The sequence below is a fragment of the Tsukamurella spumae genome (assembly GCF_012396015.1).
Taxonomy (GTDB): Bacteria; Actinomycetota; Actinomycetes; order Mycobacteriales; family Mycobacteriaceae; genus Tsukamurella; species Tsukamurella spumae.
Map to the genome: position 1 here is coordinate 1 of NZ_JAAXOQ010000014.1, position 57671 is coordinate 57671.

Annotated in this window: 46 protein-coding genes and 1 pseudogene (1 of these 47 running past the window's edge); 30 read left to right on the plus strand and 17 right to left on the minus strand. The window is 71.5% G+C overall.

The window, feature by feature from the left end:
- The 4 genes and pseudogenes from HF999_RS22220 to HF999_RS11785 form a co-directional block, all read left to right on the plus strand.
- Nucleotides 1–320 (plus strand): annotated as a pseudogene (locus tag HF999_RS22220) (hypothetical protein); the annotation flags it as partial.
- A 64-nt stretch (nucleotides 321–384) separates the two neighbouring features.
- The gene (locus HF999_RS22995) at nucleotides 385–2424 is read left to right on the plus strand and encodes a serine/threonine-protein kinase (RefSeq protein WP_168546060.1); all 2040 of its coding nucleotides are present in this window, start codon (nucleotides 385–387) and stop codon (nucleotides 2422–2424) included.
- Nucleotides 2425–3009 carry a DUF6319 family protein gene (locus tag HF999_RS11780; protein WP_168546061.1) on the plus strand — a complete coding sequence of 195 codons (585 nt, stop codon included), beginning with the start codon at nucleotides 2425–2427 and terminating at the stop codon, nucleotides 3007–3009.
- A gap of 8 nt (nucleotides 3010–3017) precedes the next feature.
- On the plus strand, nucleotides 3018–3674 hold the full coding sequence (locus HF999_RS11785; RefSeq protein WP_168546062.1) for a nitroreductase family protein: 657 nt from the start codon (nucleotides 3018–3020) through the stop codon (nucleotides 3672–3674).
- Nucleotides 3675–3763: 89 nt separating this feature from the next.
- Here the strand turns inward: HF999_RS11785 and HF999_RS11790 are convergent, their stop codons facing one another.
- Nucleotides 3764–4990: a TetR/AcrR family transcriptional regulator gene (locus tag HF999_RS11790; protein ID WP_168546063.1), complete on the minus strand. Its 1227-nt coding sequence runs from the start codon at nucleotides 4988–4990 to the stop codon at nucleotides 3764–3766.
- 155 nt (nucleotides 4991–5145) lie between these two features.
- Between HF999_RS11790 and HF999_RS11795 the strand changes: the two genes are divergently transcribed.
- Together HF999_RS11795 and HF999_RS11800 are read left to right on the plus strand one after the other, a co-directional pair.
- A complete protein-coding gene (locus tag HF999_RS11795) occupies nucleotides 5146–6357 on the plus strand; it encodes an acetyl-CoA C-acetyltransferase (RefSeq protein WP_168546064.1) in 1212 nt (403 codons plus the stop codon).
- Nucleotides 6358–6390: 33 nt separating this feature from the next.
- Nucleotides 6391–8583 (plus strand): 3-hydroxyacyl-CoA dehydrogenase NAD-binding domain-containing protein, encoded by a 2193-nt coding sequence (locus HF999_RS11800; RefSeq protein WP_168546065.1) that lies wholly within the window; start codon nucleotides 6391–6393, stop codon nucleotides 8581–8583.
- Between the two features lie 229 nt (nucleotides 8584–8812).
- On the opposite strand, the gene HF999_RS11805 is transcribed toward HF999_RS11800, so the two are convergent.
- Together HF999_RS11805 and HF999_RS11810 are read right to left on the minus strand one after the other, a co-directional pair.
- Nucleotides 8813–9577, minus strand: coding sequence for a GAF and ANTAR domain-containing protein (locus HF999_RS11805; RefSeq protein WP_312854112.1), 765 nt, complete (start codon nucleotides 9575–9577; stop codon nucleotides 8813–8815).
- Between the two features lie 98 nt (nucleotides 9578–9675).
- Nucleotides 9676–11703 carry a M13 family metallopeptidase gene (locus HF999_RS11810; RefSeq protein WP_312854113.1) on the minus strand — a complete coding sequence of 676 codons (2028 nt, stop codon included), beginning with the start codon at nucleotides 11701–11703 and terminating at the stop codon, nucleotides 9676–9678.
- A gap of 159 nt (nucleotides 11704–11862) precedes the next feature.
- On the opposite strand from HF999_RS11810, the gene HF999_RS11815 reads away from it, so the two are divergent.
- Complete coding sequence (locus HF999_RS11815; RefSeq protein WP_168546067.1) at nucleotides 11863–13935, plus strand: CocE/NonD family hydrolase; 2073 nt, start codon at nucleotides 11863–11865, stop codon at nucleotides 13933–13935.
- 45 nt (nucleotides 13936–13980) lie between these two features.
- On the opposite strand, the gene HF999_RS11820 is transcribed toward HF999_RS11815, so the two are convergent.
- Complete coding sequence (locus tag HF999_RS11820) at nucleotides 13981–14724, minus strand: pirin family protein (protein ID WP_168546068.1); 744 nt, start codon at nucleotides 14722–14724, stop codon at nucleotides 13981–13983.
- 79 nt (nucleotides 14725–14803) lie between these two features.
- Between HF999_RS11820 and HF999_RS11825 the strand changes: the two genes are divergently transcribed.
- Complete coding sequence (locus HF999_RS11825; protein ID WP_168546069.1) at nucleotides 14804–16435, plus strand: NTF2-like N-terminal transpeptidase domain-containing protein; 1632 nt, start codon at nucleotides 14804–14806, stop codon at nucleotides 16433–16435.
- A 1-nt stretch (nucleotide 16436) separates the two neighbouring features.
- Here the strand turns inward: HF999_RS11825 and HF999_RS11830 are convergent, their stop codons facing one another.
- Together HF999_RS11830 and HF999_RS11835 are read right to left on the minus strand one after the other, a co-directional pair.
- Nucleotides 16437–16841 carry a DUF3054 domain-containing protein gene (locus tag HF999_RS11830; protein WP_168546070.1) on the minus strand — a complete coding sequence of 135 codons (405 nt, stop codon included), beginning with the start codon at nucleotides 16839–16841 and terminating at the stop codon, nucleotides 16437–16439.
- A gap of 192 nt (nucleotides 16842–17033) precedes the next feature.
- Nucleotides 17034–18149, minus strand: a complete 1116-nt coding sequence (locus HF999_RS11835; RefSeq protein WP_168546144.1) for a lysylphosphatidylglycerol synthase transmembrane domain-containing protein — start codon at nucleotides 18147–18149, stop codon at nucleotides 17034–17036.
- A gap of 187 nt (nucleotides 18150–18336) precedes the next feature.
- Here HF999_RS11835 and macS point away from each other — a divergent pair, with 187 nt between their 5' ends.
- Nucleotides 18337–19539 (plus strand): MacS family sensor histidine kinase, encoded by a 1203-nt coding sequence (macS, locus tag HF999_RS11840; RefSeq protein WP_168546071.1) that lies wholly within the window; start codon nucleotides 18337–18339, stop codon nucleotides 19537–19539.
- Entirely contained in the window at nucleotides 19521–20186 is a 666-nt protein-coding gene (locus HF999_RS11845) for a response regulator (RefSeq protein WP_376766489.1), read from the plus strand. The genes macS and HF999_RS11845 overlap by 19 nt, the downstream gene beginning before the upstream one ends.
- A gap of 163 nt (nucleotides 20187–20349) precedes the next feature.
- Here the strand turns inward: HF999_RS11845 and HF999_RS11850 are convergent, their stop codons facing one another.
- Entirely contained in the window at nucleotides 20350–22395 is a 2046-nt protein-coding gene (locus tag HF999_RS11850; RefSeq protein ID WP_246207700.1) for a heavy metal translocating P-type ATPase, read from the minus strand.
- A gap of 302 nt (nucleotides 22396–22697) precedes the next feature.
- Here HF999_RS11850 and HF999_RS11855 point away from each other — a divergent pair, with 302 nt between their 5' ends.
- Nucleotides 22698–24191 (plus strand): MFS transporter, encoded by a 1494-nt coding sequence (locus tag HF999_RS11855; protein ID WP_312854114.1) that lies wholly within the window; start codon nucleotides 22698–22700, stop codon nucleotides 24189–24191.
- On the opposite strand, the gene HF999_RS11860 is transcribed toward HF999_RS11855, so the two are convergent.
- Nucleotides 24142–25578 (minus strand): aspartate ammonia-lyase, encoded by a 1437-nt coding sequence (locus HF999_RS11860; RefSeq protein ID WP_168546073.1) that lies wholly within the window; start codon nucleotides 25576–25578, stop codon nucleotides 24142–24144. The two genes, HF999_RS11855 and HF999_RS11860, sit on opposite strands and share 50 nt — an antisense overlap.
- 70 nt (nucleotides 25579–25648) lie before the next feature.
- On the minus strand, nucleotides 25649–26308 hold the full coding sequence (locus HF999_RS11865) for a TetR family transcriptional regulator (RefSeq protein WP_246207684.1): 660 nt from the start codon (nucleotides 26306–26308) through the stop codon (nucleotides 25649–25651).
- 141 nt (nucleotides 26309–26449) lie between these two features.
- Between HF999_RS11865 and HF999_RS11870 the strand changes: the two genes are divergently transcribed.
- Genes HF999_RS11870 through HF999_RS11880 form a run of 3 tightly spaced genes read left to right on the plus strand, consistent with a single transcriptional unit; the run spans nucleotide 26450 to nucleotide 29072 of the window.
- Entirely contained in the window at nucleotides 26450–27511 is a 1062-nt protein-coding gene (locus HF999_RS11870) for a flavin reductase family protein (RefSeq protein ID WP_168546075.1), read from the plus strand.
- 32 nt (nucleotides 27512–27543) lie between these two features.
- Nucleotides 27544–28716 (plus strand): fatty acid desaturase family protein, encoded by a 1173-nt coding sequence (locus HF999_RS11875; protein ID WP_168546076.1) that lies wholly within the window; start codon nucleotides 27544–27546, stop codon nucleotides 28714–28716.
- A gap of 26 nt (nucleotides 28717–28742) precedes the next feature.
- The gene (locus tag HF999_RS11880) at nucleotides 28743–29072 is read left to right on the plus strand and encodes a hypothetical protein (protein WP_168546077.1); all 330 of its coding nucleotides are present in this window, start codon (nucleotides 28743–28745) and stop codon (nucleotides 29070–29072) included.
- A gap of 134 nt (nucleotides 29073–29206) precedes the next feature.
- On the opposite strand, the gene HF999_RS11885 is transcribed toward HF999_RS11880, so the two are convergent.
- Genes HF999_RS11885 through trmB form a run of 3 tightly spaced genes read right to left on the minus strand, consistent with a single transcriptional unit; the run spans nucleotide 29207 to nucleotide 33666 of the window.
- Nucleotides 29207–32164 carry an MMPL family transporter gene (locus tag HF999_RS11885; RefSeq protein WP_168546078.1) on the minus strand — a complete coding sequence of 986 codons (2958 nt, stop codon included), beginning with the start codon at nucleotides 32162–32164 and terminating at the stop codon, nucleotides 29207–29209.
- Between the two features lie 33 nt (nucleotides 32165–32197).
- Nucleotides 32198–32860: an NYN domain-containing protein gene (locus tag HF999_RS11890; protein WP_168546079.1), complete on the minus strand. Its 663-nt coding sequence runs from the start codon at nucleotides 32858–32860 to the stop codon at nucleotides 32198–32200.
- Nucleotides 32857–33666 carry a tRNA (guanosine(46)-N7)-methyltransferase TrmB gene (gene trmB, locus HF999_RS11895; protein ID WP_168546080.1) on the minus strand — a complete coding sequence of 270 codons (810 nt, stop codon included), beginning with the start codon at nucleotides 33664–33666 and terminating at the stop codon, nucleotides 32857–32859. Before trmB ends, HF999_RS11890 begins: the two co-directional genes overlap by 4 nt.
- A gap of 37 nt (nucleotides 33667–33703) precedes the next feature.
- Between trmB and HF999_RS11900 the strand changes: the two genes are divergently transcribed.
- The 6 genes from HF999_RS11900 to HF999_RS11925 all read left to right on the plus strand — a co-directional run bounded on the left by HF999_RS11900 (nucleotide 33704) and on the right by HF999_RS11925 (nucleotide 40179).
- Complete coding sequence (locus HF999_RS11900; protein WP_168546081.1) at nucleotides 33704–34432, plus strand: LppX_LprAFG lipoprotein; 729 nt, start codon at nucleotides 33704–33706, stop codon at nucleotides 34430–34432.
- Nucleotides 34429–36009 (plus strand): MFS transporter, encoded by a 1581-nt coding sequence (locus HF999_RS11905; protein WP_168546082.1) that lies wholly within the window; start codon nucleotides 34429–34431, stop codon nucleotides 36007–36009. Before HF999_RS11900 ends, HF999_RS11905 begins: the two co-directional genes overlap by 4 nt.
- Before the next feature lie 39 nt (nucleotides 36010–36048).
- Nucleotides 36049–36783 (plus strand): hypothetical protein, encoded by a 735-nt coding sequence (locus HF999_RS11910; RefSeq protein ID WP_168546083.1) that lies wholly within the window; start codon nucleotides 36049–36051, stop codon nucleotides 36781–36783.
- A complete protein-coding gene (locus tag HF999_RS11915) occupies nucleotides 36780–37877 on the plus strand; it encodes a hypothetical protein (RefSeq protein WP_168546084.1) in 1098 nt (365 codons plus the stop codon). Before HF999_RS11910 ends, HF999_RS11915 begins: the two co-directional genes overlap by 4 nt.
- Nucleotides 37867–38202, plus strand: a complete 336-nt coding sequence (locus HF999_RS11920; protein WP_168546085.1) for a DUF6802 family protein — start codon at nucleotides 37867–37869, stop codon at nucleotides 38200–38202. Before HF999_RS11915 ends, HF999_RS11920 begins: the two co-directional genes overlap by 11 nt.
- Before the next feature lie 135 nt (nucleotides 38203–38337).
- Nucleotides 38338–40179, plus strand: coding sequence for a phosphoenolpyruvate carboxykinase (GTP) (locus HF999_RS11925; RefSeq protein ID WP_168546086.1), 1842 nt, complete (start codon nucleotides 38338–38340; stop codon nucleotides 40177–40179).
- Between the two features lie 52 nt (nucleotides 40180–40231).
- Here HF999_RS11925 and HF999_RS11930 read toward each other — a convergent pair whose 3' ends face one another.
- Nucleotides 40232–41233, minus strand: coding sequence for a phosphatidylglycerol lysyltransferase domain-containing protein (locus HF999_RS11930; protein ID WP_168546087.1), 1002 nt, complete (start codon nucleotides 41231–41233; stop codon nucleotides 40232–40234).
- Nucleotides 41234–41283: 50 nt separating this feature from the next.
- A complete protein-coding gene (locus HF999_RS11935; protein WP_246207686.1) occupies nucleotides 41284–42435 on the minus strand; it encodes an FAD-dependent monooxygenase in 1152 nt (383 codons plus the stop codon).
- Between the two features lie 167 nt (nucleotides 42436–42602).
- On the opposite strand from HF999_RS11935, the gene HF999_RS11940 reads away from it, so the two are divergent.
- Nucleotides 42603–43133 (plus strand): FAS1-like dehydratase domain-containing protein, encoded by a 531-nt coding sequence (locus tag HF999_RS11940; protein ID WP_168546088.1) that lies wholly within the window; start codon nucleotides 42603–42605, stop codon nucleotides 43131–43133.
- Here the strand turns inward: HF999_RS11940 and eccA are convergent.
- Both eccA and HF999_RS11950 read right to left on the minus strand, forming a co-directional pair.
- Nucleotides 43130–44833, minus strand: a complete 1704-nt coding sequence (eccA, locus tag HF999_RS11945) for a type VII secretion AAA-ATPase EccA (RefSeq protein ID WP_168546089.1) — start codon at nucleotides 44831–44833, stop codon at nucleotides 43130–43132. The genes HF999_RS11940 and eccA overlap by 4 nt on opposite strands.
- 57 nt (nucleotides 44834–44890) lie before the next feature.
- Complete coding sequence (locus tag HF999_RS11950; RefSeq protein WP_168546090.1) at nucleotides 44891–45385, minus strand: hypothetical protein; 495 nt, start codon at nucleotides 45383–45385, stop codon at nucleotides 44891–44893.
- A gap of 118 nt (nucleotides 45386–45503) precedes the next feature.
- On the opposite strand from HF999_RS11950, the gene HF999_RS11955 reads away from it, so the two are divergent.
- The 4 genes from HF999_RS11955 to HF999_RS11970 all read left to right on the plus strand — a co-directional run bounded on the left by HF999_RS11955 (nucleotide 45504) and on the right by HF999_RS11970 (nucleotide 50883).
- The gene (locus tag HF999_RS11955) at nucleotides 45504–46292 is read left to right on the plus strand and encodes an ABC transporter ATP-binding protein (RefSeq protein WP_168546091.1); all 789 of its coding nucleotides are present in this window, start codon (nucleotides 45504–45506) and stop codon (nucleotides 46290–46292) included.
- Nucleotides 46292–48865 (plus strand): ABC transporter permease, encoded by a 2574-nt coding sequence (locus HF999_RS11960; RefSeq protein ID WP_246207688.1) that lies wholly within the window; start codon nucleotides 46292–46294, stop codon nucleotides 48863–48865. Before HF999_RS11955 ends, HF999_RS11960 begins: the two co-directional genes overlap by 1 nt.
- 78 nt (nucleotides 48866–48943) lie before the next feature.
- The gene (locus tag HF999_RS11965; protein WP_168546092.1) at nucleotides 48944–49981 is read left to right on the plus strand and encodes an NAD(P)/FAD-dependent oxidoreductase; all 1038 of its coding nucleotides are present in this window, start codon (nucleotides 48944–48946) and stop codon (nucleotides 49979–49981) included.
- Entirely contained in the window at nucleotides 49978–50883 is a 906-nt protein-coding gene (locus HF999_RS11970) for an RNA polymerase sigma-70 factor (RefSeq protein WP_168546093.1), read from the plus strand. The genes HF999_RS11965 and HF999_RS11970 overlap by 4 nt, the downstream gene beginning before the upstream one ends.
- Before the next feature lie 17 nt (nucleotides 50884–50900).
- Here the strand turns inward: HF999_RS11970 and HF999_RS11975 are convergent, their stop codons facing one another.
- Nucleotides 50901–51665, minus strand: a complete 765-nt coding sequence (locus HF999_RS11975; protein ID WP_168546094.1) for a class I SAM-dependent methyltransferase — start codon at nucleotides 51663–51665, stop codon at nucleotides 50901–50903.
- Nucleotides 51666–51690: 25 nt separating this feature from the next.
- Between HF999_RS11975 and HF999_RS11980 the strand changes: the two genes are divergently transcribed.
- The 5 genes from HF999_RS11980 to HF999_RS12000 form a co-directional block, all read left to right on the plus strand.
- Nucleotides 51691–52833 (plus strand): glycosyltransferase family 4 protein, encoded by a 1143-nt coding sequence (locus HF999_RS11980; RefSeq protein ID WP_168546095.1) that lies wholly within the window; start codon nucleotides 51691–51693, stop codon nucleotides 52831–52833.
- Nucleotides 52834–53076: 243 nt separating this feature from the next.
- Nucleotides 53077–54753, plus strand: coding sequence for an NAD(P)/FAD-dependent oxidoreductase (locus HF999_RS11985; RefSeq protein ID WP_168546096.1), 1677 nt, complete (start codon nucleotides 53077–53079; stop codon nucleotides 54751–54753).
- Nucleotides 54750–56261, plus strand: coding sequence for an ATP-binding protein (locus HF999_RS11990; RefSeq protein WP_168546097.1), 1512 nt, complete (start codon nucleotides 54750–54752; stop codon nucleotides 56259–56261). Before HF999_RS11985 ends, HF999_RS11990 begins: the two co-directional genes overlap by 4 nt.
- Entirely contained in the window at nucleotides 56258–56599 is a 342-nt protein-coding gene (locus HF999_RS11995) for a UBP-type zinc finger domain-containing protein (RefSeq protein WP_168546098.1), read from the plus strand. The genes HF999_RS11990 and HF999_RS11995 overlap by 4 nt, the downstream gene beginning before the upstream one ends.
- On the plus strand, nucleotides 56599–57671 hold the 5' portion of the coding sequence (locus HF999_RS12000; RefSeq protein WP_168546099.1) for an S-(hydroxymethyl)mycothiol dehydrogenase. Its footprint extends 13 nt past the window's final position; only the first 1073 of its 1086 coding nucleotides appear in the window; its start codon is at nucleotides 56599–56601; its stop codon lies beyond the right edge, outside the window. Before HF999_RS11995 ends, HF999_RS12000 begins: the two co-directional genes overlap by 1 nt.

Genomic DNA, 57671 nt, shown 5'->3' on the forward strand with positions numbered 1-57671 from the left:
AGGTCGCGCCGCTCCCCGCGGAGCAGACGGGCGCGTACCCCGCGGCGCCCGCGCCCTACCCCGCGACACCCGCGCCGCACCCCGCGACGCCGCCCGCACCACCGGTTCGGGCGCCGCGCCCCGTCCGGCCGCTCCCGCCGCCGCCCTACGAGCGCGGCAGCGGTGCGCCCCGCAAACAGGGCGGGAACCGATGGGTGCGCCCCTCGCAGGATCAGGTCGGTGACGGCCCGGCCCGCCGTCCGATGCGTCCGCCGACCGCCCCGCGGTGGGGCCAGTCCACCGAGCGCCCGCCCTCCGACGAGCCGCCAACCTCGCGTTAAGCGACCCGCAACCTGCAGCGCGGTAGATTCATCACCCTGTAGACGTGCGTGAGTGGAGGTGTTCGTGGTCGCCCAACCTGGTGAATCGATCGCGGGGTACGTGGTCGAATCGGTGCTCGGCACCGGCGGCATGGGCACGGTCTACCGGGTCCGGCACCGCACGCTGCCCCGGTCCGTCGCGCTGAAGGTCCTGCAGAGCCAGCTGTCGGCGGATCCGTCGGTGCGGGCGCGGTTCGATCGCGAGGCCGACCTCATCGCCGGGCTCAAGCACCCGCACATCGTGGACGTGTACGACCGCGGGGAGTCCGACGGGCACCTGTGGATCGCGATGGAACTGGTCGAGGGCGGCAACCTCGCCGAGACCGTTCAGCGCGAGGGACCCTTCAGCCTGGACCGCGCCGTCGCCGCGATCGAGCAGGTCGCCGACGCGCTGGACTACGCGCACCAGCACGGGATCCTGCACCGCGATGTCAAGCCCGCCAACTTCCTCGTGGACCGGGGCCGGCGCGGCGAGCAGGTCAAGCTCGCCGACTTCGGCATCGGCGCGGCCCAGACCGAGGTCGGGCAGCACACGCAGGCCGGAACCGTGGTCGGCACGCTGGCCTACACCGCCCCCGAGGCGCTGCTCGGCAACCCCATCGACCACCGCGCCGACATCTACTCGCTCGCGTGTGCGGCCGTCGTCCTGCTGACCGGCGCCCCGCCGTTCACCACCACCGTCTCCGGGCAACTCATGCTGGCGCACATCAGTCAGAACCCGCCGAGCATCCGGCTCAAGCGGCCCGACCTCTCGCCCGAGATCGACCACGTACTGGGCCGGGCGATGGCGAAGAACCCGGCGGACCGGTACTCCACCGCCGGCGAGTTCGCGGATGCGCTGGCCGCCGCCGCGCGGCGCATGTCCGGCGCCTCGGGCATGGCCCCGCCGACCGCGCCGGTGGGCACGAACTGGCAGGGCACGCCGTCGAATCCGGCGCTGGCGACCGGCTTCAACCAGGCCGGCGCGGCACCCGGCACGCTGCCCGGGTTCGCGGGGCCTCCCGGCTACGGGCCCGGCGGGCCCCCGCCGGGCGTCGTGGGCGGGCCGAGTAGTCCGTCGATGCCGGGGATGCCCGGCGCGCCGAAGCCGAAGAGTCGTAGGCCGCTGCTGATCGGCGGCGCGGCCGCCCTCGTCGTGCTCCTCGTCGCAGTGCTGGCGTACGTGTTCGTCGGCGGCGACGAAGACTCCGGGCCGGCGCTCGACTCGTGGAGTGCGCGCACCGTCACCGATGTCAACGGCGAGACCAAGCTCGACGACCGGCCGCAGCGCATCGTCGCCCTCGGTGCGGGCGATGCGGAACTGGTGTCGGCGTTGGGCTTCGATGTCGTCGCGGGTGCGAACGGCCCGAAGTCGGAGCTGCCCTCCTGGGTGCCCGCGCTGGCGAAGGTGCCGACGGCCGGGACCTCGTCCAATCCCGACAAGTCGGTGATCGAGAAGGCCAAGCCGGACCTCATCATCGACACGGATCCCGCGGCCGCGGCGACGGTCAAGGATCTCAAGTCGCTCGCCGGGGGCCGCGCGATCGCCGTGCCCGAGCAGGGCCGCGGGGGCTGGACCTGGCAGGAGCAGCTCGCGTTCATCGCCGAGGCGCTGGGGGCCAAGGGGCGCGCCGACGCGGTGAAGAAGACCTACGAGTCGAAGATCACCGAGCTGCGTTCCGCGCACCCGGATTTCAACGGCAAGAAGCTGGACGTGGTGCAGTACGACGGCGCCTCCGCGCGGATCGCGACCAGCTCGAGCAATCCCTTCCAGCTGCTCGGGCTGCTCGGCTTCTCGATGCAGACGCCGGTCTCGGGATCCGGGTCCGCCTGGATCACGCTGGGCTCGTCCGACTACTACAAGGCGGTCAACTCCACCGACGTCGATCGCACGATCGTGGCCCGCACCGATCCCGCCGCGGGCAACGGCGGATTCGACGGCGTCCCCTCCTCCCTGATCTACGGCGTGCCGATCATCATCGTGGACAAGACGAACGGCGTCGACGCATTGCTCTACGGCGGACCGCTCGCGATCGATACGGTGGGGTCGACGGTACTTCCGGCGATTTCGAAGGGGATCAAGTAGATGGCCGAGCAGACGCTCACCGAGGACGACCTCACCCGCTACGCCGCGGCGCTCGCCGAGGGGCGCAAGCCCCTCGTGTACCTGATCGAGGCCGTTCCCGGTCTCGGTCTCGCCGCCGGGGCGTCGGCCCGGGTCCTCGAGGTCGACGGTGCCACCGTGACGGTGAAGCCGACCGGCGTGGACGACCAGTTGCCGTACGAGGCACGGGAACTGCGCGCGACGAAGCAGCCGAAGCCGGTCCGGCGAGCGCCGAAGACGACGGCTGCTCCCGCGCCCAAGGCGGCGCGGTCGGTGACGATCACGCTGCACGTCGGCGCGGACAACACCGCCTCGCTCAAGGTGACGCGGAACGCGCAGAAGCCGGCCGGCGCATCGGAGGTCGCGCTGCCCGCCGTGCACAAGGCGCTCGCGGGCCTCGGTGACAAGCAGGCGCGGGCGGCCGTCGACGAGGTGCTGTCGGCGGCGCGTGACGCCGCGGCGGACAAGGTCGCGGCGCTGCAGGCCGAGCTGGCGGCCGCCAAGAAGTCGCTGGCCACGCTCGATCGGGCCAAGCGCGCGAATGCGACCCCGGGCCGCGCTCGTTAGGGTGGGGCATGGCCCTCGACTTCCCGCATCTCGATCTGTCCGCCGATGAGGTACTGACCACCACGAGGTCCGTGCGCAAGCGCCTCGACCTGGAGCGGGAGGTCCCGCTCGGCGTGATCACCGACGCGCTCGAGGTGGCATTGCAGGCCCCGTCGGGCAGTAACGCGCAGGGGTGGCACTGGATCGTGCTGACGGACCCCGAGCCGAAGAGGATCGTCGCGCAGTACTACCGCACGTCCTACTCCGCGTACGCCGAGGCCGGTGCCGCCGCGCGGGCCGCGAAGCCGCCGAAGGACCTCGAGACCGCCGAGAAGGTCGCCTCGTCGGCCACCTACCTGGCGGAGATCATGGAGCGGGTGCCCGCGCTGGTGATCGGCGCGATCCATGTGCCCGGCGGAGAACTGCCGTCGGGCAACCAGGCGGGGCTGTGGGGCTCGCTGCTCCCCGCCGCGTGGAGTCTGGCACTCGCCCTCCGCGAGCGCGGTCTCGGATCCGCCTGGACCTCATTGCATCTCGAGTACGAGCGCGAGGTCGCCGAGGCGCTGGGCATCCCGGCGAGCGTCCGGCAGGGCGTGCTCATGCCCGTCGCCTACACGAAGGGCACCGAGTTCAAGCCCGCCAAGCGCGCCCCGCTGGAGACGGTGCTGCACGTCAACCGGTGGTGATTCGGCGGGCATCGGACCGATCTTCGGTGGAAGTCTGCGACGGCCGATCGGCGTGTCGTCGCCGACACGCACCGAAGATCGGCGGGGAGTCAGATACCGAGGGCCGCGTCGACGAGGAAGACGAGCTCGTCGTAGAACCGCGGCCGCCGGCGCAGGCGGCGCGTGCGGGCGAAGTCGTTGGCGATCGTCAACGCGGCGCCCACGGCGATCCGGGCCCCCGCGGGGTCGAGCGCCCCGTCGCCCCCGGCGGCCGCGCCGGACCCGGCACCGTCGGATGCGGCCGAGAGGAGCGCCACCCACCGCGCCACGTACGCCTTCTGCGAGACGAGCAGCACCTCGCCGCCCGACTCGATGACCACCTCGCGCCCGACGGTGAACGCGACGGCGAGATCGGTGGACGTGACGAGGTTCGCGGCGTAGGACCGGACCAGTGCGCGCAACTCGAGGGCGGGGTCACCGTCGGACGCCGCGGCGGCGCCGACGACGCCGATCTCGAGTGCCGCCCGCGCGCGGGCGACGATGCCCACCAGGATGGACCCCTTGGACGGGAAGTGCCCGTACACGCTGGGGCCCGAGATGCCCACGGCCGCACCGATGTCGTCCATGCTCACGGTGCTGTAGCCGCGGGAGAAGAAGAGCTCGGACGCCGCGTCGAGGATCTCGTCGCTGCGCAGCACGGGGGCACGACGCGCGGGCGGGGCGGGCAGGACCGGGGCCTTCGACGGTGCCGCGCGCAGCACCCGCTGGGCGATCGTCTCGAGGTCGCCGCGGTAGCGGCGGATGCCGATGCGGCCGCGGCTCGGGGGCACGGATCCGCCGACGGCGAGCACGGCCCAGGAGAGGACCCGGGCGTCGTCGTCGGTGATCTCGGGATGGTCGCGGCGCAGGGCCTCGGTCCAGGAGCCCAGGACGGACTCGCTCGCGGCGATCATCTCGTGCGCCTGCTCCGCGGTGAGGTGGCGCCGGTTCCACCGCCACAGCGCGAGGGGCCCGGGGGTCGAGACGGCCATGGCGAAGACCGCCGCGGCCAGGTCGTCGAAGCTCGCCCCGCGCCGGGCCAGGACCCGCTCGGTGATGGTGGCCATCTCGTCCACGGCTGAGCGCATCGCGGCCGCGAGGATCGACTCCTTGTCCGGGAAGTGCCGGTAGAAGCTGGGGCCGCTGATCCCCGCGGCGCGCGCGATATCGGACACCGAGACGTTCCCGTACCCGCGGTCCAGGAACAGGCCGGTGGCGACGTCGACCAATTGGCGACGCCGCTCGGCGGGGCGCAGGCGCGTTCCGGGGCCGGATCCGCGCGGTGAAGGTACAGCCATGATTAACGTCACGATAGCCCATAGATCTTGTTCTAGGTCCAGATCTACCTGCGATTCTTTCCAAATAAGCTACAGACGGTTAGCCTGTAGGAGTGACGGGTCCAGCGGCATCCGCGGGCCCGGGAACACCTTCTTCGAAAGGACGGGAAGACCAAGTGTCTGACGCATTCATCTACGAGGCGATCCGCACGCCCCGTGGCAAGCTCAAGAACGGCTCGCTGACCGCGATCAAGCCCACCGACCTCGTGGTCGGCCTGATCGACGAGATCAAGGACCGCAACCCGAACCTCGATCCCGCATCGATCGACGACATCGTGCTCGGCTGCGTCTCGCCCGTCGGCGAGCAGGGCGCCGACATCGCCCGCACCGCCTCCATCGTGGCCGGTCTCCCGGACACCGTCGCGGGCGTGCAGATCAACCGCTTCTGCGCCTCGGGCCTCGAGGCCACCAACATCGCCGGCCAGAAGGTCGGCTCCGGCCTCGGTGACGACCTGGTGCTCGCCGGTGGTGTCGAGTCGATGTCCCGCGTCCCGATGGGCTCCGACTTCGGTGCGCTGTTCTACGACGCGCAGTACAGCTACGACAACTACATCGCCCCGCAGGGCATCGGTGCCGACCTGATCGCCACCATCGAGGGCTTCTCGCGCGACGATGTCGACGAGTACTCGGCGCAGTCGCAGGACCTCGCCGCCAAGGCCTGGGACGAGGGTCGCTTCGCCAAGTCCGTCGTGCCCGTCAAGGACCAGAACGGCCTCGTCGTGCTCGACAACGACGAGCACCGTCGGCCCGGCACCACCGCCGCCGACCTCGGCAAGCTGCGCCCCGCCTTCACCGTCGTCGGTGAGATGGGCGGCTTCGACGCCGTGGCGCTGCAGCGCTACACCACGGTCGAGAAGATCAACCACGTCCACACGGGCGGCAACAGCTCGGGCATCGTCGACGGTGCCGCGCTGGTCCTGGTGGGCAACGAGGCGGGCGGCAAGAAGGCGGGCCTGACCCCGCGCGGCCGCATCGTCGCGACCGCGTCGACCGGCGCCGACCCCACGATCATGCTGACCGGCCCCACGCCGGCCACCGAGAAGGTCCTGGCCAAGGCCGGCCTGACTAAGGACGACATCGACGTGTGGGAGCTGAACGAGGCCTTCGCCTCGGTCGTCCTCAAGTGGATGAAGGACTTCAAGCTCGATCGCGAGCAGGTCAACGTCAACGGCGGCGCCATCGCGCTGGGCCACCCCCTGGGCGCCACCGGCGCCATGCTGGTGGGCACCGTGCTCGACGAGCTGGAGCGCTCGGGCGGCCGCTACGGCCTCATCACGCTGTGCATCGCCGGCGGCATGGGCTCGGCCACCATCATCGAGCGCGTCTGATCGCCCGCCGGAACTACAGGAGACTTACAACACATGTCTGAGAACATGATCCGCTGGGACAAGGATGCCGACGGCATCGTCGTGCTGACGATGGACGATCCCACCAGCTCCGCGAACACCATGAACGAGCTGTACGGCACGTCCATGCGCGCCACCGTCGACCGCCTCGAGGCCGAGGCCGAGTCGATCACCGGCGTCGTCATCACCTCCGCGAAGAAGACCTTCTTCGCCGGCGGCAACCTGACCGAGATCCGCAAGGCCACGAAGGCCGACGCGCAGAAGGTCTTCGACGAGGTGCAGGAGATCAAGAAGGACCTCCGCCGCCTGGAGAAGCTGCCCAAGCCCGTCGTCGCCGCGATCAACGGCGCCGCCCTCGGCGGCGGCCTCGAGATCGCCCTCGCCGCCAACCACCGCATCGCGGCGGACGTGCGCGGCAGCAAGATCGGCCTCCCCGAGGTCAGCCTCGGTCTGCTCCCCGGCGGCGGCGGCGTCACCCGCACCGTCCGGATGCTCGGCCTGCAGGGCGCGCTGATGGGCGTGCTGCTCCAGGGCCAGCAGATGGCCCCGGCCAAGGCGCAGGCCACGGGCCTGGTCAATGACCTGGTCGGCACCGTCGACGAGTTGGTCCCGGCCGCGAAGGCGTGGATCAAGGCCAACCCCGAGTCCTCGGTGCAGCCGTGGGACGTCAAGGGGCACCGCATCCCCGGCGGCTCGCCGATCGACAAGACCCTGGCCCCGAACGCCCCCGCGTTCCCGGCCAACCTGCGCAAGCAGCTCAAGGGCGCTCCGATGCCGGCGCCGGAGGCCATCATGGCCGCCGCGTTCGAGGGGACCTACGTCGACTTCGACACCGCCCTCGAGATCGAGTCGCGCTACTTCACCAAGCTGGCCACCGGCCAGGTCAGCAAGAACATGATCAAGGCGTTCTTCTTCGACCTGCAGCACATCAACGGCGGCGGCTCGCGGCCCGACGGCTTCGACAAGTACACCGCCAAGAAGGTCGGCGTCATCGGCGCCGGCATGATGGGCGCGGCCATCGCGTACGTCTCGGCCAAGGCCGGCATCGAGGTCGTCCTCAAGGACATCGACATCGAGGCCGCCAAGCGCGGCAAGGCCTACTCCGAGCAGCTCGAGGCGAAGGCGCTGGCCAAGGGCCGCACCACGCAGGAGAAGTCCGACGCGCTGCTGGCCCGCATCACGCCCACCGTCGACCCGCAGGACTTCGCGGGTGTCGATCTCGTGATCGAGGCCGCGTTCGAGTCCGTCGAGGTCAAGAACAAGGTCTTCCAGGAGATCGAGGACATCGTCGAGCCCGACGCCATCCTCGGCTCCAACACCTCGACGCTGCCGATCACCATCCTCGCCGAGGGCGTCAAGCGCTCCGAGGACTTCATCGGCATCCACTTCTTCAGCCCCGTCGACAAGATGCCGCTGGTGGAGATCATCAAGGGCGAGAAGACCTCCGACGCCGTGCTGGCCAAGGTCATCGACTACACCCTGCAGATCAAGAAGACCCCGATCGTGGTCCACGACAGTCGCGGCTTCTTCACCTCGCGCGTCATCGGCACGTTCATCAACGAGGCCCTCGCGGCCATCGGTGAGGGCGTGGACCCGGTGTACCTGGAGCAGGCGGGCGCGCAGGCCGGCTACCCGGCGCCGCCGCTGCAGCTGACGGACGAGCTCACGCTCACCCTGATGCAGAAGATCCGACTCGCCACCGAGACGGCCCTCAAGGCCGAGGGCAAGGACGTGCCGCAGCACGGCGCGTTCGCCGTCGTGGACTGGATGGTCGAGAACGGCCGCACCTCCAAGAAGGACGGCGCGGGCTTCTACGACTACGCGGAGGGCAAGCGGACCGGCCTGTGGCAGGGCTTCCAGGAGCACTTCAAGTCGGGCTCCGTGAAGCCGGACTTCGCCGAGCTCCAGGAGCGCATGCTCTTCATCGAGTCCGTCGAGACCGTGCGGTGCTTCGACGAGGGCGTGCTCACGTCCGTCGCCGACGCCAACATCGGCTCGATCTTCGGCATCGGCTTCCCCGCCTGGACCGGCGGCGTGCTGCAGTACATCAACGGCTACGAGGGCCGCCCCGGCACGCCCGCCGCGGGCCTCACCGGCCCGAAGGCCTTCGTCGAGCAGGCGAAGTTCCTGGCCGGCAAGTACGGCGAGCAGTTCACGCCGCCCGCCTCGCTGGTCGCCAAGGCCGAGGCCGGCGAGACCTACGAGTAGGAACCCGCCTCAGCTGTAGCAGAGTCAGGTAGCAGGGCCCGGCACCGTCGTATTCGACGATGCCGGGCCCTGGTCGTTGTTCCTCCGCGGGCAGACGGAGTGTGTCGATCTGCGAGGTGATGCGTCGTGCGCATTGCCACGTGTGGGCGTGGTCCGTCATCTGGACGGATGATCGACGGGGACGGGGGCTTTGGAATCCGCGGCGCGCTCTCGCGCAGCCCCGTCGGGACTACTCCGGACCGGCCTCGATGACCTGCTCCGCGACCTCGGCGAGCCGGACATTGCTGTCCTGCGAGAGGCGGGCGAGGAGACGGAAGGCGGCGTCGGAGTCGAGCTTGTAGCGCTCCATGATCATGCCCTTGGCCTGGCCGATCACGTCGCGGGTGGTGAGGGCGGCGCGGATCTGCTCCTTCTCGCGCACGGCGGAGAAGGCGACCGCCGCGTGCACCGCGAACAGCGACCCGATCGAGACGGACTCGGCGTCGAAGGAATGGGGCTCGCGCGCCAACAGATCGAGCGTGCCGTAGGCGTCGTTCTGGACGTACAGGCAGAACGAGAGGATCGACCCCACGCCCGCGGACTGCGCCGCGCGGGCGAACCGGGGCCAGCGATCCTCGGTGGCGGTGTCCTCGATGAGGATCGTCGTCGATTCGAAGGTGGCCCCCACGCTGGGCCCCTCCTGCAGGTCGCGCTGGACATCGGCGACCCGCTGCGCCTCGTCGCCGATCACCACCGGGTGGGTGATCTCGCCCTTGGGGTCGACGAGGGTCACGCTCGCGAAATCCGCTCCCGGGACCTGCTCGACGGCGAACTGGGTGGCCGCGGTGAGGAGGGACTCCGAATCGCCGGACTGCTCGCGCAGCAGCCGCGCGATCTCGCCCATCCGCTCGCTGAGGCTCAGTCGCTCGAGGACCACCTCCTCGGCGGGCGGCGTCTCGTGCACGATGCCGAGGATCGAGGGGAGCTGTTCAGTGGTCTGTTTGCGTGAAGGCACGGCCACCCGTTCTCCGTGCCGGTGGGGCACAGGGGTTACAACGTGGGTATCCGCCGGTTGCTGGACGGGACGATGGTAGGGCTGTTACTGATCGATGGTCACCATATCGAGACCCGGCGCTCGGGGTCCAGAAACAGGCGATCCCCGGCAGTGACGCCGAAGGCCGTGTAGAACTCGTCGATGTTGGACACGATGGCATTGCAACGGAATTCGGCCGGCGAGTGCGGGTCGATGGCCAGCCGCCGGACCGCCTCCTCGGGCCGTGACTTGCCCCGCCAGATCTCGCCCCAGCTGTAGAAGACGCGCTGCAGGCCGTTCAGTCCGTCGACCTCCGTACCGGCGTCGTCGACGGTGCCGCCGGCCCGTTCCCGAGCGATCCCGTACGCGACGAGCGCGATGCTCAGGCCGCCGAGGTCGCCGATGTTCTCGCCGACCGTGAAGCCGCCGTTGACGTGGTGCTCGGACCCGCCCGGCTCGCCGGCCAGTTCCCTCGGCACCAGCGCGTCGTACTGCTCGATCAGAGCCCGCGTGCGCTTGCCGAACTCCTCCCGGTCGGAGTCGGTCCACCAGTCCTCGAGGTTGCCGTCCCCGTCGTACTTGGCGCCCTGATCGTCGAAGCCGTGGCCGATCTCGTGCCCGATCACGGCGCCGATGCCGCCGTAGTTGACGGCGTCGTCGGCGTCCGGAGCGAAGAACGGAGGCTGCAGGATCGCGGCGGGGAAGACGATCTCGTTCATGCCGGGGTTGTAGTACGCGTTCACGGTCTGCGGGGTCATGAACCACTCGCTCCGGTCGACCGGGGCGCCGATCTTCGCGAACTCGCGGTCGTGCTCGAAGGCCTCGCCGCGGCGCAGGTTGCCGATCAGGTCGTCGCGACGGATCTCCAGTGCCGCGTAGTCGCGCGCCGTGTCCGGGTAGCCGATCTTCGGGGTGAACCTGTCCAGCTTGTCCAGGGCCCGCTCGCGGGTGGCGGGGGTCATCCACGGCAGCTCGGAGATCCGGCGACGGTAGGCCTCGACCAGGTCCGCCACGAGGGCCTGCATGCGCTCCTTCGAGTCGGCGGGGAAGTGCTGCGCGGTGTACAGCTCGCCGACCGCGAAGCCCAGGTACTGCTCGACGAGCGTGACGCCGCGCTTCCACCGCTCGCGGATCTCCGGCGTGCCGGTGAGCACCGTGCCGTAGAAGGCGAAGTGCTCGTCGACCAGGTCGTCCGTGAGGAAGGGGCTGCGCGCGTGCAGCAGGCTCCACGCGAGCCAGACGTGCCACTGCTCGACCGGCCGGTCGGTGAGCAGGTCCGCCACGTGGGCGGCGTACGAGGGCTGCCGCACGTTCACCTCCGCGAACACCGGGGAATCGGCGGAGCCGGCGACCGCCGCGGCCCACTCCGTGACGCGCAGGCCGGGCGCCGCCGTGTCGAGTTCGGCGAGGGTCCGCAGGTTGTAGCCCTTATCGGCGTCGCGACGGTCCACCACGTTCCAGTGCCCGGCGGCGATCGCCGTCTCCAGGTCGAGGACCTGCGCGGCGGCCGCGTCCTCCTGACCCGGGGCGACGATGCCCTCCAGCGCGCCGGCGGCCAGCCGGAAGGTCGCCGCGACGTGGGCGACGAACTTCTCCCGCACGGGCGCGTACTGCTCCTCCCGGTAGTAGGCCTCGTCGGGCAGCGAGGTGCCGGATTGCACCAGGTTCACCAGGTAGCGGTCGGAGCGCTTGGCGTCGGTGTCCACGTAGTAGCCGAGCACCCCGCGCAGGCCCGTGCGCTGCAGGCGCCCGAGCGTCGTGACCAGGTCCGACGGTGACTGCACCCACCGGATCTCGGTCAGCTCGTCGGTCAGCGGCGTCAGCCCGGCCGCGGCGATGGCGGCGGTGTCCATGAAGCTCGAGTAGAGGTCGCCGATCTTGCGGGCGTCGGACCCGGCGTCGGCCGGGTGGGCGGCGCACTCCTCGACGATGTCGCGCACGTGCTGCTCCGCGGCGTCGCGGAGGGCGTAGAAGGCACCGTCGGTCGAGCGGTCCGCGGGGATCTCGTGGCTGTCCAGCCACTTGCCGTTGACGTGGCCGAACAGATCGTCCTGCACGCGGACGGCGGGGTCGACGTGGCTGAGGTCCAGAGCGGGTGTAGAGGTCACCTTGCCATCCTGCCAGTTGTCCCTTAGGAATCTCACATGGTGAGAGAACTGACTCGTCAGTATTCCTTGTGGCGCCGCACACGGATACCGTGCCATGTGATGCATACCGCAAACGGGGTTGGCCTGTGCGGTGCTGTCCGATTTCAAGGAGATTCTCGTATGAGGTTGACGCGTCCGCGCCTGCGACTGGTGCTCGCCGCCCTCCTCACCGCGTTCGTCCTCGTGGCGACCGTGGTGACCGTCCCGGGGCTGAACGCGAAGGCGAGCGCGGACCCGTGGAAGCCCGGCCCCGGCGTCGCCGGGATGATCAACCCCGAGTGGATCGCCGACCACGACGGCCCCACCAAGTACCCGAAGATGGCCATCGAGTGGGACGTCCCGATCACGATGTCCGACGGCACCGTGCTCAAGGCGAATGTCTTCCGCCCGGCGGACGCCTCGGGTCGCGCGATCGACACGAAGACCCCGACGGTCGTCAACCTGACCCCGTACACCAAGTTCGTCAGCGCGATCGCGACGCTGGCCATGAACGTCCCCGTGCTCTCGCCCGCGCTGATCCAGCTGCTGAACCTGTTCAACTTCGCCGGCACCCCGATCGCCGGCGTCAACGACCTGCGCGACGTGCTCAACGGCGGCATGGTCAGCTCCTTCACGGGCCTCGACCCCAAGCTCGTGCAGAACGGCTACACCCAGGTGGTCGTCGACGTGCGCGGCACCGGCAACTCGCAGGGCGTGTGGCAGGTGTTCGCCGATCGCGAGCAGCAGGACACCGTCGAGGTCCTCGACTGGGTCCGCAATCAGAAGTGGGCCAACGGCCGGATGGGCATGACCGGCGTGTCCTACTCGGGTATCAACCAGCTCCAGGTGGCCGCACGCAACCCCAAGGGCCTGCAGGCGCTCTTCCCGGTGGTCCCGGGCGCGGACCTGACCGCCGACATCATCGCGCCGGGCGGCGGCCTGGGCGTGGGCTTCCTCGGCCCCTGGCTCGGGCTGGTCAACGGGCTCAAGTTCATCCCCGACATCCGCTCGCTGCTCAACGGCACCTTCGACTGGAAGTGGCTGCAGCAGCGCATCGAGAACCCCGCGGTGTTCGTCCCGCAGCTGTTGTCCGGCGTCTTCTCGCCGACCGCTGAGGGCCTCGACCCGAAGACCAAGGAGCTCATCGACAAGGACTCGCCGCTGCGGCAGGCCTATCGGACGCCGCTGGACAAGATCACCACCCCCACGTTCGCGTTCGGCGGATGGCACGACCTGTTCACCAACACCGAATGGCGCCTGCCCTCCGAGCTCAGCAGCCTGCCGTTGTCGAAGAAGAAGGTGATCATCGGCGACGCCTACCACGTCACCGTCACCCACGACCTGGGCGGCGTGAACCAGCCGACCCGCGCCGACGTGCTGCAGAAGGCGTGGTTCGACAAGTGGCTCAAGGACGCCGACAACGGCATCGACAACTACGCGCCGGTCACCGTGCACCGCAAGGGCGGCGGCTGGTGGCAGGGCGACAGTTTCCCCGAGCCCAACCAGCAGTACCAGCGCATGTACCTCTCGAGCCTCACCTCCGGCACGGCCCCGGGCTCGCTGTCCGACAACAGCCTGCAGACCGCGAAGCCGAAGCTCTCGGCACGGCGCACCGTCGGCCCCGGCCTCAGCACGCTGTGCTCGAACGACACCGGGCAGGCGATGTTCGGACTGCTGGTCTTCCAGGGCTGCGCCGCCGACAACCGGGTCGCGGAGATGAACGGGCTGACCTTCACCAGTAAGCCCGTCGGGAAGTCGACCGTGATCTCCGGCCCGATCAACCTGCACCTGACCACCACGCAGGACAACCGGGACGCCTACTGGTCGGTCAACGTCACCGATGTCTCGCCCGACGGCCGGTCCGAGGTGATCAGCTCCGGTCAGCTCACCACCTCGCTGCGGCAGATCGACCAGTCGCGCAGCCTCAAGACCGCCGCGGGCGACTACACCGCGCCCTACTACGAGCTCGACATCAAGCAGCGGCAGCTGGTCAAGCCCGGGCAGGTCGTGGAGCTCGACATCGCCACGCACGCGGTCAGCGCGATCCTCAAGCCCGGCCACCGGCTGCGGGTGGACGTGTTCGCGCTCAACCTCATCAAGGCCATCACGCTGGGCCCGGTCTCCTCGGAGACCAAGTTCGCGCCGCAGCACGTGATCATCGACCCGAACCGGCCCAGCTACCTCGTGGTGCCCTCGGATCGCCCGCTGCCGTAGGCCTCGAGTCGGCCCCGGCGCTCACCCGCCGGGGCCGGATCAGCCTCAGCCGCCCAGGCGGGTGAGCATGCGCCAGAACAGGAGTTCGGCACCGTCGGGCCCGGCGGTCACGCGCCGTGCGCCCCCGACGGTGCGCAGCGAGTCACCGTCGGACAGGCCGACGGGGCCCTGCGAGGCCTCGGCGACCGCGGCACCGTCGGCCAGATAGAGGTGCCCGAACGGGGCGTCCGGCAGGTCGACGGTGCCGCCGGGCGCCAGGCGCGCCGCGAACAGCGTGGCGCCGCGGTTCCCGATCCGTACTGCCGCGTCCTGCCCGGGTTCGCCCGACGCGACCGGAACCAGCGCGCCGGCGGCCAGTTCGGCGGTCGTGTCGCACTGCTCGTACGACGGTGCGCCGCCCGGCTCGTCCGGCAGGACCCACATCTGGACGAACCGGACATCCGCCCCGCCCGAGGGAGTCGGGTCGGGACGGTCGTTGAGCTCGGAGTGCAGGACCCCGGTCCCGGCGCTCATCCGCTGGGCGAGCCCGGGGACGACCAGCCCGGCGTGTCCCTCACTGTCCTGGTGCACCAGCGATCCGGACAGCACCCACGTGACGATCTCGACGGCGCGGTGGGGGTGCGTGTCGAAGCCCGTGCCCGCCTCGACCTGCTCCGCGTTGCAGGCCAGCAGGATTCCGTGGTGGGTATTGTCGGGATCGTAGTGGTCTCCGAAGGAGAAGCAGTGACGCGACCGCACGCCCGGCATCGACGACGCGGCCCGGTCCGCGGAACGCACCACCAGATCCATATCCCAAGGATGCCATGTTCGAAACGGTAAGCTCCGCCGTCAGGGATGGCGTGGGGCCGTTCACCACGAGGGAGGCGACGTGAGACGGAGCGGTCGGGCACGCCACGGCGCCGCCGCGGTGGTCTCCGTCCTGCTCCTCGGCGTCGGCGGCGGGTTGTCCGCGTGCGGCGACAGCACCATGTCCGACGTGCAGAAGATGCTCGATACCTACACCTCGGCGATCGGGGAGGGCAAGGCCGTCGCCGCGGCGGCCGTCACCTCGTCGCCCGACGTGGCGGGTGGCGTCATAGGCAGCACCCTGCGCGACATGAACGCGCAGTCCGTGAAGGTCAGCACGACCAACGTGCAGCGCTACTCCGGCGGCAACGCGACCTTCGACGTCAAGACGCACTGGAACTTCGGTGACGGCCGGGACTGGGACTACACCACGAAGGGTAGCGCCTCGCAGTTGTCCATCGGCTGGCGGATCTCCTGGGACCCGGCCGTACTCGCGCCCGGGCTCACCCCGGACACCGCGATCCGGCAGATCCGCACCGACGCCAAGGCGCCGAAGGTGTTCGCCGCCGACAAGTCGGACCTGATGTTCGCCGGCACCGTCCATCGCCTCACCGTCGACCCGAACCGGACCAAGAACCTCACCGACAGCCTGACCCGGGTCGCGAAGATCGTCTCGCCCGTCGCGCCGCTGGTCACTCCCGAATCCCTCGCCGCGAAGGCCAAGGCGGCCCCGGGGAAGCCGGTCCCCGTTCTCGACCTGCGCGACGACGACTTCGGCGTGCTCGGAGACAAGCTCACCGCCGTGCCCGGCCTGCAGGACACGCCGGCCCAGGACCTGCTCATCTCGAACCGACAGTTGTTCTCGCCCCTGTTCGACGGGATCAAGGGCGCGTGGCAGGCGAACCGGGACGCGACCGCGGGCTGGGAGGTGCAGCTGCTCACGAAGGGCAAGCCGCCCACCAAGATCGTCGGCTACCAGGGGCCGCCCGGACCGGACCTGCGGGCCGCCATGGATCCCAAGACCCAGCTAGGTGCCGAGAACGCGGTCGTGCAGCTGGGCCAGCCCGCCGCGATGGTCGTGATCTCGGTCTCGACGGGGGCCGTGCTCGCCGCTGCGCAGAACACGCAGGCCAGCGCGGTCTCGCCCGACTGGGCCCTCACGGGGCTATCCACCACGGGGCCCGTTCTCGAGCCGCTGTACAGCGAGGTCAACGCCGCCGCGGGCAAGGACGCGGGCAAGCAGGGCGCGCTGCTCGCGCCGCTCGGCATGGGCACCGACTTCGCCATGACCGGCGTGAAGACGGTGACCGCGGAACTGCCGGGGGTCGGCGGGCGCGGACCTGCGGAGCTCGGCGCCGACACCGTCAAGGCCACCCCGTTCGGCATGGCGGTGTTCGCCGCGGCCATCGCCAAGGGGAAGACCACCGCGCCGTTCGTGGTGCAGGGCCAGACCGCGAAGCCCAGCGCCCCGCTCGGCGACGTCGACGGAAAGATCCTCCAGGCCGTGCGCGCCAAGATGGACGCCACCGTCTCGCCCTCCGGCGACGGCAGCGACCTCGTCGCGACGAAGGCGAAGGGCCTCGTCGGCACCAACGGGCCGGAGGGCCCCGGCTGGTTCATCGGCTACCGCGGCGATGAGGCCTTCGCGATCATGGTCACCGGCGAGCGGTCCGGCAGCGGATCGCTGCAGGTCGCCGGGGCGTACCTGAAGTAGCTCAGGCCCTCGCGCGGCGGGCGAGCAGGAGCTGTGCGAGGGCGCGCCAGCCCAGCAGGAACAGCCCGAGCGCGATGGTGGCGACGATGACGAAGCTGACCTCGACGCCCTTGGAGGTGAGCAGGCCCCGGGCCGTCATGCCGAAGGCCACCGTCGAGATCCAGATGATCACGCCCGCGGGGAAGACGCGACCGGGGTAGAAGGCCTGTGCGCGCCCGGGCTCGTGGCCGCGCAGGGCCGCCAGCACGTAGGTGAAGGCCCAGCCCACGGCGAGGGCCAGCAGGAAGGGCCATGCGGTCTCGGCGAACCCGCTCGGCGAGAAGGCCTCGTTGTGGTTGAACCGCCCGATCACGACGAACAGCAGGACGAAGACGATGTCGAGGACGGCGATGACCGGGATGCGCATGTCACAACGGTAGACCGTGTTCGGCACGCGGTCGGGGCGCGGTCCTCCCAGACGCGCCCCGACCGGGCCTGACCCCCCGCCCCCCTCCACTCCGGGGCGATGTGAGCGTGCGGGTCGTCCGCTCACAGGTACAACGATGCCCGGGCCCCCTTGAGGGCCGGTTGCAGCGCGCTAAAAGGGCAGGTGGGAGAGCTAACTCGGGCTGGTCGACGGTCCGCCGTCGCCCTCGGGGGCGTCGACCGTGGGCTCGGTGTCCTGCGCGGGCCGCGCGGTGGCGGACTTGCCGCTGCCGGTGGCCGCATCGGGGTCGACGTCCAGGGTGGCGCGGTAGCTGCGGTACCCGACGATGATCACGATCCAGCCGACGACCACCACGAGGACGTAGCTGATCAGCCGGTACAGCAGGGTCGCCGTGAGCGCCGAGCTGGCCGGCATCCCGGCCAGCACGAGCGCGGGGACCAGGGCCGCCTCGACGAGCCCGAGGCCGCCCGGGATGGGGCTGACGGTGTTGACCAGCTTCGACGCGGCGTAGGCGCCGGCGAGCGCGGCGAGGCCGGGCGCGTCGCCGACGGCGTAGCAGGCGAACGCGAGGCAGGCCACGTCGGCGACCCAGTTGAACAGCGACCACCCGAAGGCCTCGGCGCCGTAGCGGCGGCTCAGCTTTACGGCCTGCAGCTGGTCGAGGATCTCCTTCCAGCGGGCGAGCCAGGTGTCCTCCGGCTTGTTGCGCAGGTCGTTGATCCACCGGATGAGCCGCGCCCCGACGACGTACAGGCCGTCCGGGTGCGAGGCCACATACTGCACCAGCACGATGAACACCACGAGCATCGCGACGGAGAACACCACCGAGTAGGGGCTGGTCTTGGCGCCGGCGAGGAGGCCGCCCGCGAGGCCGAGGACGGCGAGCCCGGCGGACATGAGCAGTCCGCTCATCACGATCTGCCAGGTCGCGACCACCGGGGAGGCGCCCCATGCCCGGGTGCGCCGGTAGACCAGTGTCGGCGCGAGCACCTGCCCGCCGGGCAGCGACTGCGACACCGAGTTGGACGCCATCTGCAGGCCCAGCGCCTGCCGCTGCGTCACGGGCACGCCCGCCGACCGCAGCAGGGTGCGCGTCACCTGGGCGAACGAGTCCATCGAGAAGAATACCGCGATGACGCAGGCGACGACCCACTCCCAGCGGATGTGCCCCAGCTCCCGCACCGATTTCGACACCGTCGGCCAGAACAGGTAGGCCTCGACCGCGAGGACGACCGCGAGGATCACCAGCAGCGTGCGCCGCGCCCACTTCCAGCGCCGCCGGTTCATCACCGGCCGCCTGCCGCCGCCCTCGGCGTCGGGGGTGATCGCTGCTGTCGCGTCGTCGGGCGTGTCCGCCCCGGCGGGACCGTCGACGTCCGCTCCCGGCTCCGCGGCCGGGTCCGGGCGATCCGCCCGGTCGGCCGATTCACCTTCGCTCATCGGCGCCAGCCTACCCACCGGTTAACGTGGGCACATGCAAGGCCTCGCTACCCGTCTGCGGCGCGTCGAGCCCGCGGACGGGGCCACCCTCGACGGTGGCGACCCGCGCGCGCCGCTGTGGCGCGGCGCACAGTGGTTCCGCGCGCTGTCGGTGCTCTACGCCGTCGGCCGGCAGGTCGACGAGGCGGACCGGTACCGGCACGTCGGCTGGAGCTGGGTGATGATCGGTGCCGTCGTGGTGGTGAGCCTGGTCGCCGGGTTCGGTTACGTGCGCGGATTCGGGCGGCACCGGTGGTTCGTGCTCGCCGAGTTCGCGGTCGCCGGGGTCCTGGCACTGGGCACCGTCTGGGTCGCCTCGCCGGCGTTCACCGCGCACAATCAGACCCTCCCGACCACGCTGTGGCTGACCAATCCCGTGGTCTCCGCGGCGATCCTGTCCGGCCCGGTCGCCGGCGTGCTCGGCGGCATCGTCATCGCCGCGATCAACGCGATCTACCGGGGCACCTTCCCCGAGACGACGCTCCGCGACGCCAACTATCCCGTCTTCATGGCGGTGGGCCTCGGGATCGGCGTGGCGGCACGCGTGGCCATCCGCTCCCAGGAGCAACTGCGCGCGGCCGAGCGCGTCGCCGCCGAGGCCCGCGCCCGGGAGCGCCTGGCCCGGGAGGTGCACGACGGGGTGCTGCAGGCCCTCGCCTTCCTGTCCCGACGGTGCGCCGCCCTCGGCGGTCCCGGCACGGAGCTGGGTGCGTTGGGCGAGCTCGCCGCGCAGCAGGAACGGGCGCTGCGGCGCCTGATCGCCGAGACGCCGGGAGGCACCGTCGAACCGGGGACCGCCGCCGACGGCGACCTGGTGGACCTGCGCGAGCTGCTGCGGCCGCTGGCGTCGTCGGCGGTGACCCTCGCCGAGCCCGGCGGGGCCGTGATGCTGCCCGCCCCGACCGCGGCGGAGGTGACCGCGGCGGTGCGCAACGCCCTGGAGAACACCCTCCGGCACGCCGGTCCCGCGGCGCGGTCCTACCTCCTGCTCGAGGACGTGGGTGACGCGGTCCTGGTCACCGTGCGCGACGACGGTGCCGGCATCGCGCCGGGACGGCTCGACGCGGCGCGTGCCGAGGGCAGGCTGGGGGTGGCGGAGTCGATCGTCGGACGGATGCGTGAGCTGGGCGGACGCGCGGAGTTGACGACCGGCGTGGATGAGGGAGTGGAATGGGAGCTATGGATACCCCGGATGTAGCCGCGAACGCGGACGTCTCCGTGCTGGTGGTGGACGACCACCCGATGTGGCGCGATGCCGTCGCGCGCGACCTCGAGGCCCGGGGCTTCGTCGTCGCGGGCACGGCGGACTCGGTGGCGGCGGCGGGGCGGATCGCGGGTGCGGTGCAGCCGCGGGTCGTGCTGATGGACATGTCGCTGCCCGACGGCGACGGCGCCGCGGGTACCGCGCTGGTGCTCGCCGCGGCGCCGCAGGCCCAGGTGCTGATCCTGTCCGCGTCGGACGAGCGTGACGACGTGGTCGAGGCCGTGAAGGCCGGGGCCTGCGGCTACCTGGTCAAGAGCGCCTCGGCGGAGGAACTGGTCGCGGCCGTGCACGCCACCGCCGCGGGGCAGCCGGTGTTCACGCCCGGTCTCGCCGGGCTGGTGCTGGGCGAGTTCCGGCGGATGGCCGCCGCGCCGGAGCCGACCCCCGCCGCGGCGCTCACGCCGCGGGAGACCGAGGTGCTGCGTCTGGTCGCGAAGGGCCTGTCCGCCAAGCAGATCGCCACCCGGTTGCACCTGAGCCACCGCACCGTCGAGAACCATGTGCAGGCCACGCTCCGCAAGCTCCAGCTCGGTAACCGCGTGGAACTGGCCCGCTACGCGTTGGAGAACGGGCTGGACTGAGCGCCTCGCGGCCGGGCCTCGCGCCCGGGCGGGGGAGCGAGGGTTTCGGCAGCGCGCTGCCGATGTTCGTGGACGCTGCCGATGGCCGGCAGCGCCCACGGGTTTGCGCAGCACGCTGCCGAAACCACACCGCCGACGGCCGTCGAATCGCCGATGCGCCCGGTCAGCGGCCCAGGATCTTCGCGGTCACCGCCTGCGGCCGCAGGTCCAGGCGGCGCAGGAGCTGCGCGTTGAGCGCCACCACGACCGTCGAGAGCGACATCAGGATCGCGCCCACCGACATGGGCAGCACGAACCCGATCGGCGCGAGCACGCCCGCCGCGAGCGGCACGGAGATCAGGTTGTACCCCGCCGCCCACCAGAGGTTCTGCTGCATCTTGCGGTACGAGGCCCGCGACAGCTCGATCACCGACAGCACCGACCGGGGGTCGTCGCTCGCGAGGATCACGCCGGCGGAGGCGATCGCCACGTCCGTACCCGCGCCGATGGCCAGTCCCACGTCCGCCTGGGCCAGCGCCGGTGCGTCGTTGACGCCGTCGCCGACCATCGCGACCCGCCTGCCCTCGTGTTGCAGCTCGGCGACCTTGGCCGCCTTGTCCTCCGGTCGCACGCCGGCGAAGACGCGGTCGATCCCCAGGTCGTCCGCGACGGTGCGGGCCACGGCCTCCGCGTCGCCGGTGATCATGACGACCTGGATCCCCAGGGCGTGCAGCGCGTCCACGGCCTCGCGGGACTCCGGCCGCACCTCGTCCGCCAGCGCCAGCGCGCCGCGCACCGCACCGTCGCGCAGGACGTGGAGGATGATCGCGCCGCGCTCACGCCAGGCATCGACGACGGGGAGCTCCTGTGCGCCTTCCTCGGCCAGCAGATGCGGCCCGCCGACGCGGACCGTCGCACCGTCGACGGTCGCCGTGACCCCCACGGCCGGAGAGCTGCTGAAGTCGGACGCGGCGGGCACCGTCAGGCCGCGGTCCGCGGCGGCGCGGACGATGGCGCGGGCCAGGGGATGCTCGCTGTCGGCCTCCGCGGCCGCGGCGAGGGTCAGGAGCGCGTCCTCGTCGCCGGTCACGGCACTGACCTCGGTGACGGTCGGCTCGCCCTTGGTGAGGGTGCCGGTCTTGTCGAACAGCACGGCGTCGACGGTGCGCATGCTCTCCAGGGACAGCCGGTCCTTCACCAGCACACCCCCCTTGGCGGCGCGCTCGGTGGCGATGCTGACCACCAGCGGGATCGCCAGCCCCAGCGCGTGGGGGCACGCGATCACCAGCACCGTGATGGTGCGGACCACGGCGTCGTCCGGCATCCCGAGCGCCGACCACACCACGGCGGTGATCGCCGCTGCGCCGAGGGCGAACCAGAAGAGCCAGCCCGCGGCGCGGTCGGCCAGCCGCTGCGCGCGGGAGCTGGAGTTCTGGGCCTGGGCCACGAGCCGGCCGATGCCGGCGAGCGCGGTGTCGTCGCCGATCGCCGTGACCCGCACCCGCAGACCGGAATCGGTGGCGACGGTGCCGGCGGTGACGGGGTCGCCGACGGTCCGCTCGACCGTGCGGGACTCGCCGGTGATCATCGACTCGTCGAGCGCCGCAGTGCCGTCCACGACGACGCCGTCCGCGGGCACGGAGCCGCCGGGGCGCACCACCACGACATCGCCCACGCGCAGCTCCGACGGTGCCACCGTCACCGTGCCCGCGCCCTCCACGCGCTCCGCCTCGTCGGGGAGGAGCGCGGCGAGCGAGTCCAGCGCGGAGGTGGTCTGCGCGAGCGAGCGCATCTCGATCCAGTGGCCCAGCAACATGATCACGATGAGAAGCGCCAGCTCCCACCAGAAGTCGAGCTCGTGGTCGAGGACACCCAGCGAGGCTCCCCAGGACGCGACGAAGGCGACGGTGATCGCCAGCCCGATCAGCAGCATCATGCCGGGCCTGCGGGAACTGATCTCCGAGACTGCCCCGGTGAGGAAGGGCTTGCCGCCCCACACGTACATCACGGTGCCGAGGATCGGTGAGATCCACTGCAGCCCGGGGAGATCCGGGAGGGTGTAGCCGATGATCATGGCGAACATACTCGACAGTGCGACCGTCGGGACGGCGAGCGCCAGCATGATCCAGAACAATCGGCGGAACTGCGCGACGTGGTCGCCGTGCCCGCCGTGCCCGCCGTGGTTCATTCCGGGCATCGCCGCCATGTCGTGCCCCGCGTGCCCCGCCATGTCATGCCCCGCCATGTCATGCCCGGACATGTCATGCCCGGACATGTCATGCCCGGACATGTCGTGCCCGGACATGTCGTGCTCCGCGTGTCCGACCATGGCGTGGGCACCGTGCTCGGCGTGCGAGTCGAGGTGCGTCCGATCGTGCTCCATGGCACGACCATATACCCCCATGGGGTACCTTTCAAGAGGTGCGGGTCGCCACGGATGCCGATCGCGTCGGCCGGTCGATCGACGGGGTGCGACCATGGACTCGGCATCGTCGTCGGTCGCGCGGGTGGCCCCGGGAGAGGTGGTTGTGCGTGAGACTGCGCCGGAAGGACACCGCACCGGATCGCGCCGCCGGTCACGACGATCACGGCGACCCGGGTGGCTCGACGCAGCGCGTGGCCCTGGCCTCACCGCCCGGCCGGTGGCTGGTGGCCGTCGCGGTCCTCGGCTCCGGCGTCGCCTTCCTCGACGGCTCGGTGGTCAACGTGGCGCTGCCCGCGATCGGGCGGGACCTCGGCGGCGGACTGTCGATGCTGCAATGGGTGCTCGACGGGTACCTGCTCACCCTGAGCGCGCTGCTCCTGCTTGGCGGAGCGCTCGGCGACAGGTACGACCGGCGCACCGTCTTCCTGGCCGGCCTGGCGGTGTTCACGCTCGCGTCCGTCGCGTGCGGGCTCGCTCCGACCGGCGAGATCCTGATCGGCGCGCGCGTGGTCCAGGGCATCGGCGGCGCGCTCCTCGTGCCCAACAGCCTCGCACTGATCGACACCGTGATCCGCGCCGAGGACCGGGGCCGGGCGATCGGCGTGTGGGCCGGGTTGAGCGGCGTCTCGTCCGCGATCGGGCCGTTCGTCGGAGGCTGGCTCGTCGATTCCGCGTCCTGGCGCTGGGTGTTCCTCATCAACGTGCCGCTCGCCGCGGCGGCCCTGGTCCTGACGGTCCGCCACGTCCCCCGGATCCGCGCGACGAGGGTGCGCGGCGGGCTCGACATCGCCGGCGCCTCCTGCATCACGCTCGGCCTGGCCGGTGTGACCTTCGCGATGATCGAGGCCCCGGTGCAGGGCTGGACGCCGATCGTCCTGCTCGCCCTCGCGATCGGGCTGGCGGCCGTCGCGGCGTTCCCGGTCGTCGAACACCGCGCCGAGGACCCGCTCGTACCGCTGCACCTGTTCCGGTCGGCGCGGTTCAGCGGCACGAACATCGTCACCCTCGCGGTGTACACCGGGCTGGGCGGCGCGCTGTTCCTGCTGTCGCTGCACCTGCAGACGAACCTCGGCTACTCGGCGCTGGAGGCCGGGCTGGCCTTCATCCCCTTCACCATCGTCATGGCGCTCCTGTCCGGGCGGATCGGCGCGCTCGCGCAGCGGACCGGCCCGCGCGCCTGGATGACCGCCGGACCCATGGTCGCCGGGGCGGGCCTGGCCCTGCTGGTCCGGGTGGTTCCCGGCGCGGGGTACTGGGGTGGGGTGCTCCCGGGCGTCCTCGTCTTCGGGCTGGGCATGGCCATGACGGTCGCGCCGCTCACCTCGACGGTGCTGGACGCGGTCCCCGCCGACTACGTCGGAGCCGCCTCCGGGGCCAACAACGCGATATCGCGGTTCGCGGGTCTGCTCGCCGTGGCCGTCCTGCCGCTCGCGGTGGGCATCACCGACCCGAGCGGCGACTCGCTCGCGGGCGGCTTCGCGCGCGCGATGCTGGTCTCCGCCGCGCTCTGCGTGATCGGCGGCGTCGTCGCGCTCGTGTCGCTACGCCCGGTCAGGCACCGTCGGACTGCGGGGAGAGGGCGAGCGGCGGATGGCCCGTGAGGTACTCGGGGGTGAGCAGGGAGTCGAGCGTCGCATCGTCGAGCAGGCCGCGCTCGCGGACGATCTCGACGACGCCCCGCCCGGACTCGAGGGCCTCGGCGGCGACGGAGGTCGCGGCGGCGTAGCCGATCGCGGGGCTCAGCGCCGTGACCACACCGATGGACTCGCCGACCATCCGCTCCAGCCGGTCCCGGTTGGCGGTGATGCCGACGACGCAGCGCTCGCCGAGCACCCGCGCCCCGCGCGTGAGGTGGGAGATCGATTCCACCAGCGACCGGGCGATGATCGGCTCGAAGGCGTTGAGCTGTAGCTGCCCGCCCTCGGCGGCCATGGTGATCGTGACATCGTGGCCGATCACCTCGTACGCGATCTGGTTGACCACCTCGGGGATCACGGGATTGACCTTGCCCGGCATGATCGACGACCCGGCCTGCACGGCCGGCAGATGGATCTCGCCCAGCCCGGCGCGCGGACCCGAGGACAGCAGTCGCAGGTCGTTGCAGGTCTTCGACAGCTTCACCGCGATCCGCTTGAGCACGCCGCTGAGCTGGACGAAGACGCCGACATCCGCCGTCGCCTCGATCAGGTCGGTGGCGCCGACCAGCTCGTAGACGCCCGTGATCTCGCGCAGCCGCTCGATCACCCGCGACCGATAGCCCGGATGCGAGTTCAGCGCGGTGCCGATCGCGGTGCCGCCGATGTTGAGCTCGTGCAGCAGTCGCGTGGCCTCCTGCAGGCGCACGATGTCCTCGCCGAGGGTGGTCGCGAAGGCGCCGAACTCCTGCCCGAGCGTCATGGGGACCGCGTCCTGCAGCTGGGTCCGTCCCATCTTCACGATTCCGGCGAACTCCCCGGACTTGGTGCCGAACGCGCCGCGCAGCTCCGTGAGCGACTCCTGGAGCTCGCGCAACTGCGTGATCAGGGCGATCTTGACGGCGGTCGGGTACACGTCGTTGGTGCTCTGGCCGAGGTTCACGTGGTCCAAGGGGCTCAGGGTCGTGTACTCGCCGCGCGGCCTGCCCAGGTGTTCGAGGGCGGCGTTGGCGATCACCTCGTTGGCGTTCATGTTGGTCGAGGTGCCCGCGCCGCCCGCGATGGTGTCCACCAGGAACCACTCGTGCAACTCGCCGCCACGGATGCGCTCGCACGCGGCGACGATCGCCCCCGCCTTCTCCTCGTCGAGCAGTCCGAGATCGCGGTTCGCCGTCGCCGCAGCCTGTTTCACCGCGGCCAGCGCGTTCACCAGATGAGTGTGGGTCGCGATCGGGATGCCGGTGATCGGGAAGTTCAGCAGCGCCCGGGCGGTGTGGGCGCCGTAGTACGCGTCGGCCGGAACGTCGATGTCGCCGAGCAGATCGTGCTCGCTGCGCGTCTGGGGAGAGGTCATGCGTCGATCGTCGCGCACCGTCGGCGATCGAAGGGCCGTTTGCGGGATACGGACCGGGCCCGACGGTGCGCTACCGCTCGGTCGGACGGTACGAGGCCAGCCCCAGGGCGACGACGGTGAGCTGTCGGGAGGTCCGGTCGACGAGCTCGGCCTCGTCGCGGGTGTTGCGCGCGTCGATCCGCACGAGCTCGGCGACGAAGCCCAGCATGATCGTCACGTAGAGGTCTGCCACCATGTCGAGGTCCTCGACGCTCCAGTCGCTCAGCGGAGGAATCCGGGACAGGTCGTGGGTGAGCTCCTTGGCGAACAGCCGCAGTTCGACGTCGATCGCCCGCTGCAGCTCCGGGGAGCCGCCGTACCGCTCGCGGACCAGGAACTGGAACTCCGCATCGTTGCTGCGGGCCTGCTTCGCGACGATCCGGATGGCCTCGGGGCCGCTGGGCGCGACGCCCTCGCGCCGACCCTCGCGGAGCATGCGGCGCAGCACGCGCATCGCGTCCTCGACCAGGGTGACGCCGAGATCGTCCATGGAGGCGAAGTGGCGGTAGAAGGCGGTGGGCACCACGCCCGCGGCCTTGGCCACCTCGCGCAGCGACAGGCTCGCGAACGAGCGTTCACCGGCCAGGGCCAGCGCCTCGTCGAGCAGGGCCTGCCGCGTGCGCTCCTTGGCCTCCGCCCGCGACGGCCCCGGGGTGTGCCGTTCGACGGCGCGCGGGGTCGGTCTGGGCATGGGTTCGAGTCTATCGCCCCTGCGTCGGGACGCCGCCGTGGAGGCTGTGGCCGAGGTCACCGAACAACTTCTTGACGAGGAACGGACAGCTACGTGCATACTGTGAGTGTACAAGCGTGCACTGAACGGAGAAACACAGCCATGAGCCGCTTCACCCGATTCGCCGGCAATGTCATCGAGGCCGTGCTGACCCCGCACGCCGTGGACCGCTACCTCGAGCTCGTGGACCCGATGGTCACCTGGACCGAGATCCGTGGTCGCGTCACGGCCGTCAGCCGCCGCACGGACCGCACCGTCACCTTCAGCGTGACCCCCACTCGCCAGTTCGAGGGCTTCCAGGCCGGACAGTTCATCCAGGTCAGCGTCGTGATCGACGGTGTCCGTCAGACCCGCTGCTTCTCGCCCGCGAGCTCGCAGCACCACGCGGGGGACCTCGAGTTCACGGTGACCGCCGACGCCGACGGGCACGTCAGCAAGCACCTCCGCGAGAACCTCGCGGTGGGCGACGTGCTCGGCCTCACGCCGGCGGGCGGCACCTTCACCCTGCCCGGAACGCCCGGTGACCGCCCCGCGAGCATCCGCCTCATCAGCGGCGGAAGCGGCATCACACCCGTTCTCTCGATCCTGCGCACGCTCGTCGATGAGAACTACGGGGGTGAGGTCGCGCTCCTGCACTTCTGCCGGGACTCGGCGGACAACCCGTACCGCGCCGAGCTGGAGCGACTCGCCCGGTTCGGCACCGTGTCGGTGACCTACGTGTACACCCGCGCGGGCGGCCGGCACCTCGGCGCCGAGCACATCGGGCAGCTCGAGGGCTACGGCGACATCGGCCTCGCGTGCGGTCCCGCGTCGCTGCTGGAGGCCGCGAAACAGCTGTACACCGATGCCGGCGTCGAGCTCCGCGTCGAGGAGTTCACCCCGCCGGTGGTGTCGGCACCGTCGGGCGAGGCGACCGGAACCCTGCGCTTCACGGAAGCGGGCACCGAGGTCGACAACGACGGCCGCACCATCCTCGATCAGGCCGAGTCCTCCGGCCTGTTCCCCGAGAGCGGCTGCCGGATGGGCATCTGCTTCTCCTGCACCGCCGTGCGCAAGTCCGGCTGCACCACCAACGTGCTCACCGGCGAGACGGACACCGAACCCGACCAGCACATCCAGCTCTGCATCAGCGCGCCCGTCGGCGACGTCGAGATCGCGCTCTAGCCGCACCACACAGATTTCAAGGGGAGAACACCATGACCGAACAGATCACCCTCACCGCCGAGCAGGTCGAGATCATCGGCGAACGCTTCGACGCCATCCGGACCCGCGTCCTCAACGACCTGGGGGAGAAGGATCGCGAGTACATCTACAAGATCGTCCGCGCCCAGCGCGGCTTCGAGATCGCCGGCCGCGCCATGATGTACGTGCCGCCGCTCTGGCCGGCCGCCGTCGCCTCGCTGGGCCTGTCGAAGATCCTCGACAACATGGAGATCGGCCACAACGTGATGCACGGCCAGTACGACTGGATGCGTGAGCCGGGCCTGAACTCCCGCGAGTTCGAGTGGGACACCGTGTGCCCCGCCGATCAGTGGAAGCACAGCCACAACTACCTGCACCACACGTACACCAACGTCCTCGACATGGACCGCGACATCGGCTACGGCATCCTGCGCATGGCGCCGGAGCAGAAGTGGAACCCTTACTACCTGGGCAACCTGGCCTACGCGAGCGCGCTCATGGTGCTCTTCCAGTGGGGCGTGATGCTGCACGACCTCGAGACCGAGCGGATCGTCAAGGGCGAGCGCAAGTGGGGCGACGTCAAGGAGCTCGTCGCCGGGATGCGGAAGAAGGCCGGCAAGCAGGTCCTCAAGGACTACGTGATCTTCCCCGCGCTCACCGGCCCGCTGTTCCCGCTGACCTTCCTGGGCAACATGTCCGCGAACCTGATCCGCAACCTGTGGACCTTCTCCATCATCTTCTGCGGGCACTTCCCGTCGGGCGTGCAGACCTTCACCAAGGAGGAGACGGCCGAGGAGACCCGCGGCGAGTGGTACGTCCGGCAGATGCTGGGCTCGGCGAACATCGACGGCGGCCGCCTGTTCCACATCCTGTCCGGCAACCTGAGCTTCCAGATCGAGCACCACCTGTTCCCCGACCTCCCCGCGAACCGCTACCCGGAGATCGCCGCCGAGGTCCGCGCGACGTGCGAGGAGTTCGGCCTGCCCTACAACACGGGCTCGCTGCGGGCCCAGCTCGGCTCGACGTGGAAGAAGATCGCCAAGCTCTCGCTGCCGAACAGCTGGACCAAGCAGGAGCCCGACCTCGCCGTGACCATCGAGCGCGCCCGCCACGAGGACGCCGCGTCGAAGGCCCTGGCCGCCGCGGGCTGGCAGCGCGCCGTCGAGCGTGAGATGGTGTCGGTCTAGTCGTCGACCGGACCAGGAGGACCGCAGTGGGCAAGATCGAGCGGCGCAAGGATGCTGCACAGGAGGCCGTCGAGTCGACGGCCATCCGCGTCGGCCGGATCGCGACGATCATCACCACCGCCGTCGCCGACGTGGCGCGGGAGATCGGCGACGCCGTGAGCGACGCCCTCGAGATGCGGCAGGCGGCCAAGGCCGCCGCCGCCGACGAGGCCCGGCAGGCGGGCCGGACCCGGCAGGCGGGCGAGGCCCCGCAGGCCGACGAGGCCCGGCCCGCGCCCACCGGGCGGCCCGAGGCCGAGCGGCCCGAGACCGGGCCGCAGGAGCCGGATCGGCCCTCGTCGACCTCGACGCCGTAGCTCCCCGCCGGGCCGCCACCCCGACGGTCCATCCCCGCCGTGGGCAGGGAGCCCTCGGTGCCAGGTCGTAGAACGTCAACGAGCTCCGAACCCAGTGGGTTCGGAGCTCGTCTCGGCTGTGGGGCGCGGCGCCGTCAGCGGTCCCGGTCGGGCCCGGGCGGGGGACCGCTCGGACGCTGGTCGGTCGGGCGCGGCCCCTGCGGTCCACCCGGGCCCTGCGGGCGCGGCGGATAGGGCGGGCGCTGTCCCTGCGGACCACCCGCGGGCGGGCCGCCGGGGCGCTGGCCCTGCGGTCGCGGCATCTGGCCGCTGTGCCGCGGGCCACCGGGGCCGTACGGTCCGGGCGGCGGGCCCTGACGGTGGCGTTGCCCCGGGACCGGCTGCTGGTAGCTGCGCGGATCCTGCGGCGGACGCTGCGTGGGCGCCGAGGGGCGCGGGGGCAGCTCGATCCGGCCGGAGAATCCGGGCGGCGGTCCGGGACGCCGCGGGCCGGGACCCATCGGGGTCGGGCGTGCCGGTCGGTCGGTCGGCGGCATGCCCGCGCCGGGCGGGATCGCGTGCTCGGCCGGGCTGGACGCGGAGCCCGCCACGACCGGCACCCCCGCCGCCACGACCTGCGGCGCGGCCTTGCCGGGACCAGCGGTCGCGGGCCGGACCGACGACAGGGGGCGGCCGTCGCGGGTCTCGGCGGGCAGCGAGGTCTCGCCCAGGCCGACGGCCTCCTGGATCTTGCGCATCCAGTTGGGCGCCCACCACGAGTCGTCGCCGAGCAGCTTCATCACGGCCGGGACGAGCACCATGCGGACCACGGTCGCGTCGACCAGCAGCGCGAACATCAGGCCGAAGGACACGTACTTGAGCATCACCAGGTCGGAGGTGGCGAACGCCGCGGCGACGCAGGCGAGCAGGATGGCCGCCGCCGTGATGATCCGGCCGGTGTTCGCGGTGCCGGCGCGGATCGCCTGCTTGGTCGTGGCACCGGCCGCGCGTTCCTCGATCATGCGGGAGATCACGAAGACCTCGTAGTCGGTACTGAGGCCGAAGACCACCGCGATCACCAGCACCAGCACGGGCGCCATCATGGGCCCGCCGGTGAAGTTGAACAGGTCGCCGCCGTGGCCGTCCACGAACATCCAGGTCAGGAAGCCGAGCGTCGAGCCCAGCGACAGCAGCGACATGAGCACGGCCTTGATGGGCAGCGTCAGCGAGCCGAAGGCCAGGAACATCGCGATCGTGGTGACCAGGACCAGCAGCAGCATCAGGGCCGGCAGCAGGTCCAACATCGAGTTGATCGAGTCCTGCTGCAGGATCGGCATGCCGCCGACCAGGAACCCGATGCCCTTGCTCGCGTCGGCACCGTCCATCTTGATGCCGCGCAGCGCGGTCAGCGCCTCGCCGACGGCTGCGGTGTCGTTCGGGTCCTGCATGCTGCCGTTCGAGGTCCGGATCGTGACCTCGTGGCCGCGCACGACCAGCTTGTCCGAGGAGCCCTTGGCGGTGGAGAGCGCCTCGCCGGCGGGACTGAACCGGGTGGAGTTCGGGTCCGCGGGGTTCGAGCGGGTGAAGCCGGGGATCTTGTTCGCCTCGTCGAGTACCTGCTTGATCTGCGCATCGCTGGCGTTGGTGAAGACGATCTTGACGGGCTGCCCGGTGTTGTCCGGGAACAGCTCCTGGAACTGGTCCTGCGCCATGCGGGTCTTGTTGTCGGGCGGCAGGTAGGTCTGCGAGATGCCGCCGAACTGGAGGCCGACGATCGGGATGCAGATCGCGAGCAGCAGCGTGACGACCCCGACGATGGCGGTCTTCGGGCGCTTCATGACCGCGTCGGTCACCTTGCCCCACATGCCGGCCTCGATGTTGGCCTTCGTCTTCGCGCGGCCCGTCTTCTCCGCCGCCCAGTGGATGACGCCGCCGATGAGCGGCAGGTTCCACCGGTTGAAGATGGTGAGGAACCAGTGGAAGCTCAGCGCGAAGACCTTCGGGCCCAGCACTGCGAGCATCGCGGGGAGCAGCGTCAGCGACAGGAGCGCGGCGATGAACACGCCGAGCAGCGCGCCGGTGGCCATCGAGGTGAGCAGGCCCAGCGGTGAGATGTACAGACACGCGAGCGCGGCCACGATGAGCAGCGACGACATGATGACCGTTCTGCCGGCCGTCATCACCGTGCGTTTGACCGCGGTCGGTGTGTCGTAGCCCTCGTCCAGTTCCTCTCTGAATCTGGACACCATGAACAGGCCGTAGTCGTGGGCGATGCCCAGGCCGATCAGGGAGATGATCGGGCCGACGAACAGGTTGACGTCCGTGAAGTCGGCCATCACCGAGGCCACGGCCATCGCCGCACCGATGGTGAGCACACCGATGATCATCGGGAGCACCGCGGCGACGACGCCGCCGTAGACGAAGAACAGCACGATCGCGACCAGCGGCAGGGCGATGATCTCCGCCTTCTTCTGGTCCTTCTGGACGCCCTCGGTGACCTCCGAGGTCACGGGGACCAGGCCGCCGACCTGGGCGGTGAAGATCGGCTTGTTCGCGTCGGACTGCAGCATCTCCATCAGCGGCTGCTGGATGGCCACCCAGTCCTTGCCGCGCTGCGTGTCGTCCGCCGAGCGCATGGGCAGGGTGAAGAAGCCCCACGTGCCGCCCTTGGCGTCGGTGCGGGTGAACTTCTTGAACAGCGCGTCGTTCGCCTGCGGCCCGCCGGGGGCGAACATCGTGTAGCTCAGCGAGCTCGCCTGCGGTTCCTTCTCGTTCGTCGGGTTCAGCTTCGAGTCGTCCCCGGTGGCGAACTTCGCGAGGATGTCCTGGCGGGTCTGCTCGACGGCCTTCTCGACGTCCGGGTCGGTGATCTTCTTGCCCTCGGCGGGCTTGATCAGCACCAGGATGTCGGGCTGCATCTCGCGACCGTTGGCCAGGTCCGTGACCTGTGCCGCCGCCACCGAGTCGCTGTTCTCGTCGTAGAGACCGTTCATCTTGGTCTTCGCCCCGAGCCCGAGGAAGCCCCAGACGCCGGTGGTGGCGATGGTCACGAACAGGACCGCGATGATCGTGTATCGGAACGCGTAACTGAAGCGTCCTATCGCTGCGAACAAGCGAAAAATCCTTTCCGGTGGCCGGTTCTAGGGCTAGGCCCGGCTCGAAAGTAGCGAAGACAGGGGGCGGAACGGCTGCAGCCACGCACCCTCGTCGGGCAGCGCATCGAGGCTCACGCGTGGCAACGGCTCCCGGAACACCCCGGTGATGTCTTCGAGATCGACGAAGTCCAGAGTAGGGGACGCCAACGCCCACGCCGCATGCTCACGGAACCCGAGTACCTTGACCGGGACCCCGGTTGCGGCTATCTCCTCGAGCGGCTCGCGGAAGGCCTGGCCGTCCGCGGAGGCGACGACGAGCCCGCCGAGGCCGGGCGAGTACCGCCGGACGTCGATGTGATCGAGCATGTCGTCGTCGACATCGCTGTCGTCGTCGACCTTCGGCTTGGCGAACACCGCGTAGCCGACGTTCCGCAGGGCCTCGACCCACGGGCGGACCACGTCGGCGGTGCCGGGCGCGATGTTGGTGAAGACGGTGGCCTCGGGCTCGAGCGCGGTGCCGGTGTCGGACTCGAGCGTGGCCGTGAGGTCCAGCAGCCAGCGGCCGAGGGCGTCGAACCGCGGGCGGTGCGCCGCGGTGGGCCGGCCGCCCAGGATGGAGCCGAGCCCCATGTCGAGGTTGGGGGCGTCCCAGACCAGCAGGACCCGCCGGGCCGGATCGGCGGTCACCACGGACTCGTCGGTCGGACTCGTCACGGCGCCTCTCCTTCCTCCACGCGTTCCCAGACGAACTCGTGGATCTCGCGGCCCACCTGCGCGGCCTTGTCCTGGAACTTGGTCACCGGGCGGTCGACGGAGATCGGCAGGCCGGCGTCGGCGAGGCGCGGGGGCAGTGCCACGGGCCGCAGGAGCGGCTCCACGGGTGCGGTCTCGGCAATCGCCTCCGCATAGTCTGCATGATCGGTGGCCACGTGCAGAATCCCTCCGACCCGCAGGCGGTCGGCGATGAGCGCGAACATACGCTCGGAGAGCAGCCGGCGCTTGTGATGACGGGCCTTGGGCCACGGGTCCGGGAAGTACACGCGCACGCCGGTGAGCGAGCCCGGGGCGACCATGTCCTCGAGCATCGCGACACCGTCGCCCCGTACTACCCGCACGTTCGTCAGGCCCGCGCGTTGCACGGCTCCCACCAGCTGGGCGATGCCGGGCAGGTAGACCTCCACCGCGACCACGTCCAGGTCGGGCTCGGCCTGCGCCATCGCCCAGGTCGACGTGCCGGTGCCCGACCCGATCTCGACGACGAGCGGGGCCTCGCGCCCGAACCACGCCGCCGCGTCCAGGGGGTGCGACGGTGCCGGGAAGGCTCCGTCCGGCGTGTCGGCCGACGACTCGTCCAGCGGCCGGGCGGGCGGGATGTCCCGGCCCAGGGTGTCCCAGCCGGTGTCCATCGCCAGCTGCTGAGCGGGGGTGAGGGAGGAACGGCGGGAACGGAAACTGGTTACTCGCGGGTACAGCCGACGGTGCTCGGCGCGGGGATCCTGGGACTGGGGCACGCTCTCCATCGTCCCAGCTTCTCGGATGTGACCTAGCATTGGCCGTATGATCGTGCGTAACACTCGCCACACGGCGCTCCGTCTGGCCACTCTGACGGTCGCCCTGCTCGCCGTGCTCGGCCTCGTCGCCGCGTGCACGAAGAGCAGCGACGCGAAGCAGTCCGACGCCCCGCTGCCCGACGCGAAGACCGTCATCGACGCCTCGGCGGCGTCCGCCCGCGCCCTGCACGACGTGCAGCTGGACCTCTCGGTCGACGGCTCCGTGCCGAACCTGCCCGTCAAGAGCGTCGCCGCCTACCTCACCAACCAGCCCAAGGTCTCCGGCCAGGGCGATGCCGAGGTCACCTTCAACGGCACCCAGGTCAAGGCCAAGTTCGTCGTGGTCGACGCGCATCTGTGGGCACAGTTCGGCTCCGGGCAGGCGTACCAGGACATGGGCCTGGCCGCCGACATCTACGACGCCTCGGCCATCCTGGACCCCGAGAAGGGCATCGCGAAGCTCCTGTCCTCGGTCCGCGACCCCAAGGTCGAGGGCCGTGAGCAGATCGGTGGCACCGACGCTGTCCGGATCTCCGGCATCATCCCGGGCACCGCGCTCGCGGGCATCGTCCCGAAGGCCGCGCTCGGCGACCGCCCGCTGACCTTCTGGGTCCAGGAGGCCGCGCCGAACAACCTCGTCCGCGCCAATGTCGGCTTCGACAACGGGACGCTGAGCGTGACGCTCTCGGACTGGGGCAAGAAGGTCGCCCTGCTGGACCCGAAGACCGCCAAGTGACGCTCACGGCCCCGTCGGCGGCGGCCGGCGCGGTCCGGGGGCGCGGCGTGGCCATCGGGGCCGCGGGCCTGGCGGTGCTCCTCGGCGCGCTGGACACCTACGTGGTGGTCTCGGTGCTCGAGGACATCATGCGCAGCGTCGAGATCCCGATCAACAAGATCCAGCTCGCCACGCCCATCATCACCTGGTACCTCCTGGGGTACATCGCGGCCATGCCGCTCCTCGGCCGGCTGTCCGACCGGTTCGGGCGCCGGCTCGTGCTGCAGGCCAGCCTCGGACTCTTCATCGCCGGGTCGATCATGACGGCGTTCGCGGACACCGTCCCCGAGGTGCTCGCGGGTCGCGTGGTCCAGGGCGTCGCGAGCGGCGCGCTGCTGCCCGTGACGCTGGCGCTGGCGGCCGACCTCTGGTCCGCGCGCCGACGGGCCGCCGTGCTCGGCTGGGTCGGTGCCGCGCAGGAACTGGGCAGTGTCCTCGGCCCCGTCGTCGGCGTGGGCGTGGTGACGCTGGTGCACGAGCACGTCGGCGCGGTGGCGCGCGACGACGCCTGGCGGGTGGTGTTCTGGGTCAACGTGCCGCTGGCGCTCCTCGCGATGCTGCTGCTGCAGATCACGGTGCCCAAACGGGCCGTCACGAAGGAGAAGGTCGACGTGCTCGGCGGGCTGCTGCTCGCCGTCGCGCTGGGTCTGTCGGTGATCGGCCTCTACAACCCCGAGCCCGACGGCGAGCACGTCCTTCCCCCGAACGGGCTGTGGCTGCTCCTGGGCGCGGCGGTGGCCTTCGTGCTGTTCGGCCTGTGGGAGCGGTTCGCCCGCACCAAGCTGATCGCGGCCGCCGGCATGCGGGTGCGGCCCTTCCTGGCCTCGTGCGCCGCGTCGGTGTGCGCGGGCGCGGCGCTCATGGTCACGCTGGTCGACGTCGAGATCTACGCGCGGCTCGTGCTGCAGCGCGACGGCGTCGCCGCAGTGCTCACGCTGGTCCGCTTCCTGCTGGCGCTGCCCGTCGGCGCGATCCTCGGCGGATTCCTCGCGACGCGCGTGGGCGATCGCCTCGTGTCGGTGGTCGGTCTGCTCGTCGCCACGGGCGGCTACCTGCTGATCGCGACCTGGCCCACCGACGTCGTATCGGCGCACTACCTGGGCTTCCTGCCCGCGCTGGACACCTCGCTGGCGATCGCCGGCTTCGGGCTCGGCGTGGTGATCGGCCCGCTGTCGTCGGCGGCGCTGCGCGCGGTGCCGCTCTCGCAGGCGGGTATCGCCTCCGCGCTGCTCGTGGTCGCCCGGATGAGTGGCATGCTCGTCGGCGTCGCCGCGCTGACCACCTTCGGCTTCTACCGCCTGAACTCGGTCGTCAACGCCATGCCGCCGGTCGTCCCGCAGGGTGACTTCACGGAGACGGTGCGGGCGGTCGCCCGGCAGACGCAGGAGGCCTACGCGCACATGTTCGGCGAGGTCTTCCTGGTGACCGCGGGGATCTGCGTGGTCGGCGCGGTCTGCGCGGCGTTCGTGGTCGCCGGCGGGCACCAATCGGGGGATTCGCCCGCCGCGGACGACGACGCGCTCGTACCCTCCCGGTAGGGACCGGCGCGGGGGCGCCGGCCGGGAGTGGGGGCTCTCATGGGGGATTCAGCCTGCCGGGACGTGCCGAGCGTGCGCAGGGGGCCGCCGTGCGTCCGGGTGCTGGGCCGGGACGGGGTCGGTAAGACGGTGCTCGGCGCGGCCCTGCGCGCCCGCTCGGTGGCGCTGTCCGACGGTGCCGCGGACGCGGTCCTGTACTGCTTCGCCGGCGGTCTGCGCGCCACCGACCGGGCCGCGCTCGACGATCTGACCGCGGGGTCGTCCGGCCCGCCGCCCGTCGTGGCCTGGACGCGGGCCGACGCGGCGGGCTCCTGGCGCGCGGCCGACGCCTACGCCGCGCGCCTCGGCGAGGTGCTGGGTGGACCGGTGATCCCGGTGATGGCGCTGCTCGACGACGTCGACCCCGTCGACCTGCCCGCGGTGCGCCGCCTCGCGGAGTCCGACCTGGCGCTCCCGGAGTCCGCCGTCGCGGCCCGGGAGGCGCTGGGCGCGGATGCCGGGCTGCTCTCCCGGCTCGGCGGCTACGGTCTGGCCTGCGCGATCGGCGCGCTGCGCGGGTCACCGTCGATGCCCGACGACGAGCTCCTCGCCGGCCTGCGCGACCTGAGCGGGGTCGATGCGCTGCTCGCGCCGCTGGCCGCCGCCTTCGACGGCCACGAGGAGCGCCGGGAGGCCGAGTTCGAGGACCTGCTGCGCACCGTCGTCGCGACGGACTGCGACCGGCGCGATGCGGCCGAGCGGATCCTGCTCGACCGGCTCGGGCGCGCGTCGTGACGATCCTGGTGGCCGGGCAGGACCCGGCGGGCGCGGTCGCGGTGGCGGCCCGGCTGGGCGGCGACGCGGCGGCCGTCGGCGCCGACGGTGCGCTGACCCCGCTCGGCGAGCACCGCGACCCGCACGAGGTGGCCGTGTACGTGCTCGACGCCTGCGTCCCGGCCGATGCCGTCGACCTCGCCGCGCTCGGACGGCTGCGGGCCGGCCTGCCGACGGTGCTCGTCGCGACCGGCGCGGAGGTGTACCCGGAGGCGGCGGAGACGACGGCCGCCTCGGCGCGCCGCCTCGGTGCCGACGTGCTCGCCGTCCAGCCCGACTCGGGCACCGGCTTCACCGCCCTGCGGGCCGCGCTGGAGCATCCCGCGCCGCCGGTGCCCCGTCCGCCCCGCGCGGGGGCGGCACCGTCGAACCCGGCCCTGGAGCGCGCGGACCGCTCGGCGTACCTGCGCGCGACGGTGGCGCGGCTGCGGGCGACCCTGCTCGCGGCGTCGGCGGAGGGGTTCCGCCGGCCCGAGGACGGCGACGCGGATCCCGACGATCACGGCGGCGTCCGCGCCCGCCTCGACGGCGTGGCCGTGGAGCTGGAGCGGTCCTTGCGCGAGCAGCTGCGCGCCGTCTACCGCGGGACCTTCGCGGGCTGGCCCGCGGTTCCGGAGCCCGCGGCCCCGTCGTTGCCCCGCGCGGATCCGCCGGCCGCGCCCGCGCGCCGCCGTGGTCCCGAGGACGCCGCGGTCCTCGTGCTGGGCGCGTCCGCGGGGCTCGGGATCGGCCGGGCCGTTGCCGCGCCCCTGGAGGCGCTGGGCGGCGTGCGCTGGCTGGCCCTGCCGATCAGCCTCGCGGTGGGGCTCGCGGCGGCGGTGTGGCTGCTGCGGGTGCGTCGCCGGACCGCCGCGCGGTCGGAGCGCCGGAATCGGGCGGATGCGGCCGCGGCGGTGTTCCGGCAGCGGGTCGAAGTGGAGCTGGGGGCGGCGCTCGTGGCCGCGGAGGCCGACGCCGCGCTGCGGATCGCCCGTGGTCCGACGGCCGACCCCGGCGCGGGGCGTGGATCGGGAACCGATCCCGGGGCCGGTGCGTCTAATTCATATGGACCATGATTTCGGTCTGTTCGGGCCCTCGGCCGGGGGAGCGTTCGGGCCCGAGCTGTTCGACGGTGCCGTGCCGGCCGAGGCGCCCTCGCCCGGCGGGCTGTGGGTGCACACCGAGGAGGGGTGGTTCGACGTGCACGCCCTGGACACCGACGGTGACGGGCTGGTGGACACGGGCACGCTGACGGACGCGTCCGGCACCGCGGTGTTCACCGATCTCGATGCCGACGGCCTGGCCGATGTGTACCACCGGGTCCGGACGGACGGCACCTTCGAGACGTGGCGGTTCTCCGGCGGCGCCTGGCACCTGCTGGACCGCGGCGACGTCGGGTGAGGTGGGCGGGGTGGCCGGCGACGTGCCACCCGGTCGTGGGCTGTGAGATGAAGCACGCCACCCTCGGTTCTGTGACCTTGTCCGATGTGTGACACTGGTTCAAAGGTTCGGATGCGACTCTCGGAGATGACACATATGACGTCAGCCACCATTCCCGGTCTCGAGGGGGAACTCCCCACGAAGCACGTGCAGCTCATCGAGTGGGTGCGCGAGGTCGCCGAGCTCACGCAGCCCGATCGCGTGGTGTGGGCCGACGGCTCCGACGAGGAGTGGGACCGGATCACCTCCGAGATGGTGGCGGCCGGCACGTTCACCAAGCTGAACGAGGACCGCAAGCCCAACTCCTTCCTCGCGCTCTCGGATCCGGCGGACGTGGCGCGCGTGGAGTCGCGTACCTTCATCTGTTCGGAGACCAAGGAGGCCGCCGGCCCCACGAACAACTGGATGCGCCCCGCCGAGATGCGCGCCACCATGACCGATCTCTACCGCGGCTGCATGCAGGGGCGCACGATGTACGTGGTGCCCTTCTGCATGGGCCCGCTGGGCGCCGACGATCCGAAGCTGGGCGTCGAGATCACCGACAGCCCGTACGTCGTCGTCTCGATGAAGATCATGACCCGGATGGGGCAGCCGGTCCTCGACAAGCTCGGTGACGAGGGCTTCTTCGTCAAGGGCATCCACTCCGTGGGCGCGCCGCTCGCGCCGGGCGAGACCGACGTGCCGTGGCCCTGCAGCGAGACCAAGTACATCACCCACTTCCCGGAGACCCGCGAGATCTGGTCGTACGGATCGGGTTACGGCGGCAACGCGCTGCTGGGCAAGAAGTGTTACGCGCTGCGCATCGCCTCGGCCATGGCGCACGACGAGGGCTGGCTCGCCGAGCACATGCTGATCCTCAAGCTGATCTCGCCGGAGGACAAGGTCTACTTCGTCGCCGCGGCGTTCCCGTCGGCCTGCGGCAAGACCAACCTCGCGATGATCCAGCCCACCCTGCCGGGCTGGCGCGCCGAGACCGTCGGTGACGACATCGCCTGGATGCGCTTCGGCGAGGACGGCCGCCTCTACGCGGTCAACCCCGAGTTCGGCTTCTTCGGCGTCGCCCCCGGCACGTCGATGGACTCGAACCCGAACGCCATGAAGACGATCGAGGCCGGCAACACCATCTTCACCAATGTCGCCAAGACCGACGGTGGCGATGTCTGGTGGGAGGGCATGTCCGCCGCCCCGCAGCACCTCACGGACTGGAAGGGCCAGGACTGGGAGTCCAGCTCGGCCGAGAACGAGGACGGTGCGGTCACCGTGGCGGCGCACCCGAACTCGCGCTACACCACCCCGATGTCGCAGTGCCCGTCGATCGCCCCCGAGTGGGACGATCCGCAGGGCGTGCCGATCTCGGCCATTCTGTTCGGCGGCCGCCGCAAGACGACGGTGCCGCTGGTCACCCAGGCCCGGGACTGGAAGCACGGCGTGTTCATGGGCGCCACCGTCGGCTCCGAGCAGACCGCCGCCGCCGAGGGCAAGGTGGGCACCGTCCGCCGCGACCCGATGGCGATGCTGCCCTTCCTCGGCTACAACGTGGGCGACTACTTCGATCACTGGCTCGAGATCGGCAAGCAGGCGGACGAGTCCAAGCTGCCGAAGGTGTTCTACGTCAACTGGTTCCGTCGCGGCGAGGACAAGCGCTTCCTGTGGCCCGGATTCGGTGAGAACAGCCGTGTGCTCAAGTGGATCGTCGACCGCATCGAGGGCAACGCCGCGGGCAAGGAGACCCCGATCGGCATCGTCGCGACGCCGGAGGAGCTGGACCTCACCGGTCTGGACACGCCGGTCGCGGATGTCGCCGAGGCCCTCTCCGTCAACGCCGAGGAGTGGCGCAACGAACTGCCCTCGATCGAGGAGTGGTTCGGCTTCGTCGGTGAGAAGCTGCCCACCGGCCTGAAGGACGAGCTGGACGCGCTCAAGCAGCGCCTGGGCTGATCCCCCGTCCCACCGACCCGCGCGGGCGCGGCCGGGGTGCGCACGAGCCGACTCAGAGTCGGTCGCCCCGGCCGTACCGGCCGAACTCCAGCAGCATCAGGGCGGCGGCCACCCGTGCCACCTGGCGCGGCCGGAGCAGGACCACCCGTTCCTGATCGAACGAACGGTACTTGCGCAGGTAGCGGTAGAGCCGCTCCACGTGCAGCAGCGGATCGAAGGCGTGCACCGCACCACGTGCGGCGGCCCTGACCCGCGGGTGGTTCCGCAGCGACGCCGACTCGTCCGCGAACAGGTCGGGGAACGGCGCGAAGGCCAACGAGACCCGCTTGTAGCCGTGATCCCGCGCCCAGGCGACCGTCTCCAGCGTGAGCCGCTCGTCCACGCCGTTCGGTGACTCCCGGGCGCGCAGCGGCAGATCCAGTGACAGGTCCTCGGGCCCGGCGGGGAGGTACCGGTGCGCGGCGCAAAGGGTGCCGTCCGGCCTGCGGGCGAGCGCGAACACCCCGTCGGGACGGGCACCGTCGAGCATGCGCCCGAGGATCATCGAGAAGCCCCGGCTCGGGTCGTGTCCGGCCAGGGCCTCCATCCGGCGGACGGCCTGCCGGTCCAGGTCGGTCACCTCGCCCTCCCGCACGATCTCGACGGTGACCCCCGCGTTGCGGGTGCGCGAGACCGCCTGGCGCAGGTTGCGGAACCGTCGACCCACCAGGTCGAACGAGCACGCGTCGATGACCACGTCGCGTCCGATGGGCACGGCCCGCAGGCCGTGGGCCTCCCAGCGCGGGCGATACGCCTCGCCGGCCCCCAGCACCGCGATCGGGCGGCGCCCGGCGCGGCGCACGAATTCGTCGATCGCCGCCGCCCGGGCCTCCGCCGTGACGCCGACGGGATCGCCGCTGGCGACGGCCATGCCGAGCCGGACCGCGTACGCCACGAAGGCATCCCCGCCGGGAGCGAACACGTGGTGCTTCTCGGGCCGCAGGGCGAAGGGCGCGAGGGGGTCGCCGACCGCTCGACCGACCAGTGATTCGACACTGTGACTATCGAATGACATGCGGACAGTATGCGCCTCGGTGCACCGGTCGTTCCGCCGCCGGGGCTCGTTCAGTCCGGCGGAGACCAGCGCTGGGGCCGGCGGAAGGCGCGGTCGAGCAGGCGGTCGGGTGCCAGGCGCAGGCCCAGATCCCGCGCGAAAGCCACGCCGGGGGAATCCCATTGGCCCGCGGCGCCCAGCAGATGCGCCTGCCGCGCGATGCGCTGGGTACGGGGTCGCCGGGCTTTGTCGTAGGCGCCCAGTCGCGTGGGTACCTCACGCGGATCGGGGTCGCTCGCGAGCGGTCGCAGCAGCGAGACCAGCACCGCGGCGTCCTCGAGCGCCAGGTTCGCGCCCTGCCCGAGGGTGGGCGGCATGGCGTGTGCCGCGTCGCCGACCAGCGTCGCCTGGCCGCGCGAGTAGGTGCGCAGCGGGTGCGCGAGCCGCTCGATCGGCTGGTATCCGATGCGGGTGGCATCCGTGGCGGCGAGGATCTCGGGGATCGGGTCGTGCCACGCGCCGTAGCGCTCGAGCAGCTCGCCGGGCTCGGGCAGGTCGTCGGCCTGCGAGGGCCGCACGGCGAACCAGTAGACCCTGCCGTCGCGCAGCGGCATGTACCCGAATCGTTCGCCCCGGCCGAAGGTCTCGCCCCCGTCGGGCAGTTCGACGGGGGTGTCGGTCATCCCGCGCCACGCCCCGTACCCGCAGTAGGCCGCGCCCGGGTCGCCCGCGTGGCTGCCCCGGACGCGGCTGCGGATGCCGTCCGCGCCGACGATGACGTGCGCGTCCTCCAGGAGTCCGCTCGGTCCGAGGTCGAGGGTGGCGGAGCTGAGCCCCTCCACGCGGATACCGGGCCGCACGGTGTCGGGAGCCAGGCCGCTGAGCAGGGCCCGGTGCAGGTCCGTGCGGTCGATCACGCGCAGGTCGGCGACGGTGGCGGGCGCGAACGCGGCCACCATGGTCCCGTCCGCGCGCATCGTGCCGATCGGGATCGACGGCGGACCGTCGGCCACGACGGCCCGTACGGGCTCCTCGAGGCCGAGCGAGCGCAGTGCTGCGAAGCCGTTCGAGAACAGCGACAGCCCGGATCCACGAGGGAGGAAGCGCGCAGCCTGCTCGAGGACGATCACCTCGGCGCCGGCGCGCTGCAGGCCCGAGGCCACCGCCAGTCCGCCGATGCCCGCACCGACGACGGCGACGCGCAGCGAGTTCGTCCTCCACATGACCTCGACGCTAGTAGCCGCCGGGCCCGGTGTCACCGAGGCGTGGGCCACGTGACATGCCGTGTTGTCACAGGGGTGTCGTGGGTTTGAGATAGCACGAGGGCGCGGGCTATCCTGAAACGTCCCTCCGCCGGTGAAACGAGGGCCGGCCTTCAAGGAGTAGAGACGTGGCCCTCGCCGATGAGTGGGAGATCTGGTTCCCCGACGCCTATGAGATCGGTGCGGAATCGGTGCGCACGTTCGCGCGCGCGATCCGCAGCTGGGATGTCCCGTACGCAGCCAGTCGCGTGCTGCCCGACGATGTCGCGGTGCCCGCGACGATGCTCGGCGCGCCGATGCTGCAGGGCGCCTCGGCGCTCGTGGCCACGGTGATCCCGGGCTGCAACCTGTCGGCGATCATGCACGCCGGCCAGTCCTTCCGGTACCTGCGGCCACTGCACGTGGGCGATGTCCTCAGCCTCGGCGTGCGCCTGACCTCGCACATCGTGAAGGCCGAGACGGACCTGGTCGTGGTCGAGTGCATGGTCTACGCGGACGGCGAGCCCTCGCTCGACGCGGAGATCTTCATCGTCCACAGCCAGCGGGAGACCGGCATCGACCTGGAGGCCGCCGACCGGCTGGCCGACGAGGTCATGATGACCGGGACCGGGCCGTCCAGCAGCGACGAGTACGCGGCGAAGGTCGCGGCGTCGGGCTAGCCGATCGCGCCGGCGTCCGCGCCTAGGAGGCCCTCGAGGGCGCGCGCCATGTCGGTGGCCTCGATCCGCATGAGGGTCGCCTCGTCGATGCCGTCCAGATCGACCCCCGAATCGGCGAGCCGGAGTTCCCGCTCCTCCTCGGCGGCCTCGATCACGTTGCGCACGAACCGCCCGTTGCCGAGGCGGTCCAACTGGTCGGCGACGCCGGCGCAGCAGGATTCGAGGACGGCCGCCGCGTCGCCGGTGAGGACCGCATCGCGCGAGCGCGCCAGCGCCGCGCCGATCTCCGCGAGCTCGTCGGGCGCGTAGCCGGGGAACCGGATGCGGCGCGCGAACCGCGAGGCCAGGCCCTCGTTCGAGGCCAGGAACCGGTCGATCTCCGCGTCGTAGCCCGCCACGATCACCACCAGCCGGTCCCGGTCGTTCTCCATCCGGGCGAGCAGGGTGTCGATGGCCTCCTGTCCGAACGCGTCGCCGCCCGTGAGCCCCTCCTGTACGAGCGTGTAGGCCTCGTCGATGAACAGGACCCCGTCGAGCGCGGAATCGATCACCGCCGAGGTCCGCTGCGCCGTCGCGCCCAGGTACTGGCCGACGAGGTCGCGGCGCGAGCACTCGATCACGGTGTCGCTCGCCAGCAGCCCCAGCCCGCGGTACATCCGCGCGACGATGCGCGCCACCGTCGTCTTGCCCGTGCCGGGCGGCCCGGTGAAGGCGAGGTGCAGCGATCGACTGCCGCTGGAGAGCCCGCGATCGGCGCGGACCCGGGCCAGCTGCATCGTGGTGCGCAGGCGCGCGACCTGCTCCTTGACCTCCCGCAGTCCCACCTGCCGGTCCAGTTCGGCCGCCGCCTCGGCGAGCAGATCGGTTCCGTCGTCCGGTGCGGTGCAGGCGGCCTCCTCGGGTGCGGCCGGGCGCTCCAGGACCAGGCGGTGCCCCGGGTCGCGCAGCGCGGCCTCCGCGGGCGGGTACGACGGTGCCGCCCGCTCCAGCAGTTCCCGGGCGCGGTCCTCCTCGCCCTGCTCGCGCAGGACCAGGGCGTGGCAGTAGCGGGCCGCGGCGGCGGCACCGGGTACCGGGCCCTCGGCGGCCGCGGCGAGCAGCCTGGTCGCCTCGGCGAACCGGCCCAGTTGCGCCGCGGCGGATCCGGCGACGGTGGCCGCCGCGGCGCCCAGCACGGGGTCGTCCCAGCCGGCGTGCCCGTCGAGTGCGGTCAGGACGTCGGCCCACCGTCGGGTCCGGGCGGCCGTGACGGCGCGCTGATACCGCTCGACGGGGCATCGGGGTGCGGCGTCGAGGACCTCGACGGCCTCGTCCGGCGCACCGTCGGCGAGGAGCCGCGCGGCGTACGCGACGTGCGCGGTGGCGGCGTCGCGCAGCGGGTAGTCCACGTACAGGCCGGTACTGAAGACGGTGCCCAGCGCGTCCGGCGGCAGCCCGACCCGCCGCGACGCGGTGCCGATCGCGTCGGCGGTGCGGTGCAGGGCCGCGAGCACCTCCGCGGTGGACTCGCCGGCGGCCGCGCGGCCGAGCCAGGCGTCGGCCATCCCGGGGTCGGCGGCGGTCGCGGACTCGAAGGCGCGCCGCGCCAACGCCGTGTCGCGCGGGGCGGCCTCGAACTCGCCCACCCCGATGCCCAGCGCGGACACGCCCGCCCGGAACGCGTGAAGTGCCTGCAGCGCCGACGGCGCGGATCCGATCATGGTCCCCCCGAACCGGGAGGATCCCCCGATCCTCCGTGCCGACCACGGTAGCCGCGGTCAGCGCGCGAGGAGCGCGATCTCGCGGATCTCCTTGAGGTCGGGCCCGTACTCGTCGGAGGACCAGAACCGCAGCCGCCACGTATCGGCACCCTCGCCCGCGTGCCGCGCCGCGGCCTCGACCTCGTAGAAGCCGCGGGCCATGGGGAACTCGATCACCTCGTCCGGGGCGGCACCGTCGTGCTCCGGGCCCGGCGAGAACCACTCGACCGAACCCGAGGTGTCGACGCAGAGCTGGGTGCGCAGCACCGTGTCCCAGATGCCGTCGTCCGGCGGCACGCCGTCCCAGTGCTCGAGCTCCACGGGCATCGCGGACTGCGCCCGGGAGGGCGAGGCGAAGCCGGCGGTGGCGCGGTTGGTGGCGGCACCGTGGACGGTGACGGCGGCGATCAGGTCGGCGGGCACGCGGTGGCCGAAGCAGCTGCCGAAGAACTTCCCGTCACGCAGGTCGAGGACGCCGGACAGGTGCATGAGGATGCGGGGTTCGAGACGCATCGGTCCATCATCCCCGAGCGGCGGCGGTCCGCGCCTGCGGGCGCGGTCCGAACCCTCGGATGGATCCGGGGGTTGTTCCCGATGTCACAGGTCACACATTTCTGGCATTGTCGAGGGCATGACACAGATCCCCGGTGCCCAGGAGATCCCGACGGCGAACATCCCCGTCGGAGGGGTCGCAGCCCGGGCCGCCAACCTGACCAAGGTCTACGGCGAGGGCGACAACGTGGTGCACGCCCTCGCCGGGGTCACCGTCGACTTCCTCGCCGGTGAGTTCACCGCGATCATGGGCCCGTCGGGCTCGGGCAAGTCCACGCTGATGCACTGCCTCGCGGGCCTCGACGCGGCAACGGGCGGCTCGGTGCAGGTGGGCGGCACGGAGCTGACCTCGCTGAACGACAAGCAGATCACCCAGCTGCGGCGCGACCGGATCGGCTTCGTCTTCCAGGCCTTCAACCTCGTGCCCACGCTGACGGCGATCGAGAACATCACGCTGCCGCTCGACATCGCGGGCCGCAAGCCCGATGAGCAGTGGCTGAACACGGTGATCGACCGGCTGGGCCTGCGGGACCGGCTCGATCACCGCCCCACCGAGCTGTCCGGCGGCCAGCAGCAGCGGGTCGCGTGCGCCCGCGCGCTGGTGGGCCGTCCGGAGATCATCTTCGGCGACGAGCCCACCGGCAACCTCGACTCGCGCTCCGGTGCGGAGGTGCTCTCGATCCTGCGGGCCGCGGTGAACGACTTCGGCCAGACCGTGGTGATCGTGACGCACGACCCGCGTGCCGCCGGCTACGCGGACCGGGTGGTCTTCCTCGCGGACGGCCGGATCGTCGACGAGGTGCGCCGCCCCACCGCGGAGCGCGTGGCGGAGAAGCTGATCCACCTCGACGAGCTCGTCGCCCGCTGATGGCGAATCCGATGCGGCGCGTCGCGCTGCGCAACCTCATGGCGCATAAGGGACGTCTGGTCCTGACGGTGCTCTCCGTGCTGCTCGGAACCTCCTTCATCGCCGGGTCGATGGTGTTCACGGGCACGCTGTCGAAGGCCTTCGACGGGATCTCCGACAAGATCGCCGTGGGCGTCGACGCGCGGGTCTCCCCGAAGAACGCTCAGGGGCAGGGCGGATTCGGCCCCGCCGGACCGGGCGTGCCCCTGTCGACCGTCGACCAGATCAAGGCGGTCCCCGGTGTGCGGGTGGTGGTCCCGGCGATCACCGGCACCATCGCCCTGCGCGACGGCAAGGGCGAGGTGGTCTCGCCCACCGGCGCGCCGCAGGTCGGCGGTGCCTACCTGCCGCCGGGCGAGAACCTGGACCCGGACGGCCTCACGATCACGTCCGGCAGAGCACCGTCGGGCCCGAACGAGATGGTGCTCAACGAGTCCGCCGCCGAGCGACTCTCGCTGCCGGTGGGCTCGAAGACCACGGTGGTCGCCCCGCACTCGCCGGGGCCGATCGACGTGACCGTCGTCGGCGTCTACACGATCTCCACCGACTCCGGCGGCTACCTGGGCGCGCTGTTCGCGAAGGACGAGGCGCAGAAGCTGTTCGGCGACGGCGCCACCGCCCCGTACATCGAGGTGGGTGCCGCGCCCGGCACCACGCCCGAGCAGCTGCGCGACGCGCTCGCCCAGCGCCTGCCCGAGCTGAACGTCCAGACCGGCGCGGAGGTCCGCCAGCAGTTCGCGGACACGATCAATAAGGGGCTGAGCTTCCTCAACTACTTCCTCGTCGCGTTCGGCCTGATCGGCCTGTTGGTGGGCGTTTTCATCATCTACAACACCTTCTCGATGCTCGTCGCGCAGCGCCTCAAGGAGCTGGCCCTGCTCCGCGCGATCGGCGCCGGCCGCCGCCAGGTGCGCGACTCCGTGGTACTCGAGGCGCTCGTGGTCGGCCTCGTCGGCAGCGCGCTCGGTCTCGCCGTAGGCGTCGGTCTCGCGCTTGTCCTGCGGGCCGGGGTGTCGGCCGCGGGGGTGGGCTTCCCGGACGGCGGCCTCGCCGTCAGTCCGACGGTGGTGATCACGGTGATGGTCGTCGGCACCGTCGTGACAGTGGTCTCCGCCGCGATTCCGGCGGTGCGCGCCTCCCGCGTGCCGCCGGTCGCCGCCATGCGGGCGCAGGACGGCGGCTCCGCACAGTCGGTCATGGTGCGGGGCGCGATCGGCGCGGCGCTGGTGCTGTGCGCGCTGGCGCTGCTGTTCGTCGCGACCACCGAGGTGGGCGCGGGCGCAGCGATCGTCGTCGGCATCGCCGGTTTCGGCCTGATCCTCGCCGTGGTCATCGGCGGCCCGGCGCTGGTCGCGCCGCTGCTCGGCGGCATCGGCCGGCTCGTCGCCGCACCCTTCGGCCCGGCGGGACGCCTCGGCCGCACCAATGTGATGCGGAATCCGCAGCGCACCACGGCGACCGCCTTCGCGCTGGTGATAGGCGTCGCGCTGGTCGGCGTCATCGGCACGCTGGGAGCGTCGATGCAGAAGTCGATCGACGCGCAGGTGGACCAGGGCATCCGCTCCGATCTCGTGCTGCAGGCGCCGCAGCTGGGCATGCCGCCCGCCGCCCTGTCCGCGATCAAGGACGTCCCGGGGATCGGCGAGAAGACGGTGGTCTACGGGGTGCCCGTGCGCGTCGGGGGCGATCGGCTCAGCGCCCTCGCGGTCGACGGTGCCGTCACCTCCGCCTTCAATCTCACCCGGGTGTCGGGCGATATGACGCTCAAGACGGGCGGGATCGTCGTCGACGACAAGACTGCCCGCGAGCGGGGCTGGGAGATCGGCTCGAAGGTCGAGCCGATGTCGGCGGTCGGGGGCGCGAAGACCACCCTCACCGTCACCGGGATCTACGAGGCCAAGGGCGGCTCGCTGTCCGGCCCCGTGATCACCGCCGCGGACATGAATGTCCTGTACCCACCCGCGAGCGGGGACTCGGCGCCGATCGTGACCCCGGAGTCGGTGTTCGTCAACGCTGCGAGCGGTACGTCCGTCAGTGAACTCAAGGACCGGCTGCGGGAGGCGGTCAAGCCACTGCTGGTGGTCAACGTCGACGACCAGCAGGATCTCAAGGACCAGGCGGGGCAGGCGATCACGGCGCTCATGGGCGTGCTGTACGCGCTTCTCGGGCTCGCCGTGGTGATCGCGATCCTGGGCATCGTCAACACCCTCGCGCTGTCCGTGGTGGAGCGGCGCCGGGAGATCGGCATGCTCCGCGCGATCGGGCTGATCCGTTCGCAGGTGCGCCGGTCGATCTATCTCGAGTCGATGCTGATCGCGATCTTCGGGGCGGCCCTCGGGCTCGTGCTCGGGGTGCTGCTGGGCGTCTCGCTCGTGCACGCCCTCCGCGACCAGGGGCTCGGCTCGGTCGTGGTGCCCTGGTCGACGGTGATCGTGATGCTCGTGGCGTCGGCCTTCGTGGGTGTCGGGGCGGCGATCCTGCCCGCCATCCGCGCGGCCCGCACGCCGCCGCTCGCGGCCATCGCCGAGGGGTGATCCGGGAACGCCGTCACAGATCGGTCGCGGCCGGTGTCCCATGTGCGAAAGATGAGTTCATCGCATGAGGAGGCAATCATGAAGGTCGTCGTGATCGGCGCGGGCTACGCGGGCACCATCGCCGCCAACCGGCTGGCCAAGAAGTCGGATGCCGATGTGACCGTGGTCAACCCGCGCGCCGAGTTCGTCGAGAGGGTTCGGCTGCACGAGCACATCGCGGGCAGCGGGACGGCCCTGACGCCGCTCGCCGAGATGCTCGATCCCCGCATTCGGCTGGTCGTGGGCTCGGTCGACAAGATCGGCGACGGCACCGTCGTCCTCGCCGACGGCGCGTCCCTGCCCTTCGACCGCCTCGTCTACGCCGCGGGCGGGGCGCCGGCGGCACCGTCGGGCACCTACGCCGTGGGTGCGCTCGAGACCGTGGACCAGGCGCGCTCGGCGCTCGCCGCGCTGCCCGACGGTGCCGCCGTCACCGTCGTGGGCGGTGGCCTGACCGGCATCGAGACCGCGGCCGAGGTCGCCGAATCCCGGCCCGGCCTCCGGGTCCGGCTGCTCACCGAGGGCGAGGTCGGGGCATCGCTCGGTCCCGGCGCGCGGGCCCGCGTCCGGCGCGAGCTGGACCGGCTGGGGGTCGAGATCGAACGCGGCCGGTTCGACGGTGCCGCCGACGACCTGGTGCTATGGGCGATCGCGACGCAGGTCAGCGACCTGGCGGCCCGCAGCGGGATCGCCGTCGACGATGCGGGCAGGGTGCTCGTCGACGAGTTCCTGCGCAGCGTCTCGGACCCGCGGATCGTCGCCGTCGGGGACGGCGCCGCCGTCCCCGGGCAGCGGCTCAGCTGTCAGACGGCGCTGCCCCAGGGCGCGCACGGTGCGGACAACCTGGTCCGGGAACTGGCCGGGAAACCCGCCCGGGCCTACTCGATGGGGTACACCGGCCAGAACGTCTCGATCGGCCGCAAGCGCGCCGTGATCCAGGCGGCCCGGCGCGACGACACCCCCACGCGCATCCACTTCGGCGGCGCCCCGGCCGTCGTCGTCAAGGAGCAGGTGTGCCGGATGGCGAGGGGTGCCGCGCGCACCGCCCGCTACGCGTGGTTGCCGGCGCCGCGATGACCGGTGACACCACGGCCGGGGGCGGCGCGTCCGCGGCGGACCTGTTCGCCGAGCACCGTCCGCTGCTGTTCTCGGTGGCCTACGAGATCCTCGGCAGTGTCGCCGATTCGGAGGACGTGCTGCAGGAGAGCTACCTGCGGTGGCGGGAGGTCGATCCCGCGGGCGTCGAGAATCCGCGGGCCTACCTGGCGCGGATCGTGACGCGGCAGGCGCTCAACGCGCTGCGCGCCGCATCGCGGCGGCGCGAGGAGTACGTCGGGCCGTGGCTGCCGGAGCCCTTAGAGGCACCGTCGGGCGACGGCCCCGCGGAGCACGTGCTGACGGGGGAGGCGGTGACCACGGCCATGTTGCTGGTGCTCGAATCGCTCACGCCCGTCGAGCGCGCGGTGTTCGTGCTGCGCGAGGTGTTCGACTTCGGCTATCCGGAGATCGCCGCGGCGGTGGACCGGTCGGAGGCCGCGGCGCGACAGATCGCGCACCGCGCCCGCGGGCACGTGCAGGCGCGGCGGCCGCGCGCGGTGGCGGAACCGGCGCTCGCGCAGGGTGTCGCGGAGCGCTTCCTCGTCGCGGCGGCGACGGGTGATGTCCAGGGGCTCATGGACGTGCTCGCGCCGGAGGTGGTCTTCCTCGGCGACGGAGGCGGCGTGGTGTCGGCGGCGCGGCGGCCGGTGCACGGCGCGGACCGGGTCGCGCGGCTCGTGGCCGGGCTGTTCCGCAAGGGCACGGCGATGGGCGAGTTGGGCATGCGGTTCGGCGTCTTCAACGGCATGCCGGCGATCGTCGTCGCGCTCGACGGGGTGGTCGATCTCGTCCTGTGCGTCGAGGTCCGGGGCGAGACGGTGACGGGCGTCTACAACGTCCGCAATCCCGAGAAGCTGGGCGATATCCGTATTTCCGGGTGACGCCCCTCTTCCCGGTGTCAGGACCTGCGCAGCACCAGCACCAGGTTCGACACGAGCAGCTCGCGCAGGAGCGGCACGCGAACCGTCCACCACGCCCACCGCGGGTGGTACCGCGGGAAGGCGACCACGAGTTCGGCACCGTCGACGGTGCGGGCCCACGCCAGACCGTCTGCGGCACCCACCTTGAACAGCGATGTGCCGTAGAGGTTCTTGGGCGGGTGTCCGTGCCGGCGCGTGTACCGCCGGGCGGCGCGCTCGCCGCCCAGGTAGTGACTGACGCCCATCTCGTGGCCGCCGAACGGTCCGTACCAGAGCGTGTAGCTGAGGATCACCATCCCGCCCGGACGGGTCACCCGGATCATCTCCTCGCCCATCCGCTGCCACTCGCGCACGTGCTCCGCGACGTTCGACGAGAGGCAGACGTCGACGGCACCGTCGGCGATCGGGAGCGCGAGGCCCGAGCCCCGCACACCCCGGGAGGAGGTGATGCCGGCGGCGTGCGCCTCGGACGGGTCGGGTTCGACGGGGACGTAGACGGCACCGTGCTCGGCGAAGGCGTCCTCGAAGTAGCCGGGGCCGCCGCCCACGTCGAGGACGAGGGTGCCGTCGAGATCCCCGAACAGGTCGCCGGTCAGCTCGACGGTGTCGCGGGCGAGCGAGCCGTAGAAGCGCGCGGGCTCGGACTGCTCGAACCGGAAGTCGGAGAGCAGTCCGACGGATCGGCGCAGGGTGGCGCGCCGCCGCAGCCGTGCCGTCGCGTTCTTCCAGGTAGCGGGGTACACGTGACCGGACGGTACCCTAGAACGCGTGCGTGAGGTCCTCCTGCTGTGTTGGCGTGACACCCGCCACCCCCAGGGCGGCGGCAGTGAGCTGTACCTCGAGCGCGTGGGCGAGGAGTTGGCCGCGCGCGGGGTGCGGGTCACGCTCCGGACCGCGATGTACCCGGGGGCCGCGCGGTCCGAGTCGGTGCGCGGCGTGCGCATCTCCCGCGGCGGCGGCCGGTTCACGGTGTACCCGCTGGCGCTGGTGGCGATCGTGGCCGCGCGGTTCGGGCGCGGTCCGTTGCGGGGCGTCCGCCCCGACGCGGTGATCGACACCCAGAACGGCATCCCCTTCTTCGCGCGGATCGTCGCGGGCGTGCCGGTGACGGTGCTCGTGCACCACTGCCATCGCGAGCAGTGGCCGGTGGCGGGTCGGCTCGTCGCGCGGGTCGGCTGGTTCATCGAGTCGCGGCTCTCGCCGTGGGTGCACCGCGCGTCGCAGTACCTCACCGTGTCGCTGCCGTCGGCGGAGGAGCTGGCGCTGCTCGGCGTCGGTGCCGAGCGGGTCGCCGTGGTGCGCAACGGGATCGACGCCGTCGCCCCCGGTGTGTCGGACCTGCGGTCGTCCTCGCCGCGGATGGTCGTGCTCTCGCGACTGGTGCCGCACAAGCAGATCGAGGACGCCCTCGACGTGCTCGCGCGCCTGCGCCGTCGCATCCCCGACCTGCACCTGGACGTGATCGGTAGCGGCTGGTGGGATTCCGAGCTCTACGAGCACGCGGCGAAGCTCGGCGTGCTGGACCGCGTGACCTTCCACGGCCACGTCACCGAGGATCGCAAGCACCGGCTGCTCTCGCGTGCCTGGGTGCACGTCATGCCCTCCCGCAAGGAGGGCTGGGGCATCACGGTGATCGAGGCGGCGCAGCACGCGGTCCCCACGGTGGGCTACGCGTCGTCGCGCGGGCTCACCGACTCGGTGGTCGACGGTGCCACGGGCCTGTTGGTGCGCGACCTCGCCGGGCTGACGGAGTCGGTGCACCTGCTGCTCACCGACGCACTGCTCCGCGAGAAGCTGGGGGCGAAGGCGCAGGAGCGGGCGAGGGAGTTCTCCTGGCCCGCCACCGCCGACGGTGTCGCCCGGGTGCTGGCCGCGTCCGTGGCGGGGGAGCGCGTGGGCGGGCTGGTCTGAGCTGGCCGGTGTGTGGTGGTGGGTCAGACGATGCCTCGATCGAGCCACCGCCCCCCGATCCGTTCGCCCCCCACCGAAACACCGGGTGTTCTGGTGGGGGCCGGACGAAGCGGGGGGAGCTCTGGCGTTCCGGTGGGGAGGGAACGGATCGGTGGGGAGGATGGGCGTACGGACCGGATGCGCTGTGTTCGCTCACAGCTGCACTCGCCGACGTGGAGGCCGCCACCGTCGTAACCTGACAAGGTGACAGAACCCGAGAAACGGCGCCCCGCGATCCTGACCGTGGACGACGATCCCAGCGTGTCCCGCGCGGTGGCCCGTGACCTGCGGCGCAAGTACGGCGGCGACTACCGGATCGTGCGCGCCGAGAGCGGGCAGCAGGCGCTCGACGCGTTGCGCGAGCTCAAGCTGCGCGGCGATGCCGTGGCCGCGATCCTCGCCGACTACCGCATGCCGGGGATGACGGGGCTGGAGTTCCTGGAGTCCGCGATGGACGTCTACCCGGGCGCGCGGCGGCTGCTGCTCACGGCGTACGCCGACACCGGCGCGGCGATCGAGGCGATCAACGTGGTCGATCTGGATCACTACCTGCTCAAGCCGTGGGACCCGCCGGAGGAGAAGCTGTACCCGGTGATCGACGCCGAGCTGGAGGCGTGGGCGCGCAGCGACTACCGGCCCGTTCCGGAGACGAAGGTCGTCGGCCACCGCTGGTCCGCGCGGTCCTCCGAGGTGCGGGAGTTCCTGGCGCGCAACCAGATCCCCTATCGCTGGTACACCTCCGAGTCGCCGGAGGGGCAGCGGCTGCTGGCCGCTGCGGGCAGCGACGGGCAGGACCTGCCGCTGGTGGCGGCGGCGGACGGGACGGTGCTGACGGCACCGTCGGACAGCGAGCTGGCGCAGCACGTGGGACTGTCCACGGCACCGGCGGAGGACTTCTACGATCTCGTCATCGTGGGCGGCGGCCCCGCCGGCCTGGGCGCGGCCGTGTACGGCGCGTCGGAGGGGCTGCGGACGGTGCTCGTCGAGCGGCATTCCACCGGCGGGCAGGCCGGGCAGAGCTCGCGGATCGAGAACTACCTGGGCTTCCCCGACGGGGTGTCCGGCGGACAGCTCACCGAGCGGGCGCGGTTGCAGGCGGGCAAGTTCGGCGCCGAGGTGATCACCACCTCCGATGTCACCGCGCTGGAGATCGCGGGGGCGGGGCGCACGGTGCGGTTCGCCGACGGGACGTCCGTGGGCGCGCACACGGTGATCCTCGCGACGGGCGTGTCGTACCGGCGGCTCGACGCGCCCGGGCTGGACCGGCTCACGGGCGCCGGCGTCTACTACGGATCCGCGCTCACCGAGGCGCCCGCGTGCGCCGGTCAGCACGTCTTCATCGTGGGCGGCGCGAACTCCGCGGGCCAGGCCGCCGCCTACCTCTCGCGCAACGCCTGCTCCGTGACGCTGCTGGTGCGCGGGGACTCGCTCGAGGCGTCCATGTCCCACTACCTGATCCAGCAGCTCGCGGCGATCGAGAACGTGCACGTGCGCACCGGCGTCGAGGTGGTCGAGGCGCGGGGCGAGGAGCACCTGGAGGCACTGACGCTGCGGGACCGCGCCGACGGTGCCGAGGAGACGGTGCCGGCGGACTTCCTGTTCGTGTTCATCGGCGCCGAGCCGCGCACGGACTGGCTCGACGGCGTCGTCGAGCGGGACGGCACGGGCTTCGTGCTGACGGGGCCCGACCTGCGTCCCGGGGACGCCCCGTCGGTCTGGGAGCTGGACCGGCCCCCGTTCCATCTGGAATCCAGTGTGCCGGGCGTGTTCGTGGCGGGCGATGTCCGATCCGAATCCGCCAAGCGCGTCGCCTCAGCGGTGGGCGAGGGCGCGATGGCCGTGATGTTCGTCCACCGCTACCTGGAAGGCATCGACTCATGACCGAGACCAGCGAGACCGTGCCGGCGGGCCTGACCGCGCGAGTGGCGGGCGCCCCGAGCGAGCACCCTTGCCTGGTGGACGAGCTGCGCACGCTGTTCCTCTTCGAGAAGCTCTCCGACGAGCATCTCGAGTGGCTCTGCGAACGCGGCCACATCGAGGACTACCCGCAGGGGGTGGTCTACGGCGAGGGAGACACCGCCGAGCTGCTGTTCGTCCTGCTCTCCGGCACGATCGCCCTGAGCCAGACGGTGGGCGGCCTGCCGGTGGAGACGACCCGCACGGACCAGCGCGGCGTGTACGCCGGGGCCTGGGCCAGCTTCCTCGGCGAGAAGATGGGCGGCAAGTACAACGCGTCCATGCGGGCGATCACGCCGGCGCGCTTCTTCGTGCTGCCCTCCGCGGACTTCAACGAGCTGATGCAGCAATGGTTCCCGATGGCGCTGCACCTGCTGGAGGGCGTGTTCTACGGGGGCAAGCGGCAGCAGCAGATGATCGGCGAGCGCGAGCGGCTGCTCGCCCTCGGCTCGCTGTCGGCCGGGCTCACCCACGAACTGAACAATCCCGCCGGCGCGGCGGTCCGCGCGGCCGACGAGCTGCGGCAACGGATCGCCGGCATGCGGGACAAGCTGGCGCACATCGCGAACGGCACCTGGCGGCACGAACAGCTGGTCGACCTCGTCGACCTGCAGCGGCAGGCCGTGGAACTGGTGGCGAAGTCCCCGTCGCTCAGCCCGCTCGAGGCCTCGGACCGGGAGGACCAGATCACCGACTGGCTCGAGGACCACGACGTCGCGGACGCCTTCACGCTCGCTCCCGGCTTCGTGGCCGCCGGGGCCGACGAGGACTGGTTCGAGGGTGTGCTCGCCGAGGTGGGGCCCGAGATGCTGCCGGGTGCGCTGAAGTGGCTGTTCTACACGGTGGAGACGGAGCAACTGCTCAACGAGATCACCGATTCCACGACGCGGATCTCCACGCTGGTCGCCGCGGCCAAGCAGTACTCGCAGATGGACCGTGCGCCCTTCCAGGAGTTGAACCTGCACGAGCTGCTGGACAGCACCCTGGTGATCATGGGCAAGAAGCTGGGCCAGGGCATCACCGTGGTCAAGGAGTACGACTGCGCGCTGCCCGAGGTCAGCGGGTACGGCGCCGAGCTGAATCAGGTGTGGACCAACCTCATCGACAACGCGATCCAGGCCATGGACGGCCACGGCACCTTGACGATCCGCACCCGGCGGGAGGACGAGTGCGCCGTGGTGGAGATCGGCGACACCGGCTCCGGCATCCCGCGCGACGTGCTGGGCCGCATCTTCGAGCCCTTCTTCACCACCAAGGGCATCGGTGAGGGAACCGGTCTGGGACTGGACATCTCGTGGCGCATCGTGGTCAACAAGCACCAGGGCGACCTGTCGGTGGTCTCGGAGCCGGGGGCGACGCTGTTCACCGTGAAACTGCCCATCGCCGGTCCGCAGCGCGGTCCGGCCCACCCCGAGGAGAAGGACGAATCATGAGCGATCCCATCGACCCGAGCGTTCCGCCCAGCGGCACCGGATGCGTCGAATGCGATGCCACCGGCGGCTGGTGGTTCCACCTGCGCCGCTGCGCGCAGTGCGGGCACATCGGCTGCTGCGACACGTCGCCGTCGCAGCACGGCAGCGCTCACGCCCGCGAGACCGGCCACCCGATCGTGCAGAGCTTCGAGCCCGGTGAGGACTGGTTCTGGGACTACGCCACGCAGGGCTACTACGACGGTCCGCGGTTGGCCGATCCCCAGGCTCATCCCGCGTCCCAGCCCGTACCCGGGCCCGAGGGTCGCGTCCCGGACGACTGGATGGATAAGGTGCACTGATGCCGCAGACCGTCAGAGGAATCATCGCCCGCGCCCAGGGGAAGCCCGTCGAGCTCGTCCCGATCGTGATCCCGGACCCGGGGCCCGGTGAGGTCGTGGTCGCGATCCAGGCGTGCGGCGTGTGCCACACCGACCTGCACTACCGCGAGGGCGGCATCAACGACGAGTTCCCGTTCCTGCTGGGGCACGAGGCGGCCGGTGTCGTCGAAACCGTCGGCGAGGGGGTCGATCACGTCGCACCCGGCGATTTCGTGATCCTCAACTGGCGGGCCGTGTGCGGGCAGTGCCGTGCGTGCAGGCGCGGGAAGCCGCAGTACTGCTTCGACACCTTCAACGCCACGCAGAAGATGACCCTCGAGGACGGCACCGAGCTCTCGCCGGCCCTCGGCATCGGCGCCTTCGCGGACAAGACGCTCGTGCACCAGGGGCAGTGCACCAAGGTCGATCCCGAGGCCGACCCGGCCGTGGTGGGTCTGCTCGGGTGCGGCGTCATGGCCGGCCTCGGCGCGGCCGTGAACACCGGCGGCGTCTCGCGCGGCGACACCGTGGCCGTGATCGGTTGCGGCGGCGTGGGAGACGCGGCCATCGCAGGCTCTCGGCTCGTGGGCGCGCGGACCATCATCGCCGTTGACCGCGATCCGAAGAAGCTGCAGTGGGCCCGCGAACTCGGCGCCACGCACACCGTGAACGCCGCGGAGGTCGATGCCGTGGAGGCGATCCAGGAGCTCACCGACGGCTTCGGCGCCGACGTGGTGATCGATGCCGTGGGGCGCCCCGAGACCTGGAAGCAGGCGTTCTACGCCCGCGACCTGGCGGGCACCGTCGTCCTGGTGGGCGTGCCGACGCCGGACATGACTCTGGACATGCCGCTCATCGACTTCTTCTCGCGCGGCGGCTCCTTGAAGTCGTCGTGGTACGGCGACTGCCTGCCGGAGCGGGACTTCCCGCAGCTGGTGGACCTCTACCGGCAGGGCCGCCTCCCGCTGGAGAAGTTCGTCACCGAGCGGATCGCGCTCGACGAGGTGGAGCGGGCGTTCGAGACCATGCACCGCGGCGAGGTCCTGCGCTCGGT

Coding starts and splice junctions, on each gene's coding strand:
- HF999_RS11815 (WP_168546067.1), top strand. CDS start 11,863: ATGAGGTTGACGCGTCCGCGCCTGCGACTGGTGCTCGCCGCCCTCCTC.
- HF999_RS11900 (WP_168546081.1), top strand. CDS start 33,704: ATGATCGTGCGTAACACTCGCCACACGGCGCTCCGTCTGGCCACTCTG.
- HF999_RS11935 (WP_246207686.1), bottom strand. CDS start 42,435: ATGTGGAGGACGAACTCGCTGCGCGTCGCCGTCGTCGGTGCGGGCATC.
- HF999_RS11820 (WP_168546068.1), bottom strand. CDS start 14,724: ATGGATCTGGTGGTGCGTTCCGCGGACCGGGCCGCGTCGTCGATGCCG.
- HF999_RS11790 (WP_168546063.1), bottom strand. CDS start 4,990: ATGGCTGTACCTTCACCGCGCGGATCCGGCCCCGGAACGCGCCTGCGC.
- trmB (WP_168546080.1), bottom strand. CDS start 33,666: ATGGAGAGCGTGCCCCAGTCCCAGGATCCCCGCGCCGAGCACCGTCGG.
- HF999_RS11920 (WP_168546085.1), top strand. CDS start 37,867: ATGGACCATGATTTCGGTCTGTTCGGGCCCTCGGCCGGGGGAGCGTTC.
- HF999_RS11850 (WP_246207700.1), bottom strand. CDS start 22,395: ATGGCGGGGCACGCGGGGCACGACATGGCGGCGATGCCCGGAATGAAC.
- HF999_RS11875 (WP_168546076.1), top strand. CDS start 27,544: ATGACCGAACAGATCACCCTCACCGCCGAGCAGGTCGAGATCATCGGC.
- HF999_RS11845 (WP_376766489.1), top strand. CDS start 19,521: ATGGATACCCCGGATGTAGCCGCGAACGCGGACGTCTCCGTGCTGGTG.
- HF999_RS11785 (WP_168546062.1), top strand. CDS start 3,018: ATGGCCCTCGACTTCCCGCATCTCGATCTGTCCGCCGATGAGGTACTG.
- HF999_RS11950 (WP_168546090.1), bottom strand. CDS start 45,385: ATGCGTCTCGAACCCCGCATCCTCATGCACCTGTCCGGCGTCCTCGAC.
- HF999_RS11835 (WP_168546144.1), bottom strand. CDS start 18,149: ATGAACCGGCGGCGCTGGAAGTGGGCGCGGCGCACGCTGCTGGTGATC.
- HF999_RS11910 (WP_168546083.1), top strand. CDS start 36,049: ATGGGGGATTCAGCCTGCCGGGACGTGCCGAGCGTGCGCAGGGGGCCG.
- HF999_RS11960 (WP_246207688.1), top strand. CDS start 46,292: ATGGCGAATCCGATGCGGCGCGTCGCGCTGCGCAACCTCATGGCGCAT.
- HF999_RS11860 (WP_168546073.1), bottom strand. CDS start 25,578: ATGACCTCTCCCCAGACGCGCAGCGAGCACGATCTGCTCGGCGACATC.
- HF999_RS11780 (WP_168546061.1), top strand. CDS start 2,425: ATGGCCGAGCAGACGCTCACCGAGGACGACCTCACCCGCTACGCCGCG.
- HF999_RS11955 (WP_168546091.1), top strand. CDS start 45,504: ATGACACAGATCCCCGGTGCCCAGGAGATCCCGACGGCGAACATCCCC.
- HF999_RS11970 (WP_168546093.1), top strand. CDS start 49,978: ATGACCGGTGACACCACGGCCGGGGGCGGCGCGTCCGCGGCGGACCTG.
- HF999_RS11865 (WP_246207684.1), bottom strand. CDS start 26,308: ATGCCCAGACCGACCCCGCGCGCCGTCGAACGGCACACCCCGGGGCCG.
- HF999_RS11870 (WP_168546075.1), top strand. CDS start 26,450: ATGAGCCGCTTCACCCGATTCGCCGGCAATGTCATCGAGGCCGTGCTG.
- HF999_RS11800 (WP_168546065.1), top strand. CDS start 6,391: ATGTCTGAGAACATGATCCGCTGGGACAAGGATGCCGACGGCATCGTC.
- HF999_RS11830 (WP_168546070.1), bottom strand. CDS start 16,841: ATGCGCATCCCGGTCATCGCCGTCCTCGACATCGTCTTCGTCCTGCTG.
- HF999_RS11990 (WP_168546097.1), top strand. CDS start 54,750: ATGACCGAGACCAGCGAGACCGTGCCGGCGGGCCTGACCGCGCGAGTG.
- HF999_RS11930 (WP_168546087.1), bottom strand. CDS start 41,233: ATGTCATTCGATAGTCACAGTGTCGAATCACTGGTCGGTCGAGCGGTC.
- HF999_RS11925 (WP_168546086.1), top strand. CDS start 38,338: ATGACGTCAGCCACCATTCCCGGTCTCGAGGGGGAACTCCCCACGAAG.
- macS (WP_168546071.1), top strand. CDS start 18,337: ATGCAAGGCCTCGCTACCCGTCTGCGGCGCGTCGAGCCCGCGGACGGG.
- HF999_RS11965 (WP_168546092.1), top strand. CDS start 48,944: ATGAAGGTCGTCGTGATCGGCGCGGGCTACGCGGGCACCATCGCCGCC.
- eccA (WP_168546089.1), bottom strand. CDS start 44,833: ATGATCGGATCCGCGCCGTCGGCGCTGCAGGCACTTCACGCGTTCCGG.
- HF999_RS11995 (WP_168546098.1), top strand. CDS start 56,258: ATGAGCGATCCCATCGACCCGAGCGTTCCGCCCAGCGGCACCGGATGC.